This is a genomic window from Streptomyces echinatus (genome assembly GCF_014203595.1).
Taxonomy (GTDB): domain Bacteria; phylum Actinomycetota; class Actinomycetes; order Streptomycetales; family Streptomycetaceae; genus Streptomyces; species Streptomyces echinatus.
Window position 1 is genome coordinate 1 of the sequence record NZ_JACHJK010000030.1, and the last position, 47330, is coordinate 47330.

Sequence of the window (47330 nt, forward strand, 5' to 3'; positions counted from 1 at the left end):
GCCTGCATGCCGGACACCGCCTGGCCAATAAACGGGCTCCCGCCAGGCTTATCCCGGAGTTCAGGTAACACCCCGGTTTTGATGTCGTCTGGTTTTCTTTCGACACGTCAGCAGCGATTCACTTGCGTTCGTCTTCCCGGTCCCCACCTGACGCCTCTTACGACGCCTTTTCCTCATCGCTCACCACGACGGTCTTCAGCCAACGCAGCATGAGGCGGTTTGAAGCCTCCCCCCGCAGGGCGGCTCCGAAGGGCCACGAATCCTTCATCTTCCACACAGCACCGCAATTGGAAGCTGTCCTACTACCAACTCCTTCACGCGTTCAGGACGCAATACCTGTGGAAACGCGACCACGTCGACGGCTGGCTCGGCGACGCGCCCGTCATCTGGATCGACGACGACTTCACCGACCTCGACCACGAATGGGCCAGGGAGCGCACCGCCCGTGGTTATGTCACCGCCCTGGTCCAGCCGGATCCGCACATCGGGCTCCTGGCCGAGCACTTGGTCGAGGTTCTGGCGTGGGCCGTCGCCCTGTTGCCCGTCACGCAGGCTGATACCGCAGGCGTTCCATGAGAAGCCGACGCCGCATAGGCGGTCAAGCCGCGTAAGACACCAACGGCCTGCCCTCGCCACGGTAGACGGCGAGGGCATCAGCCTGGGTGGGGACTGAGCCTGCGCTGATCAAGCGTCGCCCAGCGGCTTCGGCGCGGCGGTTTGGTGCAGGGTTTCGGCCGGTGCGCTGGAGATCCGGGTGATCAAGACGCGGGCGGGCTGACGGGCTGTGGTCAGCTCCCACTGGGCAGCGAGTCTGCCCCCCGTGCTGGACCGTGAGATCGCCGAGAAGGCGGCAAAGGTGTTCCCCGTCTCGTCAGCTCCAGCGGCAACCGATCCGCAGGCCATTGGCACGTCCGCTCACACACCGCCCGCGCAACGCGCCGAAAACGAGTCAGCGCCCGAGCCGACCGAAGCCGACTCAGGCGCTGCACCGCAGGTCAGGGGCCATATCCCCCGCCCGCCATCGGTAGGCCCTGTGGGACTCGAACCCACAACCAATGGATTAAAAGTCCTGGCCAAAGGTTGCCGGGTGATTCCGAACGGTGACTGCGCATCCGGAATCACCTGGTCAGCGCACATCCAAGGTGATCGTCAGTCTGCCCCATGCCAGCTCGTGCCACCGCATCCGCTCACGCATCGCTCACGCGTTATCGCAGCCCTGAACAGTGGGGGAAGGCTGCAAAGTCCTGGAGCAACGAGCTGGCCACATGAGTCCCTGACCCCGCTCCGCTGAAGCACGCCGCCCCCTTCCTCCCCTCGGCCCGAAACCGCACATACCGCATCCAGAACTACTCCGGTCGTTGTACGAGGAACGCGGCTGCCGCATCCACGTCAGCTGCGCAGGCGAGGGTCGGCAGTTCGTGGCTAGGCAAACCAGCAAGTTCCAGCGCAGCCCGCCCGAGCCTGTGTGCGGCCCCAATCGATTGACCGTCAGCGACGGAAGCATAGAAGCGCGCAGCGTACGTGATCGCGTCTGAGTCTCCGATCTTGTCCGCCATGCCGATCGCAAAGGGAACCGTCTCAACAAGGTCGTTGATTTGGCTGGCGGAGTGGCAGGAATTGAGGACTACCAGCAGCGGCGGATCGTCGGAAGCCTCAATGGCGCTGGCAAACGCCCGAGCTGTAACGATGGCACGGAACTGCGATCTCCCCACCGTCAGGTTCAGTCGAGGTCGCCCGTTTGCACGAGGTGCTCCGTGAAGGCGGCGGCGATGCGCGGGCGCGTGGCATCCGGGACGGGAGCATCCGGGAGGTCGGCCTCCAGACCCCATTCCGTGTTGAACATGACGGCCATACCATCTGGCACCACGATGTTCCTCAGCCAGAGAACGAACCTCGCCGCCGAATGTGCGGTGCAGTCCTTGACTGAGACCCCTTCGGGAGACAGCAGTGCCATGCCTTCCAGCTGCTCGTCGTCCAGGGTGATCCCGAAGTGCATCGACGACCCGCTGATGGGACCGTCAGTTCCGTCGTCGACCCGGATGAACTCGTCGGGGTTGCGTTCCCGGAGCCGGGATTCCAGGCCCTCGTAGGTCAGTCCCCAGCTCTGCCCGTTCAGCGGGGTGAAGATGTACATGGTGCGCAGTTCCGCGATCTGCTCCGGTTCCATAAGAGTCTGCTTCCTGTGCGAGGGGGCGGAGTCAGGGGACGTAGCGTGCATGGCCCTTGACGCCGTAGGCGGCCATCATGATGCGCCAGTACTGGACGGCTTCCTGGTTGTTGGTGACCGTCTCCACTCCGCGCATCTCCTTGTTACGCGGGTCGCGGAGCGCGGCGGCGTATTTCTTCAGCTCGTCACGATCCGACCGATAGAGGAAGTCCTTCTTTCCGCTCTCGTGGTTCACGCGGAGTTCGTCGAGCGAGCGGTAGCACCGCTGGTTCGGCTTGTTGACGTACTTGGCCTCGATGGCCATCCCGTCGGCCTCACGGAACCCGTCCACCATGAGCGTGTTGTTCACGCTGTGCCCGGCCGGGATGGGCACTTCGTATTCGGGATAGCCGGCCACCCGCATCTGGTAGGCGACCTCGGCCGGCCTGCCGCCTGAGAAGTCCCCCGAACGCAGGGAGTTCAGCCAGGTCTGGAAGTTCTTCTGTTCGCCAGGCTTGAGTAGCGGGAAGCGTGGGTCTGGCGGAATCTCCGGTGAGATCGGCTGGACTCGTGGGCCGTTTGCCGGGCGGTAGGCGGCCGGCACCAGGGTCGGTATGCGGATCAGTGGACCAAGGAGCGGCGGCACGCCAGGTATGAAGCCACCGCTGTCCGGCTGCGGCATCGGCACGCGTGCCTTGGAGCTGTCCAGGGCCGGTGGGATCTTGCCGAGGGCAGCGATCCGCATGTCCCCCGCGGCGAGTTCATGCAGCCCACCGTCGTGGCCGTCTCCTCCGAGACTCGGCTGCTCCCACGGCCAGAGATTGTCGAGGGGTGAGGTCTCCTCGTAGGGCAGCCGCCGCTTGGCTGTCTCTATGTGATCGGCGTAGGCGTCGCACGCATTGGCAAGCATCTTGCAGGCGACGGGAAGATTCGCCATGAGCGTCTCGTGCTCGCCGAGCTCACCGGGCGGCGGGTTCTTGCCGACGAACTTCTCGAAGAAGCCCTTGACCGCGCTCGCTGTCTCACCGGCCTGGTCCAGCGTTGCGGTCCTCCACGCGGCCTCCGAGTCCCAGTAGGCGTCTTCCAGAATCTTGGACGCCTGACGCCACGTCTTGGCCACTGCCCGAAGCTTGTGGGGCTGCCCCAGGAAGCGTTCATTGAAGAGGTACTGATCGACGCCACTGGTCTCGCCGACGACCTCAGGCAGGTCCTGCGCGTTGTGGCTCGCCCGCGGGTTGCAGTCAGGGCCGGACGGCTGCGCGCCGATCCCCATGTCCAGCGGGCTCTTCCCCAGGAGTTCCGCCGCGATCTTGCTCTCCTGCTTGAGGAGCTCCTCCGACGACTTGAGCAGAGCGCCAGCACCGTTGGCCATCACTTGATGAGCGAAGCCGGACTTGTCGAACACCGTCGCGACGGCTTCCTTGTACACCGTGGCGAAGGCCCGGCCCGCATCGTTGTCGCCGGCCATGCCACCGTGCTCGCTGAGTTCCGTAAAGAGGAGACTCAGCATCTCGTAGATCAGGTCGCGCAGCCCCACCATCGACCAGGACGCGTTGACGAAGTTCGCCGTCTGATGCCGAAGATCCAACGGTTCCCCCGCTGACCGCTGTCGATACCCCAGGGAACCGTACACGCCTGCGAACTCGGCCAGTCCTGGATGCACCCGATCCACAGGACGTGCGCACGCCCGCTCACGCATCGCTCGCGCAAGAGCCGGAAAACGAAGCAGCGCCCGAGTCGACCGAAGCCGACCCGAGCGCTGCGTAGCAGGTCAGAGGGGTTAACCCCCGCCCGCAACCCGTAGGCCCTGTGGGACTCGAACCCACAACCAATGGATTAAAAGTCCACTGCTCTGCCAATTGAGCTAAGGGCCCAGGCGATGTTGCTTGTCCGAGCATAGCCGGACGAGGCCGTGTCGCCGATCGGGTATCGGGGACACGGCCGCGTCGCCAGGGGCAGGAGCGGGGAGATGGTCACTTTTCGGCCGGGATGGGAGCCTGGGCGGGGGTGCGGGCGAGGAACCAGTGGCGGGCCGAGGCCAGCCACCAGGTCGCCGCGAAGCCGAGGACGACCAGGACGGCGACCGGGGCGTAGTTGAAGGTCTTCCAGGTGACCGGGGAGACCTGCGGGAGCATGAAGAGGACCGTGATCACCAGCACCCAGCTCACCGAGACGATCCCGATGAGCCCCGACCAGCGGCCCAGGTGCCAGGGGCCCCGGTCGAAGGCGGCGCCCTTGCGGACCCGGAGGAAGGTCGGGATGACGTACGCGATGTAGAGCCCGATGACCGCGATCGAGGTGACCGCCGCGTAGGCCGTCGTGTTGATCAGATAGGGCAGGCCCAGGGCCAGGGCGCCGAGCGCGGCCAGCCAGACCGCCGCGACGGGGGTCCGGGTGCGCGGGCTGACCGTGTGCCAGACGCGGGAGAAGGGCAGTGCGCCGTCCCGTGAAAAGGCGTAGATCATGCGGCTGTTGGCGGTGACGGAGGCCATGCCGCAGAAGAGCTGGGCGCCGATCACCACCAGCAGGAGCAGCTTTCCGGTCGTCGCGCCGAGCGCGTCCAGGAGGATCTGGGCCGGCGGGGCGCCCGTGGGGGTGGCCAGTTCCGCGTCGTACGACTGGATGGCGAACGTGAATCCGAGGAGCAGCACGAAGCCGGCGATCCAGGACGTCCAGATCGAGCGGACGATGCCCTTGGGGCCGGCCGTCGACGCGTCGTGGGTCTCCTCCGTCATATGGGCCGAGGCGTCGTAGCCGGTGAAGGTGTACTGGGCCATCAGCAGGCCGAGGAGGACCACGTACGGACCGCTGCCCCAGCCCGTCCGGTTGACGAACTCGGTGAAGACGAAATCCGGTGACCGGTGGTGGTCGGGCACCAGCGCCAGGGCGCCGACGATCACCGCCACGCCCACGACGTGCCACCACACGCTCACGCTGTTCAGGAAGGCCACGATCCGGACGCCGAAGGTGTTCAGCAGTCCGTGCAGGACGAGGATCGCCGCGAACAGCGCCACGGTGCGGCCCGGCGTCACCCCGAAACCGAACTGGAGGTTCAGGTAGGCGCCCAGGAAGGAGGCGGCGCCGAAGTCGATGCCCGCGGTCACCGCGACCTGTCCCAGCACGTTGAACCAGCCCGTGAACCAGGCCCAGGCCGCCGCCGAGCGCGGGGGTGCCAGGCGGTGCGCCCAGAAGTACAGGCCGGCCGAGGTGGGGTAGGCCGAGCAGATCTCGGCCATCGACAGGCCCACGAAGAGCGTCATGAGCCCCACCGCCACCCAGCCCCAGGTGATCACCGCGGGGCCGCCCGTGGTCATGCCGAACAGATAGAGCGTCAGGCAGCCGGAGAGGACCGAGATGATCGTGAAGGAGACGGCGTAGTTCGAGAACGCCGACATGCGGCGGGCGAGGACCTGGGTGTAGCCGAGCTGCGCCAGCCGTTCCTCGTCCGAAAGGCCGGAACCTCCCGGCCGCCCACCCGCTTCCGGCTGCCCGCCCGCTCTCGCGTCATCTGTCATGCCCCCAGCAATTCCCTCGCGGAGGGCGTGACATGCGTCACTCGGACATGCGGTGTGGCCGGAAGATCCCCTCGCGGGGCCCGTCGCCGGCCCCGGCCCCCGCCCGGACGGCGGCCGAACCCCCGCCGTCGCCGGTCCGGAACGCCGGAAGGGCCCGTACGACCGAAGTCGTACGGGCCCTTCCTCACCTCACTCGGTGTCAGCCGTTGCGCTTCCAGCGCGGCTTGTCGTCGCGGCGGCCGAAGGAGCCGGTGCCACGGTGGTCGTCACGACGGCCGTAGGGGCGGTCGTGGCCACCGGTGCGGAAGCCCGGGCGGTCGTCGCGGCGGTCACGGTTGAACGGACGGTCGCTGCCCCGGTGCCCGCCACGCTCGTCGCGACGGAAGCCGCCACGGTCGTCACGGCGCTCGAAGGAACGGCCGCCACGGTCACGGTCGACCGGACGGCGGTCGCCGCCACGGTCGTCGCGACGCTCGAAGGAACGGCCGCCACGGTCGTCACGGCGCTCGAAGCCACGGCCACCGCGGTCGTCACGGCGGTCGAAGCCGCGGTCACGGTCACGGTCACGGTCACGGTCACGGTCGACCGGACGGCGCTCGCCGCCACGGTCGTCACGGCGCTCGAAGCCACGGCCGCCACGGTCGTCACGGCGCTCGAAGCCGCGGTCACGGTCGAACGGACGGCGCTCGCCGCCACGGTCGTCACGGCGCTCGAAGCCACGGCCGCCACGGTCGTCACGGCGCTCGAAGCCACGGCGCTCCCGGCGCTCGTACGGGGCCGCCGCCGGACGCTCCTCGCGCTCGGTCTCGCGGGCCACCGGCTCCTCGGCCACGGCCAGCTCCTCCGCGGCCGTCGCCTGCGCCTCGGCCACCGCGGCCTCCGGGTCCTCGCCGCGCTCGCGGGCGACCCGGGCGACCAGCCGGTCGGCCTCCTCGCGCAGCTCGGCCGCGCGGCGCTGGGCGCGCTCCAGCTGCTTGGCGAGCTGGGCGACCTCGCGCTCGGCCTGCTGGGCGGCGTTGCCCGCGGACTCGGACTGGACCTCGGTCATGGAGCGGGCGCCGGTGATCTCGGCGACCTCCGGGTCGAAGGTGCCGGCGCCCTGGATGATGTGGCGCGCGGCGTCGACGCCCGCGTCCTCCATCAGGCGGAAGATCTGGCGGCGCTGGTGCGGCAGCGACAGCGAGACGACCGTGCCGGTGCGGCCGGCGCGAGCGGTGCGGCCCGCGCGGTGCAGGTAGTCCTTGTGGTCGCCGGCCGGGTCCACGTTCAGGACCAGGTCGATGCCGTCGACGTGGATGCCGCGCGCGGCGACGTCGGTGGCGACCAGGACGTTGACGTAGCCGTCCTTGAAGTCGGCCAGGGTGCGGGTACGGGCGCCCTGGGTCATGCCGCCGTGCAGCGCGTCGGCCTTCACGCCGGCCTCGCGCAGCTGCTCGGCGACGCGGTCGGCGCCCAGCTGGGTGCGGACGAAGATGATCGTGCGGCCCTTGCGGGAGGCGATCGCGGCGGTGACCGGCGCCTTGTCCTTGGGCTTCACGATGAGGATGTGGTGCGACATGGTCGTCACCGCGCCCTGGGCCGCGTCCACCTCGTGGGAGACGGGGCTGTTCAGGTAGCGGTCGACCAGGGTCTGGATCTCGTTCTCCATCGTGGCGGAGAAGAGCATGCGCTGGCCGTCGGCCGGGACCTGGTCGAGCAGCTCGGTGACCTCGGGCAGGAAGCCCAGGTCGGACATCTGGTCGGCCTCGTCGAGGACGGTGATCTGCACGTCCTCCAGGGAGCAGGCGCCGCGGTTGATGATGTCCCGCAGGCGGCCCGGGGTGGCGACGAGGATGTCGACGCCGCGCTCCAGGGCGTAGATCTGGTTGCCCATGGAGGTGCCGCCGCAGACGACCTTCATCTTCAGGCCGACGACGTCGCCGTACGGCTGGAGGGCGTCGGCGACCTGCATGGCCAGCTCACGGGTCGGCGTGAGGATGACGGCGCGGGGCCGCTTCTTCTCGGTGCGGCCGCCGGCCAGCAGGGCCAGGGTCGGCAGACCGAAGGAGAGGGTCTTGCCGGAGCCGGTGCGGCCACGGCCGAGGATGTCCTTGCCGGCCAGGGCGTCCGGGATGGTCGCGGCCTGGATCGGGAAGGGGGTCGTCACGCCGTTCTGCGCGAGCTTGCGCACGACGCCCTCGGGGAGGCCGAGGTCGGCGAAGGTGGTCTGGGGGGTGGTGTCAGCGGCCTCGACGGCCTCGGTGACCTCGGTCGTCACGTCCACGAGCTCGTTGTCGTTCTCGGGCATGACGATCTGATCAGTACTGGACACGGACATGCGAATGCGAAACCTTCCGGAGTCTCTTCGGCACGCGCCCGTCAACTCCGTGAATCGCTCACGACCGCCTCAATGCGGTCCGCCACGGTAAGGGAGAGTACGCGCCACACGGCGCGCTCTGCAGTGGCGCCGGGCAAATGGGATCAAACGATCTACCACCATACGCACCCTCCACCCCCGAAGGCAAACCGATGTGTGGAGCCGCACGTCGGCGGGAGATCACTCCCCCGGCTCCGGCCCGCCCGGTCCCCGATTCCGGCCGGCGCCGCTTTCCGGTCGCCGCAAGGGCTGCCGCCCCCACAGGCGGCTCCCGGCGGTACCGAACCGGTGTCTCGCGAACCGTCCCCGCCCGGCTTCGTCCCCGGCCCGGTGCGGCGAACGTCACACCGGAACGCCCGCCGCGGGTGCCGGCTCCCGCTGGACCAGCTGCGGCCCCGTCTCCTCGTGCGCCGACGAGGACGGCTCGGCCGACGGCTGCTCCGTGACGGGCGGCGGCGGGGTGGTGGCCGGCGGCTCGGGCGGGGCGGAGCTGGCCGGGGGCGTCGGCTCCACCTCGGTCGGCGCCGGATCCCCGGGCGGGTCGGTCTTCCCCGGCTCCCCCGGCTTCCCGGGCCTTCCCGGCTTCCCCGGCGTCTGCGACGCGCTGCCCGTGCCCGACGGGCCGGCCGGCGCCGGGGCCGACCGGCCCGGCCTGGCCTTGCCGCCGTGCCCGCGCTTGCCGTCAGCGGCCACGCCCTCGTCGGCGTAGCCGCCCACATCCGCCACGGGGACGCCGTCGGGCGCCTCGCCGCCGCGCTGCCCCGCCGAGTGGGAGGGACGGGCCCGGCCCGCGTCGTCGCCCACGTTCACGCAGCCGGCGGCGGCGCTGACGGCCAGGACCGTCACGGCGAGACGGACGGGTACGTTCAAAGGGCGCACGGCGGCCACCTCCGGGGGCGGGGAAAGGAGTCAACCTGCCCAACTCCCGCCGCCCGCAAGAGGACACGCGCCCCGCGCGCAGAGGCGCACGGGCCCACGGCCGCCGGCGCTCGGCCCCACCGGCGTCAGCGCCCCCCTGCGCACCCCGCGCACCGCCGCCCGGACGTACGCCTCCCCGCGCTCACCCGTAGCCGAGGGCGTGCAGGCGGGTGTCGTCGATGCCGAAGTGGTGGGCGATCTCGTGCACCACGGTCACCTCGGTCTCCGCGACCACGTCCTCGCGGCTCTCGCACATCCTGAGCGTCGGCCCCCGGTAGACGGTGATCCGGTCCGGCAGGACACCCGCGTACCACTCGCCCCGGTCGGTGAGCGGTGTCCCCTCGTAGAGCCCGAGCAGCTCGGGATCGTCGGCGGGCGGCTCGTCCTCGACGAACACCGCGACGTTGTCCATCAGCCGTGTCAGCTCCGGCGGAATCCGGTCGAGCGCCTCGGCGACCAGTTCCTCGAACTCCTCGCGCGTCATCTCCAGCACATGGTCATTGTCCGGTACGAACGGCCCGTACGAGAGTGCCGGGCCGTCGCATATCCGCGCCGCGGCACGGGCATACGGGACCAATGGCCCGCGTCCCCGCAGCCCTGAGCACCATGCTGAACCGGACCCCGAACCGCATCCGCCCCGCCCGCCACCGCCCGCTTCCCCGTCTCGAACTCGCCGCCCGCCCCCGCCCCTGGCTGCGCGCCCTCGGGCTCACCGCGGTCGTCCTCGTCGGCGCCTGGCTGGGCCTGCTGATCGTCGGCAACGTCCGGGCCCCGGTCGGCCCGATGGACACGACGATGGCGCTGCGCCCCTCCGTCAGCGGCGGCACGAAGATCAACATCTCTCCCCTGGGCGCGCTCAGCCTGGACAGTCACATCGCCCCGGTCCGTCTGGACGTGAACGTCGACCAGCTCGACCCCGAGCGCTCCCAGGCCCTCGTCGACCACCCCGAGCGGCTCTCCGGGCTCCAGGACGAGGTGGCCCGGGACGTCGAGCACGGCACGCTCGACCTGGCGGTGCGCTCCTGCGTAGCCGTGGTCTCCGGGGCCACCGCCCTCGGCCTCGCGGTCTACCGCCGCCCGCGCCGGGCCCTGACCGCCGGCGGGCTGGCCCTGGCCCTGCTGGCCGCCTCGGGAGCGTCCGCGTACGCCACCTGGAACCCGAAGTCGGTCCTGGAGCCGAGGTTCTCCGGGCTGCTCAGCTCGGCGCCGTCCGTGGTCGGCAACGCGCGCAGCATCGTCACGGAATTCGACGTGTACCAGAAGGAGTTGGCCCGCCTGGTGACGAACGTGACGAAGCTCTACGACGTCACGTCCACCCTCCCCGCCTACCGGCCGGACCCCTCCACCATCCGGGTCCTGCACGTGTCGGACATCCACCTCAACCCGGCGAGCTGGAAGATCATCGGTTCGCTGGTGAAGCAGTACCAGGTGAACGTGATCGTCGACTCCGGGGACACGATGGACCACGGCGCTGCGGCGGAGAACGGCTTCCTGGACCCGGTCCGGGACCTGGGCGTGCCGTACGTCTGGGTGCGCGGCAACCATGACTCCCGGACCACCCAGCGCTACCTGGAGCGCATGAAGAACGTGCGCGTCCTGGACGACGGCCGGGCGCGGACGGTGGCGGGCCTGCGGTTCGCGGGCATCGGTGATCCGCAGTTCACCCCCGACCGTTCGGTGGTGCCCGGCAGCGAGGCCTCCGAGGAACTCGCGGGGGCCCGGCTGGCCAGCGCCCTGCGCGACCAGCAGGCCGCCGGCACCCCCGTGGACGTGGCGGTCGCGCACGAGCCGTCCGCCGCCCGCGAGACGGACGGCCAGGTGCCGCTGGTGCTCTGCGGGCACCTGCACCACGAGGGGACGGAGATGCTGCCGTACGGCACGCGGCTGCGCATGGAGGGCTCGACCGGCGGCAGCGGGCTGCGCGCCGTGGAGCACAAGTACCCCGCCCCGATCGAGGCCTCGATCCTCTACTTCGACCGGGACAGCCGCCGGCTGCAGGCCTGGGACGCGATCCGGCTGGGGGGACTCGGCCTGACGACGGCCGAGGTCAGCCGCCACCTGGCGGACGAGAACCAACCCGGTGCCACCCGCTCGCCCTCCCCCTCCGCTCCCGGCTCGCCGGGCACCGCCACGGCCTCGCCGTAAACCGTTTTGGCGATACCCCTCGCCATCCCATATGCTTCTCACGTCCCCGACGCGCTGAGAAGCGCCCAGGCGGGCCGATAGCCCTCATCGTCTAGCGGCCTAGGACGCCGCCCTTTCAAGGCGGTAGCACGGGTTCGAATCCCGTTGGGGGCACGCAATACCGTGTGCGACACTGTTGCACGCAAGCTTGGTCCTGTGGAGCAGTTTGGAGTGCTCGCCACCCTGTCAAGGTGGAGGCCGCGGGTTCAAATCCCGTCAGGACCGCTGGTGTTTCACGTGAAACACCGTGGCTGGGTAGCTCAGTTGGTACGAGCGTCCGCCTGAAAAGCGGAAGGTCGCCGGTTCGACCCCGGCCCCAGCCACAGCCGCCCTGACCAGGGCCTGAGCCCCTCTCCAGCCTCGCTGGAGAGGGGCTCTTTCGTTTCACCGACGCCGACCGGTACGCCGACGGAGCTGACCATGGTGAAAGCCTTGCCGAGCATCGATCCGTCACTGCCGCTCGACCGGCACCCGGAGCGGGTCTGGTACACCTCCTACGGCTCCAACACGCACCTGGACCGGCTCGCCGCCTACATCAAGGGCGGGCGCCCGCCCGGCGCGGCACGGGAGTACCCCGGATGCCGCGACCCCGCCATGCCGGCCCGGTCGATCCCGGTGGAACTGACCGGCGCCATGTACTTCGCCACCCGATCGCCCGTGTGGGGCGGAGGACGGGCCTTCTACGACCCCGGGGCGAGCGGGCGCGTGCTGGCCCGAGCGCATGTGGTGACGAGCGGCCAGTTCGCCGACATCGCGGCCCAGGAGATGTACCGGGCGCCGGACGTGGACCTGGACCTGGAGGAGGTCTTCACCCGGCGACGTGCCGTACTGGGCGAAGGGCGTTACGAAACGCTCGTGTGTGCCGGTCAGCTGGAGGGCATGCCCGTGCTGACCTTCACGGCGCCATGGGGGATGAACGACGTGCCATGGGTCCCCCCTTCCGCCGCCTATGTCAGGTTCCTGGCCGCGGGCCTGCTGTCCGCCGGCGCCTGGGACGTGACAGCGGTCGCCTCGTACATCGCGGCCTGCCCCGGCGCGACCGGCCACTGGTCGGCTCGGGACGTCTCCGCCCTGCTCGACCCCTGATCCGGTCACGGACACCGGATCGGCTCACGGCACCGACTCCGGTGACCGTGCCGCCTTGGCACCGTCACCGGTGACCGTGCCGCCTTGGCACCGTCACCGGTCGGCGCTACGTTCAGCCTGATCGCGCGCGGCGGTGTGCGGGGGGGTGGGGGAGAGAGATGAGCCGGGACGAGGCCAGAGCCATCCGGGACACCGAGCTGGAGAAGGACCGGGCCCGTTACGGGCTGCTGGCGGTCGTCGTCAGCAACCTCGCGATCGCCGGAGTCGCGATCTTCGGGGTGTGGCAGCTCGACGGGGACAAGGCGGTGATCGTCGGCATACTGACCGCCGCGTTCACCGCGGTCAGCAGCATGACCACCGCGTATCTCGGCATCAAGGCCATCTCCAACACGGCGAGGTCGATCGCCCTCGGGGACGGCCCGGCCCGCAGACTCCCCGAAGCCGCCCCGCCGTCCGCACCCGACCGGCGCGCCCCCTAGGGCCTCTCGGACCCTAGGCCTCGGGGACCGGCAGGGCCGGGCGGCCGCCCGGGTGGCGCTCGCGCCAGATCACGAAGACCGCGCAGGAGACGAGCGCCCAGCCCGCGAGCACCAGGAACGGGAACGCGTGCTGGTGGCCCCGGAAGTACACGGCGGTGTGCTGGGCGTTCACCGAGGCGCCGGGCGGCAGCCAGCGGCCGATCGTGCCGAGCGGGGACGGCAGCAACGGCCAGGAGACCGCACCGCCGGACGACGGGTTGCCGAGCAGCACCATCAGTCCCCACGTCGGCAGCATGGCCCACCGCCCGATCAGGGTGTTGAACATGGTGAACACCATGCCGGAGGTGAACATCGTCAGGGCGAGGATGAACCACGACTCGACGAACGGCAGCTTCAGCGCCTTCAGCCACCAGTCCACCACCGCGGCGATCGTGAACCCGCCGAGCACGGCGGAGGCGACGATGAAGGCGATGCGCTCAAGGGGGTTCAGCGCCTTCGCGTGCACGCTGAGCTGAATGGCCCCGACGAATCCGATGATCACGGCGGCGAGCGAGATGTAGAAGATCGCGAGCCCTCTCGGGTCGCCCTTCTGCAGCGGGTTGAGATCACGGACCACCACGGGGGTGTCCGTGGCCCTGCCCACCTTCGCCGCCGCCTCGGCGAGCAGCTGGGCGACCGTCGCCCCGGAGGCCCCGGACACGTCCAGGGTGAGCGCCCGGCCGCCGGCGGGTGCCTCGACGACCGCGAACACCTCCTGCTCGTCCACCGCTCGTAGCGCCGCCGCCCGGTCGGCGTACGTGCGCAGCTTCAGGGAGGCGCCCAGGGCCTCCTCCATGCCGTCGACGAACCGCCGGGCGGCCGGCTCGGCGTAGCCGCGGATCACCGCCGTGGGGATGCTGTGCGGGGTGGGGTTGGCCATGGCGTACGTGTAGGAGCCGGCGAAGAGGCCCGCCGCCGCGGCGATGAGCACCAGCAGGACGGTGGCGGGAACGAAGGGGGACGTCTCTCCGCGGGGCGAATCCGACATAAAGATCACTGTGGCATCTCGCCTCTGAGGGTGCCCGTCGATCGCCGCGTGCCGATCCGTCGCGGTTGCCCGGCCCGCCCCCTCAATTCGTTCGCGTGATTTTCGGCTGGGGTGAGATCCTGGACCGCGTATGTCTACGCATCCCGCCCCCGCCCTCGGCACCCTCGCCCCCCGTCTGACCGAGCTGTCGCTGCGCGACGCGCACCGGCTCGGCCGGCGGCTCGAGGGCGCGCGCAAGATCCGTAAGCCCGAGGCCCGCGCCGTCGTCCTCACCGAGATCGAGACCGAGATCGCCCGCGCCGAGGACCGCATGGCCGCGCGGCGCTCCCGCGTGCCGGCCGTCACCTACCCCGAGCAGCTGCCGGTCAGCCAGAAGAAGGACGAGATCGCGGAGGCCATCCGCGACCACCAGGTCGTCATCGTGGCCGGTGAGACCGGGTCCGGCAAGACCACGCAGATCCCCAAGATCTGTATGGAGCTGGGCCGGGGCGTGCGCGGCATGATCGGGCACACCCAGCCCCGCCGTATCGCCGCCCGGACCGTCGCCGAGCGGGTCGCGGACGAGCTGAAGACACCCCTCGGCGAAACCGTCGGCTGGAAGGTCCGGTTCACCGACCAGGTGAACCCGGACGCCACCTTCGTCAAGCTGATGACGGACGGCATCCTGCTCGCGGAGATCCAGACCGACCGCGAGCTGCGCGCCTACGACACGATCATCATCGACGAGGCCCACGAACGGTCCCTCAACATCGACTTCCTGCTGGGCTACCTCGCCCAGCTGCTGCCCAAGCGCCCCGACCTGAAGGTCGTCATCACCTCGGCGACCATCGACCCGGAGCGCTTCTCCCGGCACTTCGGCGACGCCCCGATCGTCGAGGTCAGCGGCCGGACGTACCCGGTCGAGGTGCGCTACCGGCCCCTCCTGGAGGAGGACTCCGAGGACGCCGACCGGGACCAGATCACCGCCATCACGGACGCCGTCGAGGAGCTGATGGGCGAGGGGAAGGGCGACATCCTCGTCTTCCTCTCCGGCGAGCGGGAGATCCGGGACACCGCCGACGCCCTGGAGAAGAAGAAGTACCGGTTCACCGAGGTGCTGCCCCTCTACGCCCGGCTGTCCCACGCCGAGCAGCACCGGGTCTTCCAGCCGCACACCGGGCGCAGGATCGTTCTGGCCACCAACGTCGCCGAGACCTCCCTCACCGTCCCCGGCATCAAGTACGTCATCGACCCCGGCTTCGCCCGGATCAGCCGCTACAGCCACCGCACCAAGGTCCAGCGGCTGCCCATCGAGCCGGTGTCGCAGGCCAGCGCCAACCAGCGCAAGGGCCGCTGCGGTCGTACGTCCGACGGCATCTGCATCCGGCTGTACTCCGAGGACGACTTCCTCGCCCGCCCGGAGTTCACGGACGCGGAGATCCTGCGTACGAACCTGGCGAGCGTCATCCTCCAGATGACCGCCGCCGGCCTCGGCGACATCGAGAAGTTCCCCTTCATCGACCCGCCGGACCACCGCAACATCCGTGACGGCGTACAGCTGCTGCAGGAGCTGCACGCGCTGGACCCGGCCGAGAAGGACGTCCGCAAGCGGCTCACGGACACCGGCCGCAAGCTGGCCCAGCTGCCCGTCGACCCCCGTCTGGCCCGGATGGTCCTGGAGGCCGACCGCAACGGCTGTGTCCGCGAGGTCATGGTCATCGCCGCCGCCCTGTCCATCCAGGACCCGCGCGAGCGCCCGGCCGAGAAGCAGGCCCAGGCCGACCAGCAGCACGCCCGCTTCAAGGACGAGACCAGCGACTTCCTCGCCTACCTGAACCTGTGGCGGTACGTCCGCGAGCAGCAGAAGGAGCGCGGGTCCAGCTCCTTCCGCCGGATGTGCAAGCAGGAGTACCTGAACTTCCTGCGCATCCGCGAGTGGCAGGACATCTACACCCAGCTGCGCACGGTCGCCAAGCAGATGGGCATCCACCTCAACGAGGACGACGCCCCGGCCGACCGCGTCCATGTCTCCCTCCTCGCCGGCCTGCTCTCCCACATCGGGATGAAGGACGTGAAGGAGGGCAACAAGAACGAGTACCTGGGCGCCCGCAACGCCAAGTTCGCGGTCTTCCCGGGCTCGGCGCTGTTCCGCAAGCAGCCGAAGTTCCTGATGTCGGCCGAGCTGGTGGAGACGAGCCGCCTGTGGGCGCGGGTCAACGCCAGGATCGAGCCGGAGTGGGTGGAGCCGCTCGCCGGGCACCTCCTGAAGCGGACGTACAGCGAACCGCACTGGGAGAAGGACCAGGCGGCCGTGATGGCGTACGAGAAGGTCACGCTCTACGGCGTCCCGATCGTCGCCCAGCGGAAGGTGAACTACGGCCGGATCGACCCCGAGGTCAGCCGTGAACTGTTCATCCGCAACGCCCTGGTGGAGGGCGACTGGCGCACGCACCACAAGTTCTTCGCCGACAACCGCAAGCTCCTCAGCGAGGTCGAGGAGCTGGAGCACCGTGCCCGGCGCCGGGACATCGTCGTGGACGACGACACGCTCTTCGACTTCTACGACCAGCGGGTGCCCGAACACGTCGTCTCGGGCGCCCACTTCGACTCCTGGTGGAAGCGCAAGCGGCAGGAGCAGCCGGACTTCCTGGACTTCGAGCGCGCGATGCTCATCCGGGAGTCGGCGGAGGCGGTCACCAAGGCCGACTACCCGGACAGCTGGAGCCAGCGGAACCTGAAATTCCGGGTCACCTACCAGTTCGAGCCGGGCGCGGACGCCGACGGCGTGACGGTGCACGTCCCGCTCCAGGTGCTCAACCAGGTCACGGACGAGGGCTTCGACTGGCAGATCCCCGGCCTGCGCGAGGAGGTGGTGACGGAGCTGATCCGCTCCCTGCCCAAGCCGATCCGCCGCCACTACGTACCGGCGCCGAACTACGCGAGGGCGTTCCTGGAGCGGGCGGTGCCCCTCCAGGAGCCGCTGACCGTCACGATGGCCCGTGAGCTGAAGCGGATGGTCGGCGTTCCCTTCGAAGCGGACGACTTCGACTGGGCGAAGGTCCCCGACCACCTCAGGATCACCTTCCGGATCGTCGACGAGCGGCGCCGGAAGCTGGCCGAGGACAAGGACCTGGAGGCGCTGAAGCTCAGTCTGAAGCCGAAGGCCCGCAAGGCCCTGTCCCAGGCCGCGGCGGCGACCGCGTCCCGGGAGGGCGGCGAGTCGCTGGAGCGGGGGGGTCTGACGGACTGGACGATCGGCACGCTCAGCCGGGTCTTCGAGACGCGCCGGGCCGGGCAGCCGGTCAAGGCGTACCCGGCGCTGGTGGACGACGGCGACACGGTCTCCGTAAGGCTCTTCGACACCGAGGCCGAGCAGGCGGAGGCCATGTGGAGGGGCACCCGCCGGCTGATCCTGCGGAACATCCCGGTGAACCCGGCGAAGTTCGCCTCCGAGAAGCTGTCCAACGCCCAGAAGCTGGCCCTCTCCGCCAACCCGCACGGCTCGATCCAGGCGCTGTTCGACGACTGCGCGATGGCCGCGGCGGACAAGCTCATCGCGGACTTCGGGGGGCCGGTCTGGGACGAGGAGTCGTACCGGAAGCTGTACGACAAGGTGCGCGCGGAGATCGTGGACACCACCGTCCGCACGGTCGCGCAGGTGCAGCAGGTGCTCGCGGCCTGGCAGGCCTGTGAGCGCCGCCTGAAGGCCGTCGGCAGCCCTGTCCTCCTCGCGAACCTCACGGACGTCCGCAAGCAGCTGGACGCCCTCGTGAAGCCCGGGTTCGTCACCTGGGCGGGGATACGGCGGCTGCCCGACCTGATGCGCTACATGGTGGCCGCCGACCGGCGTCTGCAGCAGATGCCGACGAACGTGCAGCGGGACACCACGCGCATGGAGAAGGTCCACGAGATGCAGGACGAGTACGCCTGGCTCCTGGAACAGCTTCCGCAGGGCCGCCCGGTGCCGTCCTCGGTCCTGGACATCCGCTGGATGATCGAGGAGCTCCGGGTCAGCTATTTCGCCCACGCGCTGGGCACGGCTTACCCGGTCTCGGACAAGCGGATCGTGAAGGCCATCGACGCCGCCGCACCGTAGCCGTCCCCGTACAGAGGGTGAGTTCGACCAGGACCCTCACCCTCCTGTACAGTCTCTTCTCGCAGCGCAGTGCACAAAAGAAAGCGCCGCGAAACCTGGTCCTGTGGAGCAGTTTGGAGTGCTCGCCACCCTGTCAAGGTGGAGGCCGCGGGTTCAAATCCCGTCAGGACCGCACAGAGAACAAGGCCCGCCCCCGCAAGGGAGAGCGGGCCTTGTTCGTACCCAGAGGCCCGTCTCGCCCCCGCGGGGCAGAGCGGGCCTCACTCGTGTCACCGAGGCCCGCCCCCCGTGAGGGAGAGCGGGCCTCTCTCGTGTCCCCGCCGTCCCGCCGGAGGGGAGGCCGCGCCCGCCGGGTAGGGGACGGGCCCGTCAGGGGCGTCCAGGCTCGGCTCCGTCGGGGGGCGTAAGGCCCGGCCGGCCCAGCGGCCCTCGTGGCGCCACCGGGGACGGTGCGGCGGCAGGGAGGGGCGTGGCGCGCCGGTGGGTACCGCGGTCTTGACGGCGTCACATTCGCTCGGTACCCAGAGAGCAGGGCTCGTTCCTCCCGCACGGCCCCTGGAGGTGGCGTATGGCGGCGTCGGTCAGGCACGAGACGCGGGCGCTCCTGAGAGCCCATCTGTCGGCCGCCTCTTCCTACCGGCATCTCACCCGCCGCTGCCCCGTCTGCCGCCACCTGCTGCGGCTGGCGATGGACGCCGGCCCGCACGGCCAGGAGCCCGAGCAGGAGGCGATGGAGGACGAAAGTCCCCGCCACACGTGACCTCCGGCCGGCCCAACCGGCGTGCGGCCGTGGGACTCTGGGGCAGAGGTTTCCTTTAGTACACGCGGCGCGCACCCAGCAAGCGGGCCGTCATGTGACGGGAGTCACCGCATGAGTTTTTGAAACGGTGGCACTTACCCCTGTCATACAACAGGTCAATTTAATATGTGCAATTGCACTGCCCTCAAGGGCCCTGCACAGCCGTTCCGACAGTCATCCCCAGACTCCGACAAGGTTGCTCACAAGCGCCGCCCCCCTCCTCGACCTGCGCACAAAAAAGATCGCGCTGGACCCGGCGGAGTCCAGCGCGATCGACGACGCACCCTGTGTCGCTTGCCTACAACGTTCTCTTCGGCCTGGGCGTGGGCCCTGTTGGGGCAGGTCCCGCGTCGCTTGGAGCTAGGGTTTCGGGCGCCTCGGGCGGTTGGGGGACCGACCGTCTTGCCCAGTTATGGAGTTGTTCAGGCCTCGCTGCGCTGCTGCGGGATGCCCGCCAGCAGGGCGCGGACCTCGGCCTCGCGGTAGCGGCGGTGGCCACCGAGCGTGCGGATGGACGTGAGCTTGCCGGCCTTCGCCCACCGCGTGACCGTCTTGGGGTCGACGCGGAACATGGTGGCGACCTCAGCGGGGGTCAGCAGCGGCTCGGCATCAGGGGTGCGAGCGGTCATGAGCGGCCTCCTCGGGAGAACCGAACCTTCTCGGTTCTTTCCTCTAAATTCTGCACCTTGACCCGCGTTGCCCGAAATGGCGGACGCGAGTCGAGTCGGTTATAGGACGAACGGCTTGTCCTCGGCACTACAACTACACCATCTGTCCAGCCGCGTCGGCCAAACCGATGGAATTGCCCTCCCAGGTGTTCATCAGCGACGGAAGCCGATGGACCATGCCATAGCGGACAGTCACGCCACTGTGACGATCAGTCACAGGACGATCAGGAGTCACCAGACCCCCCAAAGCAGTGCAATGCTGAGAATCCGCCCACTGTCGAGCATAGTTGGACGGACGGAGCCCTCCCCGGACTCCTTGTCCTATTTTGGCATGAGGGGTGGCAACTAGAGCAAGAGCCGGGTAAGTGCCGTCCGTCACCCTTGGGACAAAAGTCCAGATCGGGACCAACGTCCCGTCAGGTGGTCTAAGCGAGTAGAACGTACGTCGTCCGGGGCCGATTTGACCGTGATGTACGTCACTCAGTTCGCGGAACGCCGGTCCCGTACCGCCCGCCACCGCTCGACGAGCCGCCCGTAGGCCTCCCCGGCGACCGCCCCGTCCCCCTGGCGCAGCGCCTCGACACCGGCCGCCACGTCCGCCGCCGAGTGGTCGTCCTCCAGCTCGCCCGCCGGCAGCACGTGCACCAGCCCGCCGTAGTCCAGTTCCACCAGCGAACGCGGATGGAACTCCTCCAGCCAGCGGCCGACGTCCACCAGCCCGTCGATCAGCGGGCTCTCCTCGACCGCGTCCCTCAGCGCGCGCAGCGCCCGCGCCACCCGGCGCCTGGCCTGCACCATCGGTGTGCGGTAGCGCAGCACCGGAGGCACGTCCGCGGTCCCCTTGTCGTACCGCCGCTCCTCGTCCGAGACGAGGACGAACCAGTTCAGCGGCACCTGCCAGGTCGCCGTGCGGATCCACGGGCGGGCGTCGGGGTTGCGGGCGAGCCAGCGCTCGTAGTCCTGGGCCGCCTGGCGGCGCACCACCGGCGGGAGCACCGCGTCCAGCACGGGCGGCGGCAGTTCCTCGTCCAGCCCGCCCAGGGCCTGCCAGCCGCGCAGCCGGGTCCGCCAGGGGCACACGCACGTCACGCCGTCGATCTCCAGCACGAAGGCGTCACCGCTCTCGTGCACCGGGACCGCGATCGGCGGGGTGGGCAGCAAGTCGGCCAGGGAACGGCGCAGTTCGTCCTGGTAGGAGGGGCGGTCGGGGCGGCGCGCGTAGCGTGCCCAGTGGCTGCGCTCCGGCTCCGGGAAAGCGCCCAGCGGCTCGTACACGCGCAGGTACGCGGCATAGGGGACGACCACGGAGGACACCTTCGGCACGCCTGCTCCCTCCCCATCGGGCCCGGCTCGAAACCACGGCAAATCGTGCCATGGTCATGCGTGCGCGGCGGCCCTGGAAGGGTGATCCTGAACACTGCGCGGATGGTGAGTGGGCCGAGGCTCTACGCTCATGCCACGGCTCCCCGCCACCCGCACGGGGACCGCACCCCACTCGCCGCTATGTACACAGGAGTCACCACAGTGACCGACGTAACCGGCGCGCCTGCTGATGTCCTGCACACCCTGTTCCACTCGGACCAGGGGGGCCATGAACAGGTCGTGCTCTGCCAGGACCGCACCAGCGGCCTCAAGGCCGTCATCGCCATCCACTCCACCGCCCTGGGCCCCGCCCTCGGCGGCACGCGCTTCTACCCGTACGCCACCGAGGCGGAGGCCGTCGCCGACGCGCTCAACCTGGCGCGCGGGATGTCGTACAAGAACGCCATGGCCGGTCTCGACCACGGCGGTGGCAAGGCCGTGATCATCGGCGACCCGGACCGCGACAAGACCGAGGAGCTGCTCCTCGCCTACGGGCGCATGGTCGCCTCGCTCGGCGGTCGCTACGTCACCGCGTGCGACGTCGGCACCTATGTCGCCGACATGGACGTCGTGGCCCGCGAGTGCCGCTGGACCACCGGCCGCTCCCCCGAGAACGGCGGCGCGGGTGACTCCTCGGTGCTCACCGCCTTCGGCGTCTACCAGGGCATGCGCGCCTCCGCCCAGCACCTGTGGGGCGACCCCTCGCTGCGCGGCCGCAAGGTCGGCATCGCCGGCGTCGGCAAGGTCGGCCACCACCTGGTGCGGCACCTGCTCGACGAGGGCGCCGAGGTCGTGATCACGGACGTGCGGCCGGACGCCGTCCAGCGGGTCCTGGACGAGCACCCGGCCGGAGTGACGGCCGTCGTCGACACCGAGGCGCTCATCCGGGTCGAGGGGCTCGACATCTACGCCCCGTGCGCCCTCGGCGGAGCCCTGAACGACCTGTCCGTGCCGGTGCTCACCGCCAGGGTGGTGTGCGGCGCGGCCAACAACCAGCTGGCCCACCCGGGTGTGGAGAAGGACCTCGCCGACCGCGGGATCCTCTACGCGCCGGACTACGTGGTGAACGCCGGCGGGGTCATCCAGGTGGCCGACGAACTGCACGGGTTCGACTTCGACCGGTGCAAGGCGAAGGCGGCGAAGATCTTCGACACCACGCTGGCCATCTTCGCACGTGCGAAGGAGGACGGGATCCCGCCGGCCGCCGCGGCCGACCGGATCGCCGAGCAGCGGATGGCTGACGCCCGCGCGGGCCAGGCCGGGCGCTGACCCAGTCGTACATATGAGCGGTACCCGTCGGCGGGAACTTAGAGAGAACTCTCACTTCCACCGGCGGGTCGTTCCCCGATAAGTGGTTAAAATCGCCACTGACCAGCGAGGACAGGGCGCCTCGAAGGTCCTGTGCACACGCGCGTGCTGCGGGCGACGTACCGTATGGGCGCGGGCTCAGGTACCGTGGAAGCCCTACGGACCGGCCTCTCTTCGGAGGGTCCGTTCCAGATCATGAACGCGTGTCAGACTCTGGGGCCGTTGAGCCCCGTCACCGAGGGGGTCGAGCCATGGGGCGCGGCCGGGCCAAGGCCAAGCAGACAAAGGTCGCCCGCCAGCTGAAGTACAACAGCGGTGGGACTGACCTGTCACGTCTGGCCAGTGAACTGGGCGCATCGACTTCGAGCCAGCCGCCGAACGGCGAGCCGTTCGAGGACGATGAGGACGACGAGGACGACCTCTACTCCCGTTACGCCGACCTCTATGAGGACGACGAGGACGAGGATGAAGGTCCCTCCCAACATCGTCGCGGCGCTTGACCTTGCATTGAGCACGAGTCCGGTCGGTGGCACAGCCACCGACCGGCTTCTGTGCTGTCTGCACGGTCAGACGGCGTAGTCCCCGACCAGCTCGGCTCCGGTCGTCTTCGCGCCGCGCTCGGTGATCTCGCCGGCCACCCAGGCGTCCACGCCACGGTCGGCCAGGGTCGCGAGGGCCACCTCGGTGGACTCCGCCGGGAGCACGGCCATCATGCCGACGCCCATGTTCAGGGTCTTCTCCAGCTCCAGGCGCTCGACGTTCCCGGTCTTCCCGACCAGGTCGAAGATCGCGCCCGGGGTCCAGGTGGAGCGGTCGACGGTCGCGTGCAGCCCGTCCGGGATCACCCGGGCCAGGTTGGCCGCGAGGCCGCCGCCGGTGATGTGGCTGAAGGCGTGCACGTCGGCGGTGCGGGTGAGCGCCAGGCAGTCCAGCGAGTAGATCTTGGTGGGCTCCAGCAGCTCCTCGCCGAGGGTGCGGCCCAGCTCCGCGATCTCCGTCTCCAGGGCCAGGCCCGCGCGGTCCAGCAGGACGTGGCGGACCAGGGAGTATCCGTTCGAGTGAAGCCCGGAGGCCGCCATGGCGATCACGGCGTCACCCGTGCGGATGCGATCCGCGCCCAGCAGCCGGTCGGCCTCCACGACGCCCGTACCGGCGCCGGCGACGTCGAAGTCGTCCTCGCCCAGCAGACCCGGGTGTTCGGCCGTCTCGCCGCCCACCAGGGCGCAGCCGGCCAGCACACAGCCCTCCGCGATGCCCTTCACGATGGCCGCGACCCGCTCGGGGTGCACCTTGCCGACGCAGATGTAGTCGGTCATGAACAGCGGCTCGGCACCGCACACCACGATGTCGTCCATGACCATGGCGACCAGGTCGTGGCCGATGGTGTCGTAGACGCCCATGCGGCGCGCGATGTCGACCTTGGTGCCGACGCCGTCCGTGGCGGAGGCGAGCAGCGGGCGCTCGTAGCGCTTGAGGGCGGAGGCGTCGAAGAGCCCGGCGAAGCCGCCGAGGCCGCCCAGGACCTCGGGCCGCTGCGTCTTCTTCACCCACTCCTTCATCAGCTCGACGGCGCGGTCGCCCGCCTCGATGTCGACGCCCGCCGCTGCGTAGCTGGCACCAGTTGTCTCAGACATGACTGTGAGAGCTTTCGTGTCGTACTGCAGGGGTTTTACGGGCGGCGGATCGCGTCGGCCGCGGCCGTGGCGGCGGGACCGGCCGCCAGCTCGGTCTCCAGCAGCTGCTTGCCGAGCAGCTCCGGGTCCGGCAGCTCCATCGGGTACTCGCCGTCGAAGCAGGCGCGGCACAGGTTCGGCTTGGCGATCGTCGTCGCGTCGATCATGCCGTCGATGGAGATGTAGGCGAGGGAGTCGGCGCCGAGGCTGGTGCCGATCTCCTCGATGGACATGCCGTTGGCGATCAGTTCCGCGCGGGTGGCGAAGTCGATGCCGAAGAAGCAGGGCCACTTCACGGGCGGCGAGGAGATCCGGATGTGGACCTCGGCGGCACCGGCCTCGCGGAGCATGCGGACCAGGGCGCGCTGGGTGTTGCCGCGCACGATCGAGTCGTCGACGACGACCAGGCGCTTGCCCTTGATGACTTCCTTCAGCGGGTTCAGCTTCAGGCGGATGCCCAGCTGGCGGATGGTCTGCGAGGGCTGGATGAAGGTCCGGCCGACGTAGGCGTTCTTGACCAGGCCGTTGCCGAAGGGGATGCCGGAGGCCTCCGCGTAGCCGATGGCGGCCGGCGTGCCGGATTCCGGGGTCGCTATGACCAGATCGGCCTCGGCGGGGGCTTCCTTGGCGAGTCGGCGGCCCATCTCCACCCGGGAGAGGTACACGTTCCGGCCGGCGATGTCGGTGTCCGGGCGGGCCAGGTACACGTACTCGAAGACACAGCCCTTGGGCTTCGCTTCCGCGAATCGCGAGCTGCGCAGGCCGTTCTCGTCGATGGCGACGAACTCGCCCGGCTCGATCTCCCGCACATAGCTCGCGCCGCAGATGTCCAGGGCGGCGGACTCGGAGGCGACCACCCAGCCGCGCTCCAGGCGGCCGAGGACCAGCGGGCGGATGCCCTGCGGGTCACGGGCGGCGTAGAGGGTGTGCTCGTCCATGAAGACGAGGGAGAAGGCGCCCCGCACCTTCGGGAGGACCGTGTGGGCCGCCTCCTCGATGGTCAGCGGCTTGCCGTCCTCGTCGACCTGGGCGGCCAGCAGGGCCGTCAGCAGGTCGGTGTCGTTGGTCGCCGCGACCCGGGTGGAGCGGCTGTTGTTGTCGTTCGGCAGGGCGGCGACCATCTCGGCGAGCTGCGCCGTGTTGACCAGGTTGCCGTTGTGGCCGAGCGCGATCGAACCGTGCGCGGTGGCGCGGAACGTCGGCTGGGCGTTCTCCCACACGGAGGCCCCGGTGGTCGAGTAGCGGGCGTGACCGACCGCGATATGACCCTGGAGCGAACCGAGCGAGGTTTCGTCGAAGACCTGGGAGACCAGGCCCATGTCCTTGAAGACGAGGATCTGGGAGCCGTTGCTGACCGCGATTCCCGCGGATTCCTGACCCCGGTGCTGGAGGGCGTAGAGCCCGAAGTACGTGAGCTTTGCGACCTCTTCACCCGGAGCCCAGACGCCGAAGACGCCGCAAGCGTCCTGGGGGCCCTTTTCGCCGGGAAGCAGATCGTGATTGAGTCGACCGTCACCACGTGGCACGCCTTCGAGTGTAGGCGAGATCGACCACTGGTCCGAATTGGGGATACGCGCCCGCAACCGACCTGACGGTCTGGATCACCTTGGTTGTTTCTGCGTTTTCCCTGGTCAAGGCCGTGCGTCAGGCGTGGCCGGACGCTTTGGGCGCGTTGTGCGTTCCGGACGCCGGGGTCTTTGCCGGATACGTGAGTGAGGTGTCGCACATCATTCGGGGGCGCCGCGGCTGAGGTGGACACGGTCGCCGTCACCGTCGGTGAGCGTCAGCTTCGCGGCGTCGGCCTTGGCGACCAGCGTGCCGGTGGTGAGGGCGCGGGCGAGGGCCCGCTCGAAGTCCATCCGCTCGCGGTCGCAGGCCATCCGGGTGGTGCGCAGGTCCCCGATGGTGATCCGGTCGCCGTGCACGGTGGCCCGGGCGCTGAAGTGGTTGCAGCCCAGGTTGCCGGCCGCCTTGCCGTCCTCGTCGATGCGCAGGCGGGCGGCGGCGGGCGCGTGCCGGGTCGTGCCGCCGACGGTGAGGCTGTCGACCCGCCAGTCGATGCCGGTCACCGGCTGCTGGACGCTCACCGCAACACTGTCTCCCTTCTCGCTGCCGCAGGCCACCGTGAGCGGTACGAGCACGGCGGCCGCCGCCGTCAGGGTCATGCGCTGCTTGTAGCGGTTCATAGCGATTTGACGGCCTGGCGGCGCGACCGGTTCCGGCGACTTCGGCCGCTCCACCGCTTCCGCCGCTCCGCCGCTTCCGCCGAGGAGCGCCTAGGCCATGAGCGGCAGGAGCCCGCCGATGTCCGCGCGCTCCCCGCTCGCGGCGACCTTCGCCCCGGCCACGGCGTCCTGCCAGCTCACGCGGCCGGTCGCGAGCCGGAGCCAGGTCAGCGGGTCGGTCTCCACGACGTTGGGCGGCGTGCCGCGGGTGTGCCGGGGCCCCTCGACGCACTGCACGACGGCGTACGGCGGCACCCGCACCTCGGTGGAGCCGCCGGGCGCCTTCACGGCGAGGGCGTCGGCGAGCAGCCGGGTGGCCGCGGCCAGGGCCTGCCGGTCGTGCGGCACCTCCAGACCCGGCACGGCCGCGTTCAGGTCGTCGGTGTGGACGGCGAGTTCGACGGCGCGGGTGACCAGGTAGTCGTCCAGCGGCAGGGCGCCCGCGTTGGTCTCCAGGAGCCGGCCGCCGGGGTGCTGGTCGAGGAGGGCGCGCAGGGAGGAGTCGACGTCCGCGAGGTAGGCGTCGAGATCGGGGTGGTCCGCGGCGACGTTCCGGGTGAAGTCGGCGATGGCCGGGGCGTTCGCGGCGGTGGCGAAGGGCCACTGCACGACCGTCACGTCCTGCCGGGGCGGGGCCGGCCGGTCGAGGGCGCGGTGCACGGCGGTGACCGCCATGCCGATGTGCGCGACCAGGTCCCGTACGGTCCACTCGCCGAGCCGGGTGGGCAGGGCGAGCTGTTCGGGGGTGAGGCCGCGGACGGCTTGGTGCACGTGGGCGAGCTGGGCGAGGACCGCGGTGCGGGTCCGTGCGGGGTCGTAGCTGCGGGCGCGCTTCTTGGCCGGTGGCATGGCGGTGAGCCTATGTCCTGACCGCGTAGTCCTTCAGTCCCTTTTCGACCGGGCCGAAGGCGCGCCGGGCGCGGTCGGCGGCGTCGGCGGCGTCGGCGGCCACCTGGTCGACGCTCTCGCCGGCGCCGATGCGGCGGTGGCGCTCCTCCACGAGGGCCTGGCGTGCGGTGGCGAGCGCCGCGCGGAGCGGTACACCTGCGCGGGGTGGCGGCGTACACCTCGGCGATGGACACCGTGTTCCTGTGCGGGGCCGGCGGACGGTGGCCGCATGACGACGAAGGCCCGCCCGTTGCCACGGGCGGGCCTTCGTCGTACGACCGCTTACGCCAGCAGCGCCGGGATCGTGCCCTCGTGGGCCTCACGCAGTTCGGCCAGGGTCAGCGAGAACTCGCCCTGGACCTCCACCGCGTCCCCGTCCACGACACCGATGCGGGTGGCCGGCAGGCCGCGCGCACCGCACATGTCGTTGAACCGGAGCTCCTCCGAACGCGGCACGGCGACGACGGCGCGCCCGGCCGACTCGGAGAACAGGAAGGTGAAGGCGTCCAGACCGTCGGGCACGACCAGACGCGCGCCCTTGCCGCCGAGCAGCGCCGACTCGACCACGGCCTGGACCAGACCGCCGTCGGACAGGTCGTGCGCGGAGTCGATCATGCCGTCGCGGGAGGCGGAGATCAGGATCTCGGCCAGCAGGCGCTCCCGCTCCAGGTCCACCTGCGGGGGCAGGCCGCCCAGGTGGTCGTGGATCACCTGGGACCAGGCGGAGCCGCCGAACTCCTCACGGGTGTCGCCGAGGAGGTAGAGCAGCTGGCCCTCCTCCTGGAAGGCGACCGGGGTGCGGCGGGCGACGTCGTCGATCACGCCGAGCACAGCGACGACCGGGGTCGGGTGGATCGCCGCCTCGCCCGTCTGGTTGTAGAGCGAGACGTTGCCGCCGGTCACCGGGGTGCCCAGCTGCTGGCAGCCGTCGGCCAGACCGCGCACGGCCTCCGCGAACTGCCACATCACCGCCGGGTCCTCGGGCGAGCCGAAGTTCAGGCAGTCGGAGACCGCGAGGGGCTTGGCGCCCGTGGTGGCGACATTGCGGTAGGCCTCGGCCAGGGCCAGCTGGGCGCCCGCGTACGGGTCCAGCTTGGCGTAGCGGCCGTTGCCGTCCGTCGCGATGGCGACGCCGAGACCGGTCTGCTCGTCCACGCGGATCATGCCGGAGTCCTCCGGCTGGGCGAGGACGGTGTTGCCCTGCACGAAGTGGTCGTACTGGGAGGTGATCCACTTCTTGGAGGCCTGGTTGGGCGAGGCCACCAGCCTGCGGACCTGGTCCTTCAGCTCGTCCGGGGTCTCGGGCCGCGGCAGCTTGTTCGCGTCGTCGGCCTGGAGGGCGTCCTGCCACTCGGGGCGGGCGTACGGGCGCTCGTAGACCGGGCCCTCGTGCGCGACCGTGCGCGGGTTGACGTCGACGATCTTCTCGCCGTGCCAGAAGATCTCCAGCCGGTCGCCGTCGGTCACCTCACCGATGACGGTGGCGATGACGTCCCACTTCTCGCAGATCTCCAGGAAGCGGTCGACCTTCTCCGGCTCCACGACCGCGCACATGCGTTCCTGCGACTCGCTCATGAGGATCTCCTCGGGCGAGAGCGTGGAGTCGCGCAGCGGGACGTCGTCCAGGGTCACGCGCATGCCACCGGAGCCGTTGGAGGCGAGCTCCGAGGTGGCGCAGGAGAGACCGGCGGCACCGAGGTCCTGGATGCCGACGACGAGCTTCTCCCTGAAGGCCTCCAGGGTGCACTCGATGAGGAGCTTCTCCTGGAAGGGGTCGCCGACCTGGACGGCGGGGCGCTTGGAGGGCTTGGCGTCGTCGAAGGTCTCCGAGGCCAGGATCGAGGCGCCGCCGATGCCGTCGCCGCCGGTCCGGGCGCCGTACAGGATGACCTTGTTGCCCGCGCCGGAGGCCTTCGCGAGGTGGATGTCCTCGTGCCGCATCACGCCGATGGCACCGGCGTTGACCAGCGGGTTGCCCTGGTAGCAGGCGTCGAAGACGACCTCGCCGCCGATGTTGGGCAGGCCCAGGCAGTTGCCGTAGCCGCCGATGCCCGCGACGACGCCCGGCAGGACGCGCTTGGTGTCGGGGTGGTCGGCCGCGCCGAAGCGCAGCGGGTCCACGACCGCGACCGGGCGGGCGCCCATCGCGATGATGTCGCGGACGATGCCGCCGACGCCCGTGGCCGCGCCCTGATAGGGCTCCACGTAGGAGGGGTGGTTGTGCGACTCCACCTTGAAGGTGACCGCGTAGCCCTGGCCGACGTCGACGACACCGGCGTTCTCGCCGATGCCGACGAGCAGGGCGTCGGACTGCGGGGCCTTCTCGCCGAACTGGCGCAGGTGGACCTTGGAGGACTTGTACGAGCAGTGCTCGGACCACATGACCGAGTACATGGCGAGCTCGGCGCCGGTCGGGCGGCGGCCGAGGATCTCCACCACCCGCTCGTACTCGTCCTTCTTCAGACCGAGTTCGGCCCAGGGCAGCTCGACGTCGGGGGTCGCGGCCGCGTGCTCGACCGTGTCCAGAGGCGTCCGGCTCATGCGTTGACCAGCTTCTTGAGGATCGAGGTGAAGAACGGCAGGCCGTCGGTACGGCCCGTACCGATCAGCGGCTCGACGGCGTGCTCGGGGTGCGGCATGAGGCCGACGACGTTCCCGGCCTCGTTGGTGATGCCGGCGATGTCCCGCAGCGAGCCGTTGGGGTTGAAGTCCAGGTAGCGGAAGACGACCCGGCCCTCCGCCTCCAGCTTGTCGAGCGTGTACTCGTCGGCGACGTACCGGCCGTCCATGTTCTTCAGCGGGATGTGGATCTCCTGGCCCTGGCGGTAGTCGCCGGTCCACGAGGTCTCCGCGTTCTCCACCCGCAGCTTCTGGTCGCGGCAGATGAAGTGGAGGTGGTCGTTGCCGAGCATCGCGCCCGGGAGCAGATGGGCCTCGGTGAGGATCTGGAAGCCGTTGCAGATGCCGAGGACCGGCAGTCCGGCCTTCGCCTGCTCGATCAGGGAGCCCATCACCGGCGAGAAACGGGCGATGGCGCCGGCCCGCAGGTAGTCGCCGTAGGAGAAACCGCCGCACAGGACGACGGCGTCGACCTGCTTGAGGTCCTTGTCCTTGTGCCACAGGGCGACCGGCTCGGCGCCCGCGAGGCGGATCGCACGCTGGGTGTCCCGGTCGTCCAGGCTCCCCGGGAAAGTGACGACGCCAATACGAGCGGTCACTTGTCCGCCTCCGCGACTTCGTCGACCCGGACCGTGAAGTCCTCGATCACGGTGTTGGCGAGGAAGGATTCCGCGAGATCGCGGATCCGGGTGAGCGCGGCCTCGTCAACCGGCCCGTCAACTTCCAGTTCGAAACGCTTTCCCTGACGTACGTCCGAGATCCCTTCGAAACCCAGACGCGGCAGCGCACGCTGGACCGCCTGGCCCTGGGGGTCGAGGATCTCCGGCTTGAGCATGACGTCGACTACGACGCGTGCCACTGGCACTCCCGGTGTGTGGTGCTGAGCAGGTTCCTTCAGACTACCCGCACAAAATTTCTACGCGAGTAGAGTTGGAGGAAAGTACGTGAGGCGCATCACGATCGGGTGTCGAAGTCGCGCACCCGTGAAAAGTTCTGGGAAAGTTCCACAGTCCGCCCGTTTCACCTATTGCGCCCGGACACGCGGACGGATTTAGTCGGGCTTCACTTTCCTTTGCCGGGCACTGTACAAATGAATTGGCAATAGCCGATACTCGGCATGTCGTCGGCGCTGAGCTGTAACGACGTGCCGCACGAAGGGACCGATATTCGTGGCGCAAAAAGTCGTGGTCACTCTCTTTGACGACATCGACGGCTCGGAAGCGGCGGAGACGATCGCCTTCGGACTCGACGGCAAGTCGTACGAGATCGACCTGAACGAATCCAACGCCGAAAAACTGCGCAAGGCGCTCGCGCCCTACGTCGAGGCCGGCCGCAAGCGGTCGCGGTCCGGCAAGGCGTACAAGCAGACGGAGGTCGCCCCCGACCCGGCGGCCGTCCGCGCCTGGGCCCAGGCCAACAAGATGGACGTCCCCGCGCGCGGACGCATCCCGAAGAAGGTCTACGAGGCGTTCAGCGCCGCGCAGTGAGCCCGCGAAGGGGCGTGCCCTCAGGGTCCGTCAGAGGACCCTGAGGGCCGTGCACTTGGGACATACGGGGCCCGAGGGGGAGTCGACTTGCGCTACCCCCCTGCTGATCAGCTAATGTCTGGGACACACCGAGGGGCGAGGCCGACAGGCCGGATCCCGAGGACCATGCGGGTGTAGTTCAGTAGTAGAACATCCCCCTTCCAGGGGGAAGGCGCAGTGTGCGATCCCTGTCACCCGCTCTGCATCGCCGTCCCGACCACTGTTGTGGATCGGGTAGGCTGGTGCCCGCACCGGTCGGTGGGAGCCGATCGGGAGCAGTGCGGACGTAGCTCAGTTGGTAGAGCGCAACCTTGCCAAGGTTGAGGTCGCGAGTTCGAGCCTCGTCGTCCGCTCGGGAAAGAGACCCCGGTCCAATGGACCGGGGTCTCTTCGTTGTCCGGCACCGGCGCTGACATTTGTCATGCCCAGTGATGACACCGCGCACTGCCGGGCGGAAAGCGGCGCCGGGACGCTGGTGCCATGGACATCGACGAACACGAGCACGTGATCGAGGTCACCGACCTCAAGCGCGTCTACGGGGGCGGGTTCGAGGCCGTACGCGGAATCACCTTCTCCGTGGCACGGGGAGAGATCTTCGCCCTGCTGGGCACCAACGGCGCCGGAAAGACCTCGACGGTCGAACTGCTGGAAGGACTCGCGGCGCCGGCCGGCGGACGGGTCCGGGTGCTGGGCCACGACCCCTTCCGCGAACGGTCCGCCGTACGGCCCCGCACCGGCGTGATGCTCCAGGAAGGCGGCTTCCCCGCCGAACTGACCGTCGCGGAGACCGCCCGCATGTGGGCCGGCTGCACCAGCGGGGCCCGCCCGGAAGCCGAGGTGCTTCAGCGGGTGGGGCTCGCCGGCAAGCACGGGGTGCGCGTCAAGCAGCTGTCCGGCGGTGAACGGCGGCGCCTGGACCTGGCGCTCGCCCTGCTCGGCGATCCCGAGGTGCTGTTCCTCGACGAGCCGACGACCGGGCTCGACGCGGAGGGCCGCCGTGACACCTGGGCACTGGTGCGCGAGCTGCGGGCCGCGGGCACGACCGTGCTGCTCACCACGCACTACCTGGAGGAGGCCGAGGGCCTCGCCGACCGGCTCGCCATCCTGCACGCGGGCCGGATCGCCGTCTCCGGAACTCCGGCCGAGGTCACCGCCGGCCGCCCCTCGCGGATGTCCTTCGAACTTCCCGACGGCTACTTCCTCGGCGATCTGCCGCCCCTCGCCGACCTCGGCGTCTGCGGGCACGAGAGCGACGGCCGGGTGGTCCGGCTGCGCACCACGGAACTGCAGCGCACCGCCACCGGTGTGCTGACCTGGGCCGACCGGGCCGGAGTCGAGCTGCGCGGACTGGACGTCCGCTCGGCCTCGCTGGAGGAGGCGTTCCTCGGGATCGCACAGGAGCAGGGGGTGGCGGCATGAGCGGGGTGCGCATGGACGCGGCAGGCGGCGGCCGCGGGGCCGGCACGGGAACAGCGGACGGCGAGACGAGCGGGGTTCACATGGGAGCCGGCGGAACGGTTGGCGGGATGCGCGGGGCGTTCGCCCCCTCGGCGCGGCGGCTACGGGCCCTGGCACGGGCCGAACTCGCCCTGCTCGGCCGCAACCGCGGCGTCGTCTTCACCGCACTGGCCGTACCACTGGCCATCCCGTTCACCATGCGCCCGGCCCTCGACCAGCTGGACCTGGCGAAGGCCGGGCTGAGCATCGGCACGACGCTGCTGACCACCGCCATCGGCTTCTCCTTCCTCTTCGCCGTCTACACCGCCCTGGTCAGCGCCTACGTCGCCCGCCGCGAGGAACTCGTCCTCAAACGGCTGCGCACGGGCGAGCTGTCCGACACCGAGATCCTCACCGGAACCGCGCTGCCCCCGGTCCTCCTCGGCCTCGCCCAGGCCCTCGTCCTGTGCGCCGGCTGCGCCGCGCTGCTGCACACGGGGGCTCCGAAGGCGCCGTACCTGCTGCTGCCCGGACTGCTCGCCGGACTCGTGGTCAGCGCCGCGCTCGCCGCCCTCACCTCGTCCTTCACCAGGACCGCCGAGAGCGCCCAGGTGACCGCGCTGCCCCTGATGTTCCTGTCCATGGCCGGGTCCGGGATCTCCGTGCCCACCGAGTTCATGCCCGACCGGCTCGCCTCCGTCTGCGAACTCCTCCCGCTGTCCCCGGCGATCCGCCTGGTGCGCGGCGGCTGGACCGGCCAGTTGAGCGCGTACGAGACACTGGGCGCCCTCGCGACCGCGCTGGCCTGGACGATCGTGGCGGTGTTTGCTGTACGGCGGTGGTTCCGGTGGGATCCACGGCGCTGAGGAACGGGGAGGCGCGGATGCTGGGACGCGTACGGCGGTGGCAGCAGCGGCACTGGGTGGAGCGGAGCAAGGCCGAGCGGGTGGAGCTGCAGAGCCTCGGCACCTGGCACATCAGCATCTGGATCTTCTCGCTGAGCTGGCTGCTGCTGCCGCTCGTCGGCGGACTCGATCGACGGCCGCTGCCGCTGGCCCTCGGCGCGCTGCTCGGCGCCGTCGGCCTGCTCCAGTGCTGGGCCGCCGGCCGGCTGCTGCGGCCCGCGCTGGACCACTACCTCGGCCGTGCCGTGCTGCCGGCGGGTGCCCTGCGCGGCGCGGTGTGCCTGTGCGTCCTCGCGCTCGCGCTGACCGCGACGCTCAGGGCCGTCGACGGAGCGGAGCCGTTCACCGTCCAGCTCGCGCTCGCCGCGCTGCTCATGCCCCTCGGGCTGCCGTACGCGTTCCTCGTGCCGATCCGGGTGTACCTGCGCCGGGCCGCGGGACTCGCGGTGGTGGTCGTCGCCGTCTTCGCGGCGGTGCGCCCGAGCGGCCTCGACCTGGTCGCCACCGCGGCGTTCGTCGTCTTCGCCGCCGGCTTCGCCCTCCTCGCCACCCGCTGCGGCGCCTGGACCCTCTCCGTGCTCTGGGAGGCGGAGCGCGCCCGGGAGATCGAGGCCCGGCTGGCCGTCGCCGAGGAACGGCTGCGGTTCGGGCGGGACCTGCACGACGTGCTGGGGCGGAACCTGTCCGTGATCTCCCTCAAGAGCGAGCTGGCCGTCCAACTGGCCTTGCGCAAGCGGCCGGAGGCCGTGGAGCAGATGATCGAGGTGCAGCGCATCGCCCAGGAGTCGCAGCGGGAGGTGCGGGCGGTCGTGCGCGGTTACCGGGAGGCCGATCTGGGGGCCGAACTCGCCGGTGCGCAAGGAGTGCTGGCCGCGGCGGGCATCGCGTGCGAGGTCCGGGCGGAGGCCACCGGGCTGCCCGCCGAGGTGCAGTCCGCGCTCGGCTGGGTGGTGCGCGAGGCGGCCACCAACGTGCTGCGGCACGGCGACGCGAGCCGGTGCGAGGTGGGACTCGAGGTGGTGGAGGGACATGTGGTGCTGACGGTGGAGAACGATGGAGCCGTGACGTCGGGCGGGAGCGGCGGCTCTGGACTCGCCGGGCTGCGGGAACGGCTCGCCGCCGTGAACGGGACCCTGGAGGCGGGACTCACCGGCACCGGCCGGGACCGGTTCCGGCTGGTGGCGGAGGTGCCCCTCACGACCGCCGGAGACGTACCCCTGACGGTGAGAGGAGTCACCTCGTGAGTGCGCCGGTACGGCTGTTGCTCGCCGACGACGAGCATCTGATCCGGGGTGCGCTGGCCGCGCTGCTGTCGCTGGAGGACGACCTGCTGATCGTCGCGGAGGCGGCGAGCGGGCCCGAGGCGCTGGCGATGGCACGGGCGCACGAACCCGACGTGGCCGTCCTGGATCTCCAGATGCCGGGCGCCGACGGTGTGAAGGTCGCCACATCCCTGCGCGTCGAACTGCCCGGCTGCCAGGTGCTGATCGTCACCGGTCACGGGCGGCCCGGGCATCTGAAACGGGCGCTCGCGGCCGGTGTGCGCGGGTTCGTCCCGAAGACCGTCAGCGCCCAGCGGCTCGCCGAGATCATCCGGACCGTGCACGCCGGAAGCCGTTACGTCGACCCGGAGTTGGCCGCCGACGCGATCTCCGCCGGGGACTCGCCGCTGACCGCGCGGGAGGCCGAGGTGCTGGAGCTGGCCGCCGACGGCGCACCGGTCGCGGAGATCGCCGAGCGGGCCGCGCTGTCGCCGGGGACCGTGCGGAACTACCTCTCCTCCGCCGTCACGAAACTCGGTGCCGAGAACCGGCATGCGGCAGTGCGTCTCGCACGCGAGCGAGGTTGGGTATAGTTGCTCTCGCGCCACGGCGCACTGCGGACGTAGCTCAGTTGGTAGAGCGCAACCTTGCCAAGGTTGAGGTCGCGAGTTCGAGCCTCGTCGTCCGCTCCATGGAGAAGCCCCCGGTTCCGGCCGGGGGCTTCTTGCGTCGGCCCCCGGTGTCCGCCGGGGGCCTTCTGCGTGGGTGCCCCCGGCGGGCGCCGGGGGCCGGGGCGTCAGCTCCAGCCGATGCCCGTCAGGTGCTCGTACGCCTCCACGTACTTCCGCCGGGTCGCCTCGACGACCTGCTCCGGCAGCGGCGGCGGGGGCTGCTCGCTCCTGCGGTCCCAGCCGGACTCCGGCGAGGTCAGCCAGTTCCGCACGAACTGCTTGTCGTACGACGGCTGGGCGCGGCCCGGCTGCCACTGGTCGGCCGGCCAGAAGCGGGAGGAGTCCGGCGTGAGGACCTCGTCGGCGAGGACGAGGGTGTCGCCGTCGAAGCCGAACTCGAACTTGGTGTCGGCCAGGATGATGCCCCGCTCCCGGGCGATGTCCCGGGCGCGCGCGTACACGGCGAGCGTGGTCTGGCGCAGCTGGGCGGCGGTCTCCGCGCCGACCTGGCGGGCCACCTCCTCGTACGAGACGTTCTCGTCGTGCTCGCCGACCTCGGCCTTGGCGGCCGGGGTGAAGATCGGTCCGGGGAGTTCGGAGCCGTCGACGAGCCCCTCGGGCAGCGCGAGCCCGCAGACCGTACGGGACTCGTTGTACTCCAGCAGGCCGGAGCCGGTGAGGTAGCCGCGGGCCACGCACTCCACCGGGACCATCTTCAGCGACTTGCAGACCAGGGTGCGGCCCGCCCAGTCGGCCGGGGCGCCCTCGGGCAGCTCGGTGCCGATGACGTGGTGGGGGGCGAGGTCGCGCAGCTGGTCGAACCACCACAGGGAGAGCTGGGTGAGGACGCGGCCCTTGTCGGGGATCTCCGTGGGCAGCACCCAGTCGAAGGCGGACATGCGGTCGCTGGCGACCATCACGAGGTCGCCCGCCTCGTTCTGGTACAGCTCGCGCACCTTTCCGGTGTGCAGATGCACCAGGCCCGGAACCTCGATCGGCTCGGGCTTTTCTACGAATCCGGACACGGTTCCTCCCCGTGGCTCTGTCCAAGTGCCTCGATTCTCCCGTATGCGGGTGGCCGGGGTGCGGTCAGGGGTCAGTCGCGTTTGCAGATGCGGTCCAGCAGGTTCGCCGTGGCCCGCTGGATGCGGGGGTCCCGGTGGCCGGGGCGGTCCAGGGACGGGGACCAGGCGAAGGTGCCGGAGGCGAACACCCAGGCGCCGGAGGGTGCGCGGTAGAGCGAGGTCTCCTGGTGGCGCAGGACTCCGTCGTTGTCGGTGTAGGGGGAGTGCGCGAGCAGGATGCGCTCTTCGTGCTCGGGCAGCGGGGTGCGCGGGAAGTAGCGGTCCGCCTCGCCGGCGACCAGGCCCGCGATCTCGTCGCCCTCGTGCGCGCCGGTCGCCTCCCACAGCCAGTGGCCGCCGTTGCGGACGATCAGCGGGTGCGGCTCGGGCACCCGGCCCGCGTACTGGATGCCGGCCAGTTGCTGCTCGGGACGGTCGATCTCGCGCCAGAGCACCGGTCGGCCCGGGCCCCTGCGCTTGCGGCAGGTCAGCAGCCGGTCCGGGACGCCGGACGGGGACGGCCCCAGCTCCACCTGCCAGTACATGGTGTTGGCGGAGAGGAAGACCAGCGAGGTCCCGCGGTCGCGGGCGTCCTCGACGGCCCGGCGCATCGGCACCGTCCAGTACTCGTCGTGCCCGGGGAAGACCAGGCCGCGGTAACGGGTGGGGTCGACGCGGCCGGCGTGCAGGTCACGGGCGTCGGCGTAGGCGAGGTCGTAGCCGTAGCGCTCGGCCCAGCGGATGAAGTCGTAGGCGTGGCCGACGTGCAGGGGCAGGCCCGCGCCCGCGTAGGGCCGGTCGAAGGAGACCGTGGTGGCCGCGTCGGCCTCGCCGAGCAGCCGGCCCTTCTCGTCCCAGGCGTGGTAGAGGCTGGCGCCGGTGTGGCCGTCCTCCGGGTAGAGGTTGTACGCCTGCCAGGTGATGTCGGGCAGCAGCAGGAGCAGGTCGGCGGGGTGGTCGTCGCGGACCGTGAAGGGCACGTGGGAGCGGTAGCCGTCGGCGGTGGTCAGGACGGCCACATAGGCGCCGATGCTCCAGTGGGAGGGCACCTGGAGGCGCCAGGACAGCCACCAGTGGTGGCAGGAGACCGTGCGGTCGGCGGTCAGCGGCGGCGGCTGGACGATGCCGGACAGCCGCGGGCTGGTGGTGATCTTGGAGGCGCCGTCGCCGCCGTAGTGGCCGATGCGGTAGATGTCGACGCCGAACTCCTGCGGCGGGTCGACCGTGATGTGGAAGTCGATCGCCGCACCGGGCGTGACGGCGCCGGTGGAGGTGAACCCCTTGATCTGCCGGTGCACGTCGTCGGCCGAGCGGGGGCCGGAGGTGGCCGCCCGCGGGGCCGGGACGCGCCTGCCTCCGGCGAGCTGCTGCGGGCTGGGGTCGACGTACCAGGGCACGACGTGACCGGTGTCGTCGAAGTACGTCTCGCTGCCGCGCAGCCAGGGCACCGGGCCCTGACCGAAGGGGTCCGTGACGGCGTGCGCGAGTGCTCCGGACTCCCAGCGGCGAATGTGGTCCGAGGCCATGGTCGCTCCCCTCCCTCATGCCCCCGTGGCTGTCTCGGTGGTGCTCGCTGTGCTCGCTCTGCTCGACCGTGCTGTCGTATGTCGCGTGCCTTTGCCAAGGGCGTGGTCGGTCCCAGCACATCACATAACGCACGGGCTCGGTCACTACTCGTTGCGAATTGACCTGAAGTGGAAGTCGTCTTTCCGTTACGACGGTGAAAAGGACGCTACGGCGGTGTCACACCAGCCGCACGGGCTTCTCCGGACGTATGCCGGACGCGGCCAGCCAGTCGCGCAGCGGGCCCGGGTCTCCCTCCTCGATCAGGCTGAGGACCCTGGGGGTCAGATCGGCGGCCCGCTCGCCGCCCAGCAGCAGCGACGGGCCGTCCAGCCAGTCCAGCCCGGGAAGGGCGCCGGCGGTGTCGACGGCCGCGCAGCACACCATCGCCTTGACGTGGTCGGTGAGCAGCTCGCGGGCGGTGCGCTGGGGCTGGAGCGGGAAGGGCGGCAGTACGCAGTCGCAGGCCGTCGACAGGGTGGTCTCGGGGCCCGTACGGGCCGCGCCGCCGTCCGATACGGCGGCCTCCTCCCGGGCCAGCTCGGCGCTCAGCCCGGCGGCCAGGGCGGCACTGCGCTCGGTGGCGCGATCCGCGTCCTCTTCGTCGTCGTACGCGCTCTGGGCATCGGGCTCGGAGGCGGCGAGCGGGACGGTGGCGGGCGGGGCGGCGGGACCCGGGTCGGCCGGTGGGTTCAGGGGAGCCGCCGTCGGAGTGTCCGGGTCCTGGGGGCCGGTGTCGCCGGCGTGACCGGTGTGGTCCGGTGTGGCGGCCGGCTCGGCGAGGTGGTCCAGGAGGCGGGCCAGGGTGGGACCGCCGGGGTCGGGGACCCCCGGGTCGAGGGAGGGGCGGACCCCGAGGGCGTCCAGGACCCGGTGCAGCCGGGCCGCGTCGGCGCGCCAGGTGCGGTCCACGACCTCCTCCGGATACGCCTGCCAGTCCACCGGGGCCCAGCCGGAGCGGGACTCGGCGGGACCGCCGTGGAAGAGGTGGGCGGCGAGCAGCGAGGTGGCCTCGTCCACCGCGCCGGGCTCCTCCAGCAGATCGCAGGCCGGACGCTCGCCGAGCCGGGAGGCGAAGCCCTCGGCCAGCCGGTCGCGGCGGGACAGCTCGGTGAGCGCCGCCACCACGCCCGCGTCCAGCCGGGACGGCCAGCGGCCCATGCGCCAGGCGGGCAGGGCGACCCGGGTCAGCAGCCGGTCCCAGCCGGCGTAGGCGAGCCCGACCTGCTCCTGGGCGACGATCCGCAGGCCGTAGTCGACCGCCTGGGCGCGCTCGGCCGCCGCCGCGGCGACCCCGCGTTCCATCTGTGTCGCGTGCTCCCGGCAGCCGCGCAGCAGCAGCCGGGCCGTCCAGCCGAGGGCCGCGCACAGCCCGCGGGTCAGCGGGCAGCGGCCCGGGGTCGAGGCGACGGCCACGGCCGCGTCCAGCCCGCGGACGAAGCGGCGGGCGGCGGCTATGTCCGGGTGGGCCGAGGGGCCCGTACCCGCGACGACCGGGGCGAGGACCGCCCGCAGCTCGCCCACGCGCATCCACCACAGGAACGGGGAGCCGATGACGAGGACCGGCGCGACCGGGGTGCGGCGGCGGCCCGGGCCCGCTATCTCGTCGGGCGCCGGACGCGGGGGCGGGCCGTGCGCCGCATGGGTACGGTCCTCCAGCCAGCTGTCGCAGTCCGGGGTGAGCGCTATCGCCGAGGGAGCCGGCACGTCCAGGCGGTCGGCGAGGTCGCGCACCATCCGGTACAGGTCCGGGGCGGACCCCTCCGGGATCGGGACCGTGGGCGTCGTGGCGGGGCGGGCCCGGGCCACGACGACGGCGATGGCGGCCGCGGCCAGCAGCACCAGCACCGCGAGCACGCCGACGACCCACCGGGCCGTGTCCCAGCCCGGGCCGACGAAATGGCCGGTGGAGGCGCCGGTCAGCAGGATCACCGCGGCGCCCGCCGGCAGCACGGCCACGCCCAGCGCCCGGCCCCGGACCCGCAGCACGGCGAGGGCCCGGGAGCGCGCGGCCTGCGCGCCCGCCTCCACACCGATTCCGGTCACGTGCCGACCTCGCCCCCTCCCTGCCGATCGCGTGCCGCCCTGGTCTTGCTCACTCCCCCACTGTGGCACCCGTCGGTGACATCGCAATGCCGGTGGGCCAAGTGCCGGAACGCTTGCGCGGCACCCTAGTTGGGGCCCGGGCGCCCGTCAGCCGGATAGGCGATTGCTCACTCGATGGAATGGCTTTGGTCAGAGCTGGGTGACAGACAGCAAAGATCAGGCCCCGGATCATGTCCGGGGCCCGATGCGGTACGAGGGTGCGCGGGAGCGGAGCGCCCACCGGCGCCGGCGGCCCGCGGCCGAGGGCTGACCGCCGTCGGCCGGCCGCGCCGGCCGGTGGTCAGGCCCGCGCCTCCGCCGCCGCCTTCGCGGCGATGTCGGTGCGGTACTGCGAGCCGTCCAGGCCGATCCGGCCCACCGCCCGGTACGCCCGCTCGCGGGCCTCGCCCAGGTCCTGCCCGGTGGCCGTGACGGACAGCACGCGTCCGCCCGCGCTGACGACCGCGCCGCCGTCCCGCCGGGTGCCGGCGTGCAGCACGTACGCGTGCGGGGCGTCCTCGGCGGCCACCGCGTCCAGGCCGGTGATCGGGTCACCGGTGCGCGGGGTGTCCGGGTAGTTGTGCGAGGCGACGACGACGGTGACCGCCGCGTCCTCGCTCCAGCGCAGCGGCGGCAGGTCGGCGAGGTTGCCGGTGGCGGCGGCCATCAGGACACCGCCCAGCGGGGTCTTCAGCCGGGCCAGCACGACCTGGGTCTCCGGGTCGCCGAAGCGGGCGTTGAACTCGATGACCCGGACTCCGCGCGAGGTGATCGCGAGACCGGCGTAGAGCAGCCCGGAGAAGGGCGTGCCGCGGCGGTGCATCTCGTCCACCGTCGGCTGGAGCACGGTCTGGAGGACCTCGTCGACCAGCTTCGGGTCGGCCCACGGCAGCGGCGAGTACGCGCCCATGCCTCCGGTGTTCGGGCCCTCGTCGCCGTCCAGGGCGCGCTTGAAGTCCTGGGCGGGCTGGAGCGGGACGACGCTCTCGCCGTCGGTGACGGCGAACAGGGACACCTCGGGGCCGTCGAGGAACTCCTCGATCACCACGCGCTCGCACCCGGCCGCGTGCGCCCTGGCGGTCTCGAGGTCGGAGGTGACGACGACGCCCTTGCCCGCGGCGAGACCGTCGTCCTTGACGACGTAGGGGGCGCCGAAGGCGTCGAGGGCCTCGTCGACCTCCTCGGCGGTGGTGCAGACGTAGGAACGGGCGGTCGGCACTCCGGCCGCCGCCATGACGTCCTTGGCGAAGGCCTTGGACCCCTCGATCCGCGCGGCCTCGCCGGAGGGGCCGAACACCGGGATGCCCGCCGCGCGGACGGCGTCGGCGACACCGGCGACCAGCGGGGCCTCCGGGCCGACGACGACCAGTTCGGCACCGAGGCCGGTGGCCAGCCCGACGACCGCGGCGCCGTCGAGCGCGTCGACCTGGTGCAGCTCGGCGACCTCGGCGATGCCGGCGTTGCCGGGGGCGCAGTGCAGCGCGGTGACGTCGGGGTCGAGGGACAGGGAGTGGCACAGGGCGTGTTCGCGGGCGCCGCTGCCGATGACGAGGACCTTCACGGGGGTCAGCCTACTGGCAAGGTCGCCGAAGTCCGGGCCGCGGGTTTGTCGGTCTTTCCTCCAAAGCCGCCGGATGCGGTCGCCGCCGGCTACTCGTTGGAGAACTCCTCCATCACCGTCGCCCCCAGTTCCCGCACGATCAGCTCGTGGCCGGACAGGGCCGACTCGTCCAGATCCGGGTCGTCGTCCTCGGGGATGTCGTCCTCGGGGGCGACGGGCGGCGGCTCGGGGGCGGCGGCCGGCCGGGGCGCCGGGGCGGGCGCGGCCGGGGCGCCGCCCCGGGGTGCGGCGGACGCCTGCGGGGCTGGCTGGGGGGGCGCGGGGCGTGCCGCGGCCGGGGCGCCGTGGCCACCGCCCGGGGCACCGCCGTAGCCGCCGGCGGGAGAGCCGCCGAAGCCACCGCCTCCGCCGAAACCGGGTGAGCCGCCGGGGGCGGGCGGGGCGGAGCCGCCGCCGGACGGGTCGACGATCGCGTCGATCTTCCACTGCACGTTGAACTGCTCGGCCAGGGCCTGCCGCAGCACGTCCTCGCTGCCGCTGCCGGAGAAGTTGTCCCGGGCGCCGGCGTTCACGAAGCCGAGCTGGAGGGTCGTGCCGTCGAAGCCGGTCACCTGGGCGTTCTGGCTGAGCAGGATCCAGGTGAAGCGGCGGCGGTTCTTGACGGCCTCCAGGATGTTCGGCCAGAGCGCGCGGGGATCGGGGCCGCCGGCGGGGGCGGCGGGGGCGGGCGCCGCAGCCTGGGCGTGGGCCTGGGCCTGGGGGGCCGTGGGTTCGGGGGCGGGGCGGCCCGGCTGCTGCTGTGACTGACCGGGGCCCTGTCCCGGCCGGCCGCCCGCCGGAGCGGCCGTGGGCCAGCCGCCGGGGCGCCGGCCGCCGCCCGCGGGGGCGGCGGTGGGCCAGGCCCCGGGCGCGGGGGCGGACGGGGGCTGGGTCTCGGGAGCGGGGGTGGCCGCCGGGGCGGCGGCCGGGGCCGCTGGGGCGGGAGCGGGCGCCGCAGGTGCCGGGGCGGCGGCCGGAGCCGGCTCGGGCGGGGCGGCGGGGGCCGCGGGGGTGCCGGGACCAGCCGGGGCGCCGGGGGCGCGGACGGCGGCCCGGGCCGCGGCGGGGCCGGTGCCGGGCGGCACGGACGGTGCGCCGGCGCCCGGCATCGGGGCGCCGGCGTGGGCCTCGGGGCCGGGGACGTAGCCCATGGCGGGTGCGCCGGCGCCGGCCGAGAAGCCGACGCCGCGCTCCAGGCGGTCGAGACGGGCCATCAGGGACCGCTCGTCGCCGTAGGCGGCGGGGAGCAGGACGCGGGCACAGATCAGTTCCAGCTGGAGGCGGGGCGAGGTGGCGCCGCGCATCTCGGTCAGGCCCTCGTTGACCAGGTCGGCGGCGCGGCTGAGCTCGGCCGCGCCGAACGTCTCGGCCTGGGCCCGCATCCGCTCCAGGACGTCGGCCGGGGCGTCGAAGAGCCCCTTCTCCACGGCGTCCGGCACGGCGGCCAGGATCACCAGGTCCCGCAGCCGCTCCAGCAGGTCGGCGACGAAGCGCCGCGGGTCGTTGCCCCCCTCGATGATCCGGTCGACGACCTCGAAGGCGGCGGCCCCGTCACCGGTGGCGAAGGCCTCCACGACGGAGTCGAGCAGGGACCCGTCGGTGTAGCCGAGCAGGGAGGTCGCCATGGCATAGGTCACACCCTCCTCGCCGGCGCCGGCGAGGAGCTGGTCCATGACGGACATGGAGTCACGCACGGACCCGGCGCCGGCGCGCACGACGAGCGGCAGCACGCCGTCCTCGACCGGGATGTCCTCCTTCCCGCACACCTCGCCCAGGTACTCCCGCAGGGTGCCCGGGGGGACGAGCCGGAAGGGGTAGTGGTGGGTCCGCGACCGGATGGTGCCGATGACCTTCTCGGGCTCGGTCGTGGCGAAGATGAACTTGAGGTGCTCGGGCGGCTCCTCGACGACCTTCAGCAGCGCGTTGAAGCCGGCCGACGTGACCATGTGGGCCTCGTCGATGATGTAGATCTTGTACCGGCTGCCCGCGGGCCCGAAGAAGGCCTTCTCGCGCAGCTCACGGGCGTCGTCCACGCCACCGTGGGAGGCCGCGTCGATCTCGATGACGTCGATCGAACCCGGCCCGTTGCGCGCGAGGTCGCGGCACGACTGGCACTCCCCGCAGGGGGTCGGCGTGGGACCTTGCTCACAGTTCAGACAGCGGGCCAGGATGCGCGCGCTGGTCGTCTTGCCGCATCCGCGCGGCCCGCTGAACAGGTACGCGTGATTGACCCGGTTGTTCCGCAGCGCCTGCTGCAGCGGGTCGGTGACATGCTCCTGCCCGATGACCTCGGCAAAGGTCTCCGGGCGATAGCGGCGGTACAGCGCGAGAGACGACACGCATACGAGGTTAATGGCGCCCACCGACAACGGGCTCCGCCCACGGAACCGGAACGCGGCCCACGGAACCCGGAACGCAAAGGGCCCCCCACGCACCCGCCAGAGCCGACCTACCCTTGCTGCCTTCCGGCCCTGGGGGAGTTCAGTCAGATAGCGCCGCGTGAGGGGCTGTGCCCCACAGTACCCGATGCCGGGCCGCGCGCTGTACCCGGTCGCCCCTCGGTCGCGCTCTCGGTCGGACCCGAGGACGGCCTGCGGGAACGGGTTCGCGAGCACCCTCCTCGGTCATGTAATGTTTCCGGCGGAGGATTCGCCTAGAGGCCTAGGGCGCACGCTTGGAAAGCGTGTTGGGGGCAACCCCTCACGAGTTCGAATCTCGTATCCTCCGCCAGTGCCTCACCGGGCACGTTGTCGAAGGGCCCCACTGTTCGCAGTGGGGCCCTTCGACGTTGTCCGTCTCAGTTTCCGTCTCAGTTGGTTTTTCCTCGGAGCCGGGTGGCGTCCAGAGCGCGTCACCGACCTGCTGGGCGACCTTGCGGAGCATGACTCCCGTCACATGCATGTACCGCGCTCGCATCCGGGCCGCTCCCCCGGGCTCTGTCCACTTCCACGCCGTCATCCGCCTCGACGGCCCGGAAGGCGGCGACACCGCTCCACCGGTGTGGGATCAGCCGTCTCCGGCAGGGTGACGGTCGATCGAGCCTTATGGGTCGGTTCTCCTTCCGTTCCGGGGGCGGGAACAGGTACCTCGCCGACCTCCACGAGACGACCAGGAGTCCGCGACTCGTCGCTTCTCGGTCATGTCGCTCCCCCTCAGGCGTGCCAGGCATCGGCCATCACGAAGGACACGACCGTCCGCCGAAGGCGCTGGGCCCTGAGTGCCACGAGTCGGCGAGGGAATCGACCAGCAGCAGGCCGCGCCCGTGCGCTTCCTCGGCGTCCGGCCGGCGCAGCCGCACGTTCGCTGGAAAGCCCGGGTTGTGGACCTCCACCCGAAGCGAGGCCCCATCACGGAACCACTCCACCCGGACGAGCCACGGCTCATCGGACCGGCCGTAGAGGATGGCGTTGGTCACCAGTTCCGAGATCATCAGCACACAGTCGTCGACCGAGCAGGCCGGGCTGTAGGGGGCGATGAACTTCTTGAACCAGCGTCGAGCCCGGGGCACCGATTCAGGGGTCGGGTGCAGCGTCATCGCCCCGAGCCGGGGTGACTCCGGAGACGGGTTGCGGTCGAGCAAGTAGGCCATCCGTGCTCACTCCTTGCCGGTGCCGTCGCAGTCGAGGCAGCGTCGCTTCGATGTGGCACGGGCACGGGTTCACGGTGGAGAGCGCCAGCGTGGTGCGCGAGCTGACGCGCTTCCATCCGCGCCCCCGGCAACCCCGGCAAACTAAGCGCGCGTCCTGTTGCCGCCGCTGACTCGTCACGCCCGTGCCCCCTTCCGTAAGTGGCCTTAGCCACTTACTGGATAGTGGCATTAGCCACTCGCGGCGTGCAAGCGGTTCGACGTAATCGGACGAACCGTCAGGTGAGCGGATAGCCCTGTTCGAAGGCCCAACGGTGAGGCGGGTACGTCGCCTCGGCGAACTCCAGCGGTCGGTCCTGGAGGTCGAAGACCACGTGATGAACCACCAGCACGGCCGAACCGCCCTCCAACTGGAGGTCCGCCGCCTCCTCGTCGGTCGCCGAGCGAGCGCACATGCGGTCTTCCGCGTAGCTTCCTTGACGTCCCGTCATGGTCTCTACGTACATCAGGGTGCCTTCTTGAATCCGCTCCGGGTCCATGAGCTTGGGTGCCTTCTGACCGACGTCCGGCGCGAACCAGGAGGTGGACAGGGTGATGGGACCGTCCTGGTTGTTGGTGACACGCCGCCGATGCACGGCCCGCCGGTCCTTCGTCAGCCCCAGCGCCTCGGCGACGTGGTCCGGCGCCTCCATCCAGCCGGCCGACGTGATGACCGCGTACTCACCAGGGGTGTAGATCTTCCGCGTCTGGCGAGCGCGCCCGTACAACTCCCGCGCACGGCGATTGACTTCCAGACTCCGGACGTAGGTACCCGATCCTTGCCGCTTCTCGACCAGGCCCTGATGGCTCAGCGCCTCCAACGAGCGGGCAGCCGTCGGCCTGGACACCTTCCAATCCGCCGCAAGTTGACGTTCCGAGGGGACCTCGTCCCCCGGTCGCAAGTCTCCCCGAAGGATCTGATCGCGGATGAAGTGCGCGATCTGGAGATACTTCGGCTGAGCCTCCTCGATCTGAGGCATGTGCCCTCCTCGCCCAAGTGGCTATGGCCTCTAGCCACTATAGGGTGAGTGCCAGATTCGAACCCGTACGCTGGGCAGCATGACGCGGTTGATCGTCGCAGCAGGAGGAGGTGGCGACGCAGTCGCCGCCGCAATGCTTCACGCCGCCCTGTACGGCGACGAGGACCAGGCGGTGATCCTCACGTACGCGTGGGACCGCCTGCTCATCGACCCGGTACCGGGCCCACGAGGAGCCCGCGACTTCACCGGCCTCCAGCAGATCACCCCGGCCGTCTCGGCAGTGCCGGCCGAGGCCCGTCCGATCGCACCAGCCGGTTCCACACTGCCGAGGCTCGCCGCGGAACTCCCGCATACCTTCGCACTGCTCGACCCGTACCAAGGTGCCGAAGGCGTAACGCGTCAGCTGGAAGAACTGGTCAGTCACCTCGGGCCGGAGTCCATCGACCTCCTGGACGTGGGCGGTGACATCCTCGCCCGGGGCGACGAGCCGACGCTGAAGAGCCCTCTCGCCGATGCCCTCACCCTGGCCGCTGCCTGCCAGGTGAACGCGTCGGTCCGCCTCCTGGTCGCCGGCCCCGGCCTGGACGGCGAACTCTCCCCGGACGACCTCCGCCCGATGCTCGGTTCTGTCATCCACACCTTCACCGCAGACGACGTGCAGCGGATCAGCACAGTCCTGGAGTGGCACCCCTCCGAGGCAACCGCGATGCTCGCCGCAACGGCCCGAGGTGTCCGAGGCACCTGCGAGGTACGCGATGCCGGCCTGCCTGTAGCTCTCACCGACGAGGGCCCCCGAGTGCACGAGGTCGACCTGGACGAAGCGGTGAGCCGCAACAGCCTGGCCCGGGCCATCATGACGACCGCTGCCCTGGACGAGGTCGAGGCACACAGCCGCGAGATGTGCGGCTTCTCCGAAATCGACTACGAGCGCAACAAGGCCGCGTGGCTGAAGGACCAGTCACCGGTGGAGCTGGACGCCGAATCCGTGTTGCCGCAGCTGGACCAGTTCGAGGCGGACGCCGGCAGACGCGGAGTCACCCACACGACGTTCCGCCGCATCACCGAGGCTCTGAATCTCAACGGCTCGCAGCGCAGCGCCCTGCGCCAGTTGCTCATCGACAGCCGCCCGGAGCAGTACGACGCGCCCTTGTGGCGCATCACTAGGACTGCCTGAGTAACAACTTCTCCAGCCGATCACCCGGCGCCTGAGCACCTCTTCCGCCTCCACCAGAGCCGCCCGCACTTGCTCCAGCTCGGCTTCGAGATCCTCCACCCGCACCGCCG

37 protein-coding genes, 9 tRNA genes, 1 other RNA gene and 2 pseudogenes are annotated in these 47330 nt (G+C 70.9%); 22 read left to right on the forward strand and 27 right to left on the reverse strand.

Annotated elements, in window-relative coordinates; translation table 11 throughout:
* Positions 1-333: 333 nt before the first annotated feature.
* Positions 334-576, forward strand: a pseudogene (locus tag FHS34_RS40240) (hypothetical protein); the annotation flags it as partial.
* Positions 577-1346: 770 nt separating this feature from the next.
* Here the strand turns inward: FHS34_RS40240 and FHS34_RS40245 are convergent.
* The 8 genes from FHS34_RS40245 to FHS34_RS40280 form a co-directional block, all read right to left on the reverse strand.
* Positions 1347-1712, reverse strand: a complete 366-nt coding sequence (locus FHS34_RS40245) for a hypothetical protein (protein ID WP_225817444.1) — start codon at positions 1710-1712, stop codon at positions 1347-1349.
* Between the two features lie 8 nt (positions 1713-1720).
* Positions 1721-2167: a hypothetical protein gene (locus tag FHS34_RS40250; RefSeq protein ID WP_184975414.1), complete on the reverse strand. Its 447-nt coding sequence runs from the start codon at positions 2165-2167 to the stop codon at positions 1721-1723.
* 31 nt (positions 2168-2198) lie between these two features.
* Positions 2199-3734, reverse strand: a complete 1536-nt coding sequence (locus FHS34_RS40255) for a restriction endonuclease fold toxin-2 domain-containing protein (RefSeq protein ID WP_225817445.1) — start codon at positions 3732-3734, stop codon at positions 2199-2201.
* A 213-nt stretch (positions 3735-3947) separates the two neighbouring features.
* Positions 3948-4020, reverse strand: a tRNA-Lys gene (locus FHS34_RS40260).
* 99 nt (positions 4021-4119) lie between these two features.
* Entirely contained in the window at positions 4120-5661 is a 1542-nt protein-coding gene (locus FHS34_RS40265) for an amino acid permease (RefSeq protein WP_184975417.1), read from the reverse strand.
* A 199-nt stretch (positions 5662-5860) separates the two neighbouring features.
* Positions 5861-7978 (reverse strand): DEAD/DEAH box helicase, encoded by a 2118-nt coding sequence (locus tag FHS34_RS40270; protein ID WP_184975420.1) that lies wholly within the window; start codon positions 7976-7978, stop codon positions 5861-5863.
* Between the two features lie 381 nt (positions 7979-8359).
* Positions 8360-8896 (reverse strand): hypothetical protein, encoded by a 537-nt coding sequence (locus FHS34_RS40275; RefSeq protein ID WP_184975423.1) that lies wholly within the window; start codon positions 8894-8896, stop codon positions 8360-8362.
* A gap of 181 nt (positions 8897-9077) precedes the next feature.
* Complete coding sequence (locus tag FHS34_RS40280) at positions 9078-9428, reverse strand: metallopeptidase family protein (RefSeq protein WP_184975426.1); 351 nt, start codon at positions 9426-9428, stop codon at positions 9078-9080.
* An 83-nt stretch (positions 9429-9511) separates the two neighbouring features.
* Between FHS34_RS40280 and FHS34_RS40285 the strand changes: the two genes are divergently transcribed.
* The 6 genes from FHS34_RS40285 to FHS34_RS40310 all read left to right on the forward strand — a co-directional run bounded on the left by FHS34_RS40285 (position 9512) and on the right by FHS34_RS40310 (position 12684).
* Positions 9512-11080 carry a metallophosphoesterase family protein gene (locus FHS34_RS40285; protein WP_184975430.1) on the forward strand — a complete coding sequence of 523 codons (1569 nt, stop codon included), beginning with the start codon at positions 9512-9514 and terminating at the stop codon, positions 11078-11080.
* A gap of 80 nt (positions 11081-11160) precedes the next feature.
* Positions 11161-11233 (forward strand) — tRNA-Glu (locus FHS34_RS40290).
* Positions 11234-11269: 36 nt separating this feature from the next.
* A tRNA-Asp gene (locus FHS34_RS40295) sits at positions 11270-11344 on the forward strand.
* A 24-nt stretch (positions 11345-11368) separates the two neighbouring features.
* Positions 11369-11442 (forward strand) — tRNA-Phe (locus tag FHS34_RS40300).
* Between the two features lie 97 nt (positions 11443-11539).
* A complete protein-coding gene (locus FHS34_RS40305) occupies positions 11540-12205 on the forward strand; it encodes a histone deacetylase (protein ID WP_221510072.1) in 666 nt (221 codons plus the stop codon).
* A gap of 158 nt (positions 12206-12363) precedes the next feature.
* Complete coding sequence (locus FHS34_RS40310; protein ID WP_184975433.1) at positions 12364-12684, forward strand: 6TM ABC transporter family protein; 321 nt, start codon at positions 12364-12366, stop codon at positions 12682-12684.
* Positions 12685-12697: 13 nt separating this feature from the next.
* Here the strand turns inward: FHS34_RS40310 and FHS34_RS40315 are convergent, their stop codons facing one another.
* Entirely contained in the window at positions 12698-13711 is a 1014-nt protein-coding gene (locus FHS34_RS40315) for an ABC transporter permease (protein WP_184975436.1), read from the reverse strand.
* A 130-nt stretch (positions 13712-13841) separates the two neighbouring features.
* On the opposite strand from FHS34_RS40315, the gene hrpA reads away from it, so the two are divergent.
* From hrpA to FHS34_RS40330, 3 genes are all read left to right on the forward strand, one after another.
* Positions 13842-17786 (forward strand): ATP-dependent RNA helicase HrpA, encoded by a 3945-nt coding sequence (hrpA, locus tag FHS34_RS40320; RefSeq protein ID WP_184975439.1) that lies wholly within the window; start codon positions 13842-13844, stop codon positions 17784-17786.
* A 97-nt stretch (positions 17787-17883) separates the two neighbouring features.
* Positions 17884-17958: transfer RNA gene (locus FHS34_RS40325), tRNA-Asp, on the forward strand.
* 396 nt (positions 17959-18354) lie between these two features.
* A complete protein-coding gene (locus FHS34_RS40330) occupies positions 18355-18546 on the forward strand; it encodes a DUF6274 family protein (RefSeq protein ID WP_184975443.1) in 192 nt (63 codons plus the stop codon).
* Positions 18547-19007: 461 nt separating this feature from the next.
* Here FHS34_RS40330 and bldC read toward each other — a convergent pair whose 3' ends face one another.
* Both bldC and FHS34_RS40340 read right to left on the reverse strand, forming a co-directional pair.
* The gene (gene bldC, locus FHS34_RS40335) at positions 19008-19214 is read right to left on the reverse strand and encodes a developmental transcriptional regulator BldC (RefSeq protein WP_003949541.1); all 207 of its coding nucleotides are present in this window, start codon (positions 19212-19214) and stop codon (positions 19008-19010) included.
* 519 nt (positions 19215-19733) lie between these two features.
* Entirely contained in the window at positions 19734-20576 is an 843-nt protein-coding gene (locus FHS34_RS40340; protein WP_184975446.1) for a DUF8083 family protein, read from the reverse strand.
* A gap of 201 nt (positions 20577-20777) precedes the next feature.
* On the opposite strand from FHS34_RS40340, the gene FHS34_RS40345 reads away from it, so the two are divergent.
* Positions 20778-21884, forward strand: a complete 1107-nt coding sequence (locus tag FHS34_RS40345; protein ID WP_184975449.1) for a Leu/Phe/Val dehydrogenase — start codon at positions 20778-20780, stop codon at positions 21882-21884.
* Positions 21885-22174: 290 nt separating this feature from the next.
* Positions 22175-22423, forward strand: a complete 249-nt coding sequence (locus FHS34_RS40350) for a DUF3073 domain-containing protein (protein ID WP_143640034.1) — start codon at positions 22175-22177, stop codon at positions 22421-22423.
* Between the two features lie 66 nt (positions 22424-22489).
* Here FHS34_RS40350 and purM read toward each other — a convergent pair whose 3' ends face one another.
* The 8 genes from purM to purS form a co-directional block, all read right to left on the reverse strand.
* On the reverse strand, positions 22490-23557 hold the full coding sequence (gene purM, locus FHS34_RS40355) for a phosphoribosylformylglycinamidine cyclo-ligase (protein ID WP_184975452.1): 1068 nt from the start codon (positions 23555-23557) through the stop codon (positions 22490-22492).
* A 35-nt stretch (positions 23558-23592) separates the two neighbouring features.
* Positions 23593-25122, reverse strand: a complete 1530-nt coding sequence (gene purF / locus FHS34_RS40360; protein WP_184975455.1) for an amidophosphoribosyltransferase — start codon at positions 25120-25122, stop codon at positions 23593-23595.
* 201 nt (positions 25123-25323) lie between these two features.
* On the reverse strand, positions 25324-25761 hold the full coding sequence (locus FHS34_RS40365) for an META domain-containing protein (protein WP_225817447.1): 438 nt from the start codon (positions 25759-25761) through the stop codon (positions 25324-25326).
* Positions 25762-25872: 111 nt separating this feature from the next.
* Entirely contained in the window at positions 25873-26670 is a 798-nt protein-coding gene (locus FHS34_RS40370) for a maleylpyruvate isomerase family mycothiol-dependent enzyme (RefSeq protein WP_184975460.1), read from the reverse strand.
* Between the two features lie 10 nt (positions 26671-26680).
* A complete protein-coding gene (locus FHS34_RS40375; RefSeq protein WP_184975463.1) occupies positions 26681-26821 on the reverse strand; it encodes a hypothetical protein in 141 nt (46 codons plus the stop codon).
* Between the two features lie 170 nt (positions 26822-26991).
* Positions 26992-29250: a phosphoribosylformylglycinamidine synthase subunit PurL gene (gene purL / locus FHS34_RS40380; RefSeq protein WP_184975466.1), complete on the reverse strand. Its 2259-nt coding sequence runs from the start codon at positions 29248-29250 to the stop codon at positions 26992-26994.
* A complete protein-coding gene (gene purQ / locus FHS34_RS40385; protein ID WP_184975469.1) occupies positions 29247-29927 on the reverse strand; it encodes a phosphoribosylformylglycinamidine synthase subunit PurQ in 681 nt (226 codons plus the stop codon). The genes purL and purQ overlap by 4 nt, the downstream gene beginning before the upstream one ends.
* Positions 29924-30187, reverse strand: coding sequence for a phosphoribosylformylglycinamidine synthase subunit PurS (gene purS, locus FHS34_RS40390; protein ID WP_184975473.1), 264 nt, complete (start codon positions 30185-30187; stop codon positions 29924-29926). The genes purQ and purS overlap by 4 nt, the downstream gene beginning before the upstream one ends.
* A 310-nt stretch (positions 30188-30497) precedes the next feature.
* Here purS and FHS34_RS40395 point away from each other — a divergent pair, with 310 nt between their 5' ends.
* The 8 genes from FHS34_RS40395 to FHS34_RS40430 all read left to right on the forward strand — a co-directional run bounded on the left by FHS34_RS40395 (position 30498) and on the right by FHS34_RS40430 (position 35150).
* A complete protein-coding gene (locus tag FHS34_RS40395) occupies positions 30498-30815 on the forward strand; it encodes a histone-like nucleoid-structuring protein Lsr2 (protein ID WP_014673610.1) in 318 nt (105 codons plus the stop codon).
* A gap of 167 nt (positions 30816-30982) precedes the next feature.
* Positions 30983-31054: transfer RNA gene (locus FHS34_RS40400), tRNA-Gly, on the forward strand.
* 80 nt (positions 31055-31134) lie between these two features.
* A tRNA-Gly gene (locus FHS34_RS40405) sits at positions 31135-31207 on the forward strand.
* A 127-nt stretch (positions 31208-31334) separates the two neighbouring features.
* Positions 31335-32273 carry an ABC transporter ATP-binding protein gene (locus tag FHS34_RS40410; protein ID WP_184975476.1) on the forward strand — a complete coding sequence of 313 codons (939 nt, stop codon included), beginning with the start codon at positions 31335-31337 and terminating at the stop codon, positions 32271-32273.
* Positions 32274-32380: 107 nt separating this feature from the next.
* A complete protein-coding gene (locus FHS34_RS40415) occupies positions 32381-33157 on the forward strand; it encodes an ABC transporter permease (RefSeq protein ID WP_225817448.1) in 777 nt (258 codons plus the stop codon).
* 17 nt (positions 33158-33174) lie between these two features.
* The gene (locus FHS34_RS40420; RefSeq protein ID WP_184975482.1) at positions 33175-34440 is read left to right on the forward strand and encodes a sensor histidine kinase; all 1266 of its coding nucleotides are present in this window, start codon (positions 33175-33177) and stop codon (positions 34438-34440) included.
* On the forward strand, positions 34437-35051 hold the full coding sequence (locus FHS34_RS40425) for a response regulator transcription factor (RefSeq protein WP_184975485.1): 615 nt from the start codon (positions 34437-34439) through the stop codon (positions 35049-35051). Before FHS34_RS40420 ends, FHS34_RS40425 begins: the two co-directional genes overlap by 4 nt.
* Before the next feature lie 23 nt (positions 35052-35074).
* Positions 35075-35150, forward strand: a tRNA-Gly gene (locus tag FHS34_RS40430).
* Between the two features lie 104 nt (positions 35151-35254).
* On the opposite strand, the gene FHS34_RS40435 is transcribed toward FHS34_RS40430, so the two are convergent.
* The 6 genes from FHS34_RS40435 to ffs form a co-directional block, all read right to left on the reverse strand.
* A complete protein-coding gene (locus tag FHS34_RS40435; RefSeq protein WP_184975488.1) occupies positions 35255-36154 on the reverse strand; it encodes a phosphoribosylaminoimidazolesuccinocarboxamide synthase in 900 nt (299 codons plus the stop codon).
* A 71-nt stretch (positions 36155-36225) separates the two neighbouring features.
* On the reverse strand, positions 36226-37719 hold the full coding sequence (locus FHS34_RS40440; protein ID WP_184975492.1) for a N,N-dimethylformamidase beta subunit family domain-containing protein: 1494 nt from the start codon (positions 37717-37719) through the stop codon (positions 36226-36228).
* Positions 37720-37936: 217 nt separating this feature from the next.
* A complete protein-coding gene (locus FHS34_RS40445) occupies positions 37937-39802 on the reverse strand; it encodes a M48 family metalloprotease (protein WP_184975495.1) in 1866 nt (621 codons plus the stop codon).
* A 340-nt stretch (positions 39803-40142) separates the two neighbouring features.
* Positions 40143-41402, reverse strand: coding sequence for a phosphoribosylamine--glycine ligase (gene purD, locus FHS34_RS40450; protein WP_184975498.1), 1260 nt, complete (start codon positions 41400-41402; stop codon positions 40143-40145).
* Positions 41403-41491: 89 nt separating this feature from the next.
* Complete coding sequence (locus FHS34_RS40455; protein WP_184975501.1) at positions 41492-43780, reverse strand: DNA polymerase III subunit gamma and tau; 2289 nt, start codon at positions 43778-43780, stop codon at positions 41492-41494.
* 76 nt (positions 43781-43856) lie between these two features.
* An RNA gene (ffs, locus tag FHS34_RS40460) (signal recognition particle sRNA small type) lies at positions 43857-43953 on the reverse strand.
* Between the two features lie 130 nt (positions 43954-44083).
* On the opposite strand from ffs, the gene FHS34_RS40465 reads away from it, so the two are divergent.
* Positions 44084-44171, forward strand: a tRNA-Ser gene (locus FHS34_RS40465).
* Positions 44172-44593: 422 nt separating this feature from the next.
* Here the strand turns inward: FHS34_RS40465 and FHS34_RS40470 are convergent.
* Positions 44594-45030, reverse strand: a pseudogene (locus FHS34_RS40470) (ATP-binding protein).
* 275 nt (positions 45031-45305) lie between these two features.
* Positions 45306-46046: a GntR family transcriptional regulator gene (locus FHS34_RS40475; protein WP_184975504.1), complete on the reverse strand. Its 741-nt coding sequence runs from the start codon at positions 46044-46046 to the stop codon at positions 45306-45308.
* Between the two features lie 133 nt (positions 46047-46179).
* Here FHS34_RS40475 and FHS34_RS40480 point away from each other — a divergent pair, with 133 nt between their 5' ends.
* The gene (locus FHS34_RS40480) at positions 46180-47220 is read left to right on the forward strand and encodes a DUF1152 domain-containing protein (RefSeq protein WP_245002614.1); all 1041 of its coding nucleotides are present in this window, start codon (positions 46180-46182) and stop codon (positions 47218-47220) included.
* Positions 47221-47330 lie beyond the last annotated feature (110 nt).

Coding starts and splice junctions, on each gene's coding strand:
- FHS34_RS40250 (WP_184975414.1), bottom strand. CDS start 2,167: ATGGAACCGGAGCAGATCGCGGAACTGCGCACCATGTACATCTTCACC.
- purL (WP_184975466.1), bottom strand. CDS start 29,250: ATGAGCCGGACGCCTCTGGACACGGTCGAGCACGCGGCCGCGACCCCC.
- FHS34_RS40350 (WP_143640034.1), top strand. CDS start 22,175: ATGGGGCGCGGCCGGGCCAAGGCCAAGCAGACAAAGGTCGCCCGCCAG.
- FHS34_RS40310 (WP_184975433.1), top strand. CDS start 12,364: ATGAGCCGGGACGAGGCCAGAGCCATCCGGGACACCGAGCTGGAGAAG.
- FHS34_RS40480 (WP_245002614.1), top strand. CDS start 46,180: ATGCTTCACGCCGCCCTGTACGGCGACGAGGACCAGGCGGTGATCCTC.
- FHS34_RS40475 (WP_184975504.1), bottom strand. CDS start 46,046: ATGCCTCAGATCGAGGAGGCTCAGCCGAAGTATCTCCAGATCGCGCAC.
- FHS34_RS40410 (WP_184975476.1), top strand. CDS start 31,335: ATGGACATCGACGAACACGAGCACGTGATCGAGGTCACCGACCTCAAG.
- FHS34_RS40420 (WP_184975482.1), top strand. CDS start 33,175: ATGCTGGGACGCGTACGGCGGTGGCAGCAGCGGCACTGGGTGGAGCGG.
- FHS34_RS40270 (WP_184975420.1), bottom strand. CDS start 7,978: ATGTCCGTGTCCAGTACTGATCAGATCGTCATGCCCGAGAACGACAAC.
- purM (WP_184975452.1), bottom strand. CDS start 23,557: ATGTCTGAGACAACTGGTGCCAGCTACGCAGCGGCGGGCGTCGACATC.
- FHS34_RS40285 (WP_184975430.1), top strand. CDS start 9,512: ATGGCCCGCGTCCCCGCAGCCCTGAGCACCATGCTGAACCGGACCCCG.
- FHS34_RS40370 (WP_184975460.1), bottom strand. CDS start 26,670: ATGCCACCGGCCAAGAAGCGCGCCCGCAGCTACGACCCCGCACGGACC.
- FHS34_RS40330 (WP_184975443.1), top strand. CDS start 18,355: ATGGCGGCGTCGGTCAGGCACGAGACGCGGGCGCTCCTGAGAGCCCAT.
- hrpA (WP_184975439.1), top strand. CDS start 13,842: ATGTCTACGCATCCCGCCCCCGCCCTCGGCACCCTCGCCCCCCGTCTG.
- FHS34_RS40440 (WP_184975492.1), bottom strand. CDS start 37,719: ATGGCCTCGGACCACATTCGCCGCTGGGAGTCCGGAGCACTCGCGCAC.
- FHS34_RS40305 (WP_221510072.1), top strand. CDS start 11,540: ATGGTGAAAGCCTTGCCGAGCATCGATCCGTCACTGCCGCTCGACCGG.
- bldC (WP_003949541.1), bottom strand. CDS start 19,214: ATGACCGCTCGCACCCCTGATGCCGAGCCGCTGCTGACCCCCGCTGAG.
- FHS34_RS40265 (WP_184975417.1), bottom strand. CDS start 5,661: ATGACAGATGACGCGAGAGCGGGCGGGCAGCCGGAAGCGGGTGGGCGG.
- FHS34_RS40365 (WP_225817447.1), bottom strand. CDS start 25,761: ATGACCCTGACGGCGGCGGCCGCCGTGCTCGTACCGCTCACGGTGGCC.
- FHS34_RS40415 (WP_225817448.1), top strand. CDS start 32,381: ATGCGCGGGGCGTTCGCCCCCTCGGCGCGGCGGCTACGGGCCCTGGCA.
- FHS34_RS40315 (WP_184975436.1), bottom strand. CDS start 13,711: ATGTCGGATTCGCCCCGCGGAGAGACGTCCCCCTTCGTTCCCGCCACC.